The organism is Pseudomonas sp. C6002 (assembly GCF_013385805.1).
GTDB lineage: Bacteria > Pseudomonadota > Gammaproteobacteria > Pseudomonadales > Pseudomonadaceae > Aquipseudomonas.
This window is the reverse complement of sequence record NZ_JACAPH010000030.1, coordinates 516,246-563,230: the sequence shown is the minus strand read 5'-3', so window position 1 is coordinate 563,230 and position 46,985 is coordinate 516,246. Positions and strand designations below refer to the sequence as shown.

Below are 46,985 nucleotides of genomic sequence, written 5' to 3'. Positions count from 1 at the left end.
TTGCACTCCGCTACTCCACTGGGTCACTCACAGGCGTCGCAATAATCGCCTTCAACTCACTGGTCATCGGGAATTCCAGGTTCAGGCCCTTAGGCGGAATCGGCTGCTCAAACCAGCTCTGGTAAATGCCGTTGATCTCCCCCGAGCTGTACAGCCCGGCCAGGGTCTCATTGACCACCGCGAGAAACTGCGGGTCGTCCTTGCGCACCATGCAGCTGTAGATTTCCCGCGACTGTTCTTCCCCGACCACCACCCACTTGTGCGGGTCCCTGGCCTTGGCGCGCTCGCCGTAGAGCAACGCGTCATCCATGTAGAACGCCGCCGCCCGGCCGGATTGCAGCATCTGGAAGGCTTCGCCGTGGTCCTTGGCGCTGATCACCGACATGTTCAGTTTGTGATCAACGTTGTAGCTCTTGAGGAACCGCTCGTTGGTGGTACCGGCGGTGGTTACCACGTTCTTGCCTTGCAGGTCGGCGAAGCTTTTGATGCCGCTGTCGTTGGCGGTCAGCAACTGGCCCTTCACGTAGATAAACCCGTAGGAAAACGCCACCTGCTTCTGCCGCTCGGCGGTCACGCCGGTGGAACCGCATTCCAGGTCCACGGTGCCGTTTTGCACCAGGGCTATGCGGGTCTGGGAAGTCACCAGGTTGTACTTCACGTTGAGCTTCGGCACACCGGTTTTCTGCTGGATACGCTCGACGATCTTGTTCGCCAGCTCCACCGAATAGCCCATGGGCTTGCCGCTGTGATCCCCCACATAGGAAAACGGCACCGAGGCATCGCGATAGCCGAGGGTGATGCTCCTGGCGTTGGCGATCTTGCTCAGCGTACCGTCCAAGGGGGCCTCGGTGGCATGGGCCTGAGCCCCCAACAACAGCCCCAGGGTGCAGCCGATCAACGTGATTTTTTGCATTGTTATTCTCCGTTGGTGGTTAAAGGTTCAGGTACGGCGCACTGCAATGACACTGATCTCGACCAGCACGTCCGGTCGCGCCAACTGCGCCTGCAACGTGGTGCGCGTCGGTGCCTGCCCCGGCGATAGCCAGGCGGACCAGACTTCATTCATCGGCGCAAAACCCTCCTGGATATTGTTCAGGTAGATGGTCGCATTCAGCAGATGATCCTTGTCGCTGCCGGCCTCGGCCAGCAGCGCATCTATCCTGGCCAACACCTGTTCGGTCTGGGTCTTCACATCACGGCCTTCGCCCGGCACCTGGCCGGACAAAAACACCAGGTCCTGAAACACCACGGCGCCAGACAAGCGGCTGTTGCTGTTGATTCGGGTGATGGTCATCGAAATATCCTCAAGCGGCTCGGGGCGCGAAGCCCTGCATATCAATGGAAGTGGTGTGCCGGCCAATCAACTCGGCCAGTACCTGGCCGCTGCCGCAAGCCAGGGTAAACCCGAGGGCGCCGTGGCCGAGGTTAAGCCACAGGTTGCTGTAGGCGCTGGCACCGATCAACGGCACGCCGGTCGGCGTGGCCGGGCGCATACCGGCCCATTCGACCGCGTGCTGGTAGTCACCGGCCAGCGGGAACGTCTCAAGTGCCTGGCGTTTAATCAGCGCCAGGCGCTTGGGTTCCAGGCGGGTGTCGAAGCCGACAATATCCACCATCGCCGCCACCCGCAGTTGCTCACCGATGCGCGCGTAGACGATCTTGCGGTCGTAATCGGTGATGCTGATGTTCGGCGCCTGATGCTGCGCGCCAATCGGCACGCTCAGGCTGTAACCCTTGAGGGGATACAGCGGCAGCGACATACCCGGCAAGGCCAGCTCGGGGCTGCGGTGCCCGGCGGCCAACACCAGGTGCTGCACCGGCAAGACTTCACTGCCCATTTCGATAGCCTGCACGGCGCCTGCGCTGTGACGAATCGCCGTCACCTTGCGCCCCAACAGGAACGTGCAACGCCCCGACGCTTCAAGGCGCGCCGCCAGTTGCTGGCAGAACCCATGGCAGTCGCCGACCTCTTCATTGGGCGTATAGATGCCGCCGGCAAAACTGGCGCTGTCCAGGGTCGGTTCCAGCCGTGCGCAGTCCGCCGCCGAGAGCACTTGCTGTTGCAGCGGGTCGGTCACTTTATTCAAGGCGCGCTCATAGCTGTCGAGGCTGCGAAAGGTCACCAGCTTGCCGTTGCGCCGCCAGTGGAAACCGCCCAGTTGGTCTTCTTCACGCCAGCGTTGCAGGGTGCCCTGGCTCAAGGACGCCAGGCGCAGCAGGTGGGCCGCATTGCGCTGGTTCACCGAGCCACGGCAGGCGCCCAGGAACGAGGCCATCCAGCGCCACTGCGCCGGGTCCATGCGCGGGCGCAGCTTCAGCGGCGAGTCACCGCGCAGCATCCAGCCGATGGCTTGCAACGGTACGCCCTTGTCGGCCAACGGCGCGACATAGCGGTAGGACAGTTGCCCGCCGTTGGCGAAGCTGGTCTCGCTGCCCAGGGTTTCCCGGGCTTCGACCACCGTCACCTGCATGCCGGCACGCACCAGCGCGTAGGCACTCGCCAGGCCGATAACCCCGCCACCGATGATGCAAACCTGCTGAGCCATGTGCGTCCCTTAACCGTGCGATGTCAGGCTTGAAGGTTAGAGGCAGGTGACAGCGGCGGGACAATGAATAAAGATGGGTCACCCATAAACAAAGGTTATGGACTGCCCATGCGCTTGCGTCATATCGAAATCTTCCAGGCCATCCGCCAGACCGGTTCCATCAGCGCCGCCGCCCAGTTGCTGCATGTCTCGCAACCGGCGGTGAGCAAGGTGCTGCAGCACGCCGAGTTGCAGTTGGGGTTCCCGCTGTTCCTGCGTATACGCGGCAAGCTGCAGCCAACCCCGGAAGCGCTGGCGCTGGAGCGCGAAGTCGACAAGGTGACCGAAAGCCTGCAAGGCGTGCGGCGCCTGGCGCAGAACCTGCGCCGCGAGCCGGGCCAGAGCCTGCGTATCGGCGCCACACCCGCGCTGGCCTTGTCGTTGCTGCCGCCGGCCATCCGCGAATGGACCCAACGCTACCCGGACATCGCCTGCGAGCTGTCCAGCGCCCACAGCCGCGAGCTGGTGCAAAACCTGTTGATGCGTGAGGTCGACGTGGCGCTGACCCTGCAACCGCCCGATCACCCGGGTCTGACCGCCCAGGCCCTGGCCCACGGCGTGCTGGTGGCGTTGGCGCCGCAGGGTTACTGGAAGGAAAACGAGCTGGGCAAACCGTTGCCGCTGATGGCCCTGGCGGGCGCGCCGTTGATTGGCCTGTCCAGCGCCGACCCGTTGTCGGCGAAGCTGGACAGCTACCTGGAAGCGGTCGACCCGCCGCCACGGGTCAGCATCGCGGTGCAGACCTATTCCCTGGCCAGGGCGATGGTCGAATCCGGCGCCGGGCTGGCGGTGATTGATCCGTTCACCGCCCTCGGCGCATCACCGGCCACTACTTGCATTCGCCCCCTTGCGCCGCCGCTGCCAATCACCTTGTACGCCCTGACCCGCGCCGACGAACCGCCGCCGCATATGCTGGCGAGCCTGCTGGAGATCTTCGGCAGCCGGGCCCAGGAGCAATTGGACCGGCTATAACACGTACCCCATGATCGCCACGAAATGCAGCAGGCTGCCGCCAATCACGAACAAATGCCAGATCCCGTGGGAGTGCCGCAGGCGGTCCTCCAGGGCAAAGAAAATAATGCCCACGGTGTACAGCACCCCGCCCGACGCCAGCCAGGCAAAACCCGTGGGGCCCAGCGCAGCAATCAGCGGCTTGACCGCCACCAGCACGATCCAGCCCATCACGGCGTAGATCACGATCGACAGGATCCGCGCCTCGGAGCGTGGCTTGATCTCCTGCAGGATGCCGATCACCGCCAGCCCCCACACAATCCCGAACAGCGTCCAGCCCCACGGCCCGCGCAGCGTCACCAGGCAAAACGGCGTGTAACTGCCTGCGATCAGCAGGTAGATCGAAAAGTGATCGACCTTCTGCATGATCGCTTTCTTGCGCCCGCGCACGCTGTGGTACACGGTCGACGCGCTGTACAGCACCAGCAACGTGAAACCGTAAATGGCCACGCTGACAATCTTCCAGGGGTTGCCGTCCATACTGGCCACCACCAACATCCATACCGCACCCACAAAAGCCGCAACCGCCCCGAGCAAGTGGCTCCAGGCGTTGAATCGTTCCCCGTGATACATGTGTCACTCACCTCGAATAACGGTTATCACCTCGACCATTCTGACGTCACCCACCGAATATCAGGTAACAACCTTTCTTCATTTGCCCAAATACACACACCGATGGATGATTCGCTTCATCCTGTGGGAGCTGGCTTGCCGGCGATAGCGGTGTATCAGCAGCAGATGCATGTCTGACCCAACGCTATCGCAGGCAAGCCAGCTCCTACATAAAAGCCCCTCATCGGTAACGCCCATGCCCGACCTCGAACCTGCCCAGCCCCACCCGAGTCTGTGGCAGTTGTTTTACAACTTCGCCATGGTCGGCCTGTTTGGCTTCGGCGGCGTGATGCCCTGGGCGCGGCAGATGATGGTCGACCGCAGGCAGTGGGTCAGCGAACAAGGCTTCAACGAGTTGCTGACCACCGGCCAATTCTTCCCCGGGCCGAATATCGCCAACGTCGGCATCATCTACGGTCGGCGCCTGCACGGTTTGCCGGGTGCGGTTGTGACCGTGGTCGGCTTGTATCTGTTCCCCTCGCTGATCACCGTGCTGGCCGGCTTCGCCTATGCCAAATGGTGGAGCCATGACGTGGTGCAGCAGATCTTCGGCGCGGTGATGCCGATCGCCACCGGGCTGATGCTCGGCACCACCTTGCGCCTGCTCAAGGCCATGCCGCGGACCCTGGCCAACTACAGCGCGTTCGTCCTGACCTTCGTATTGATGGCGGTGCTGGTGCTGCCGTTGTGGATGGTCCTGCTGATCTGCATTCCCAGCTCGTTGGCCTTGAGCTTCATGGGCAAGCAGAAGGTGGCCGGCTGATGCAGAGCGTGCTGTTTCACCTGATGATCCAATGCGCGCTGTGGTCGCTGATGGCGATTGGCGGCAACACCGTGGCCCTGAGCGATATCCACCGCTACACCGTCACCGACATGAACTGGATCACCGACGCCCAGTTCGTCGCCTTCTTCGCCCTGTCCCAGGCCTTGCCCGGGCCCAATGGCATGTTCCTGGTGTTTATCGGCCAGCAAGCCGCCGGGTTGCCCGGCGCCCTGGTGGCCCTGACCGCCAAGCTGGTGCCCTGCTCGGTGCTCACCTACCTCGGCGCCGGCTGGCTGGAAAAACACACCAAGACCCCGTGGGTGCAGCGGGTCAAAGGCAGCCTGCTGCCGATCTCCATCGGGCTGATCCTGGCCGCCAGCTACATCCTGATGAACAGCCTGGAAAACAACGCCACCAGCCTGGTACTGACCCTGGCCAGCGCTGCCGTGGTGTATTACACAAGACTCAACGCGATCTGGCTGATCATCCTCGGCGTGCTGCTGGGCCTGTGCAGTGCATGGCTGGGAGTGAACTGGTTTTAGGGGCACAATCGACGGCATTCGAACAAGAGTCACGCCCATGCTGATCGACGAAGAGTTCACCCTCAAGAAGCTGGAAATCTTCCTGGCGTTCATGCGCACCGGCAACCTGGCGCGGGCGGCGGCTGAATTGCAGACCAGCAACGTCAGCGTGCACCGGGCGATCCACTCCCTGGAAAACGCCCTGCGCTGCCCGCTGTTCAAGCACGAAGGCCGCAACCTCACGCCGCTGGAAAGCGCCTATGTGCTGGAAGAGCGTGCGCAGAAGCTGGTGCAGGATGTGGTCGACAGCGTGCGGGTCACCCGCGAGGCCGCCGGCTTTTCCGCCGAGCGCTTCAAGCTGGGCTCGCTGTATTCGCTGACGGTGAAGACCGTGCCGCAGTTGATCATGGGGCTGAAGATTCGCCGTAGCGAGCTGAATATCGACCTGATCCTCGGGTCGAATTTCGACCTGCTGTACAAGCTGAAGAACATGGAAGTCGACGCGATCCTGATCTCCCTCGACGAACACGCCAACGATCCGGACTGCGAGCAGATCGCGCTGTTTTCCGACGACATCTTCCTCGCCACCCCAGCCGATTCACCCTTCGACCGCGAACAGGAAATCGACCTGGCGGACGTGCGCGACGCCACCTTCATCACCCTCACCCAAGGCTTCGCCACCCATCAGGATGGCAACCGCGTATTCAAGCAGGCAGGGGTCGAGCCGAAGGTGGCGATGCAGGTCAACGACATCTTCACCCTGCTGAGCATGGTCAGCTCGGGGGTGGGTTATGCGCTGCTGCCGGGGCGGATTGCGGCGGTGTATGAGAACCGGGTGAAGCTGATTCCCCTGCAACCGCGCTACCGTTTGCAGCAGCACATTGGCGTGGTGTTTCTGAAAGCCAAGGAGCGCGACCCGAACCTGCTCGCGCTGTTGGCGGAGTGCCGGATGTATGCGAACCGCCAAACCTGACAATGATCCCCTGTGGCGAGGGAGCTTGCTCCCGCTCGGCTGCGCAGCAGTCGTAAAATCAGCGCCCGCGTTGTTTCAGGAAGAATGCATTGGGACCGCTTCGCGCTCCAGCGGGAGCAAGCTCCCTCGCCACAAAAGCGGTCGACACATCTCGGGTCAGCCGACGATCCCGCGCACGATGAAGTACAGCACCGACGGCCCCAGCAAACACCCAAGTCCGGTGTGAAAGGTGGCGGTCAGTGCGCCATACGGCACCAACCGCCGGTCCGTCGCCGCCAGGCCTGCCGTCACGCCGCTCACCGTACCGGCCAGGCCGCCAAACACCATCGCCGAGCGCGGGTTATCCAGGCCCATCCAGCGTGCCGCCATGGGCGTGCCCACCATCACCAGGATCGCCTTGATCAACCCAGTCGCGATGGACAGCGCCACCACATCCGAGCTTGCACCCAACGCCGCCCCGGTCACCGGCCCGACGATGTAAGTCACCGCGCCCGCGCCGATGGTGGTCATGCTGATCGCATCGCGATAACCAAACGCCCAGGCGATACTCGCGCCCACAATAAACGGCAACACCGTGCCCAACAGCAAGGCAATTGCACCAATCAAGCCGGCCTTGCGCGCCTCGGTGGCCTGTACTTCAAACGCCGTGGCCACGATGGCAAAGTCCCGCAGCATGGCGCCGCCCATCAAGCCGATCCCGGAAAACAGCGCCACATCCGCCAGGCCTTTCTGCCCGCCGGTCAAGGTACCGCCCACCCAGGCCAGCACCAGCCCGATCACAATCGCGATGGCTGAGCCGTGGATGCGTCCGAAGGTCAGGCGCTTGGACAGCACCACCGAAATCCACATCACCACGCCAACAAATGCAAAGGCGGTGACCAAGCCGTTATTTGCCAGGCCTTTCTCGATGAGTTCCCACATATCAGCGACCTCCCGCGACAGGTGCAGCCGCAATCAGCGGCTCTTCATCGGGCAGCGGTTCGCCCTTGTGCGTGCGGCTGATCAAGGCGATCGTGCAACCGCACACCACCACCGAACCAATCGCCGCCAGCACCGCCACCGGGCCGCCGTGCAGCGCGGTCACCACGTTCTGTTGCGCCGCCATCGCCACCACCACCGGGATGTACATGGCACCCCAGAAGCCGACACCCATCTCACATTCCTTGGTCATGCCGCCGTGTTTGTGCATCCACAACCGTGCGCAGATCAGCAGGATCATCGCGATCCCCACCCCGCCCACGTTGGATTTCACGCCCAGCAACACGCCGAGCATGTCGCCCAGAATCACGCCGGCCAACATGCAGATCGCCAGCAACGCCACACCGTAAATAATCATGATGGTTGTCCTCAAAGTGCTTCATCGAAATTGTTGTTTTTGTGCTTCGAAAGCCTTGGGCGGCAATGCCGATCCGATAAAGATGAATACCGTACCTGTGGCGAGGGAGCTTGCTCCCGTTGGGCTGCGTAGCGGCCCTGAAATCCTCGGAGCGCTGCGCACTCCAACGGGAGCAAGCTCCCTCGCCACAGGTCATTGGTGACCCGCTCTATCTCTTGACCGACCAGCATCAGCCTTGGTGGAGCTCTATCGGTGATGGTTTCCCTCCTCTCGCAGCAAGGCCTGCAAGGTGTCCAGGCGGGCGCCTTCGAAGGCGATGACGGTGCCTTGCTCGAACACCCGGCGCGCAAGGCCTGTAAGCACGGCACCGGGAGGCAGTTCGATATGCAGGCGCACACCGCGCTCGAAGGCGCTTTGCACGGTGCCGCGCCAGTCGACGATGCGGCACATGTTGAAGGCGAGGTCGTCGCGCAGGTGTTCGCTGTTGTGGATCGGCCGGGCGCGGGTGCTGCTCAGGTAGGTGATGCTCGGCGGTTTCAGTGTCACTTGGGCGAATGCTTCGGCCAGGGCCTCGGCGGGTTTTTCCAGCAGTACGCAATGAGACGGCACGCTGACGGCCAGGCGTTTGGCGACGCCGTTGCCGCGCACCAGATTGGCGACCGCCTTCATGGCCTCATCGCTGCCGGCGATGACCGTCTGGTTGTCGGCATTGATATTGGCCAGGTAAACCGGGGCTTGCGGGCTGTGGACCTGAGCAAGCAAGGCTTCGACGGTGGACAGGTCCGGGCCGATAAGGGCGGTCATGCCGTAGCCGTGGGGATACGCTTGTTGCATCAATTCGCCGCGCAGGCTGACGAGTTTCAACGCGTCGGCAAAGTCCAGCGAGCCGGCGATCACGGCGGCCGGATAGGCACCAATGGACAGGCCGGCGACGTAATCGGGGGTGTGTTCCAGCAAACGCGCACTGGCCACACCGGCAATCAACAGGCAGAGCTGCACGGCACGGGTCGAGGCCAGCGCTTCGGCAGAATCCAGGGTAAGCACATCCTCATTGAGGGCAGCACTGGCTTCGTCCAGCACCGCACGCGGCAATTGCTGGAGCATGCCGGGACGCTGGGCGCCCTGCCCCGGGAATGCCAGGAGGCTACTCATGCCACGGCCTGCCAAGGATCGAGCACCAACTGCGCGCCGCTGGCGTTCTTCAGCAGCACGCGACGCGAACCACCGGCCCATTCACGCAACGCGACCGCGCCAAACGGCGTTTGCAGTTGCAGGTCGACGGCGCACACCGCCGTATCCAGTATCGCCAGCAGGTCCTCTGCATCGCTGCGATCAAGGCGCTCGGGCGTGCGCAGAATCAAATCCAGATCGCTCTTGGCATGCAGCGCTTCGACGCCGCTGGCCAACTCGAAACCCGCACTGCCGGTGACGCCCCAACTCTCTCCCGCCAGCACCGGTCGCAACTGAGCGAGGGCCTGCAACGCCGGCAAATCCCTTGGCGAGATCACACCGCGCAGGTCTTCCGGCACCACGCGCCGCTGCACCGCCGCCATCGGCATCACGGCGGCGAAGCGCTGCTCGCGCAAGCGCCCGCGTACCCCCACCGCTACCTGGCCCGGCGACGCGACGGCACGCCGCACCACCACCGGATGCCCAGCGGCCAATGCTTCCAGCACCCAGGCCGGCGCATCAGCGGGCGCATGCGCCGGGGTCATGCCCCAGAGCAAGTCGTGAGCGTTCACCATTGCTCCCGCAGCAGTTGGCGCACCTGGCTGGAGGCCGCGCGATTGGTGGCGCCCAGCCGACCGCTCAGGTCACGGCCGCCCGCTCGCACGTCCTTAATCGCGTGCAGCAGGCAATCGCTGACCCGCGCAATATCTTGGGCAGTGGGTTGCTCAATCTGGCTGACCGACAAGGTCTCCCAGAGCAAGCCAAGGCTCGCATAACTGTCGATGTCATAGGCCATCGGCGGCACGCTGGCGGCCAGGGCTTCCAGCTCTTCGACACTGCGCAGGGTCACCCGCGCCGCCGAGGCTTTGCCCATGGCATGCACCATCACGCCGGGATCGCGCAGGGCAATCAGGCGGTTGGCCTGGTAACCATGGGCGAGGAACGCGCCGGACATCGCCTTGCCCACCAGCAGCGCGATCACCGGGTGACCGGCCAACCGGGCGCGAGCGTAGCTGTCGGCAGCGGCGGCCAGGGCTTGATGGATGCCCAGGGCCTCTTCGCGACGACCGTAGGCCTGGCTCGGCACATCCACGATGGCAATCAGCGGACGCTTGTCGCCGGTATCGATCGCTTCATCAACCGCCTTGGCCAAACCCCAGCCTTCCAGCAAACCGACTTCACCGTTGCGAGCGCGAGGGAAGCGGTTTTGCGGGTCGGTGACCACCGCGATAAAGCGCACTGGCTGATCACCGAGCACACCGTCGGCAACTTTCAGCGAGTTCGGCAAACCGCTCACTGGCGCTGCGTCGCCGCTCAATGCGTTGAACCACTGCAAACCTCTCATGAGCGTTCTCCCTGATACAGATCGCGAACCGTCGCCGGGTCGATTTGCGGTTCGGCGTTCAGTGCGGCCAGGCGTTCCAGATAGTGATCAACCTGACGGCTGCGCTGTTTTTCCGGCAAGCCTTGTTGCAGCAGCTCAGTGATTTGCTGCTGAATCTGCGCCACGTCGTCGGCCACATACCGGTCGGCCAAGCCGCTGTTAAAGCGTTGCTCACCGCCGGTCAGGCTCCAGATGAAGGGCCGGTCGCGGGAGTCGTATTCCTCAAGCCCGGCTTCCTGTTCGATCACCTGCGGGCCGTTCAGGCCAAGGCGCGCCTCGCGGGTCACCAGCAGATAACTGCACAGGCCCGCCGCGATGGACATGCCACCAAAGCAACCGACGCTGCCGGCCACCACGCCGATTACCGGCTGGTACTGGCGCAGGTCGACAATCGCCGCGTGGATATCGGCAATCGCGGCCAGGCCCAGGTTGGCTTCCTGCAAGCGCACGCCGCCGGTTTCCAGCAGCAGGATGGCGCGCGTCGGGATGCCGTTGCGGTTGTCTTCAGCAGCCAACTCCAGTGCTCCGGCCATCTTTGCGCCGCCGACTTCACCGAGACTGCCGCCCTGGAAATTGCCTTCGATGGCCGCGATGACCACCGGCAAGCCGGCGATGCTGCCCTTGGCGATCACCACGCCGTCATCTGCCTGCGGCACCACGCCCTGGCGGCTCAGCCACGGCGACATGACGCGCTGGAACGGGTCGATCAGTTCGCGATAGCTGCCCGCGTCGAGCAAGGCCTTGGCCCGTTGCCGGGCGCCGAGTTCGACGAAGCTGTGTTTGTTCAGCAAGTCAGTCATGACCGATCTCCTCGAAGCCTTGCTCCAGGCGCAAGCGCACCACGCCGGGTGTGGCGCCGAAGTCGTGGATATCGATGTTCAATGCGGGGGGCGTCTGCTCCTGGAAGATCCGTTCAAACAGGTGCTGCCAACGTAGCTGCGCACCATTGACCGAGGTTTGCACCTGAATCGTCAAGGTGCCGGCGGTGCCCGGTTCCAGCAGCACTTCGAGGTCGCCGGAGCCGACGCAACCTACCAGCGCGCGGCCCTTGGCGGGCTGCCCGGCGGGAAATTCAAAGGATAAGGTTTCCATCACAGCGCTCCGTCGAGGCGGTCGATAAACAGGCAGGCGGCCAACAGGTCGGCGGCGCCACCGGGGGAGGCATTCAGCGCCAGCAGTTGCTGGTCCAGCTCATGCAGTTGGCGGCGGCCGGCGAGGCTTGCACTGCCGCCGGCGTCCAGCACCGCTTGAGCGCCTTGTTGCATGGCCTGCAAGCCTTCAGGACCGGCGCGGTAGAGCACGCAGGTGTCGGCCAGGTCGGTCATGATCGCCAGCAAGGCGTCGAGGCGCGCGTTCTGTTCGCCGTGTTGCTGCAGGCGGCTTTTCTTCAGTTGGGGCAGGCCGCGTTGCAGCACCGACGGAAAGCCCAGTTGCGCCTCTTCGCGGGCACCGCGTGCGCCGTAGCGTTGTGCGACCTGGGCGCCGTGGCTCAGCGGTTGCGGTGCGTAACGGTCGTTGAGCAAGGCCAGGCGGGCGGCGCGCAACGTCACCGCGCTGGCAGTGCAGGATTCCGGTTGCAGTGCGGCGGCGGCGACTAACAGGCCGAGCGCCCAGATCGCGCCACGATGGGTATTAACGCCGCTGGTGGTGACGAGCATCGCCTGCTCACCTTCGCGACCGATGCGCCCGAGGGCTTCACGCAGGGGCAAACCGACTTCGCCAAATTCGACAGCGGCCTCGGCCATTTCCTTGAACGCCGGCCACAGCGACAGCGCCGAGGCGTGCATCAAGCCGAGGTGCAAATCGGTATGGGCGCCGTTGCCGCGACGGTCTACCAGGGCGGGTTTCGGCGACAGGTCCGCCTCATCGATCAACGCGTCGACGGCCATGTCGGCCAGGCGTTCGGCCAGCGTCAGGTCGTGCAGTTTGAGTGCGTGCATTTACCAGCTCCTGAACTTGGCGGGCGGGTTGTACAAGCCACCGGACCACTCCACCAGATCGGCCACGCTCTTGGCGGCCAGCAGCTCGCGGGTGGCATCGGTGCGGCGGATGCCGAGGTCTTCGGGCAGCGCAATCAAGCCTTCGCGACGCATGCGTGCGGTGTCCTTGGGGTTGTGGCGCAAGCCGATGGCGGTCACCCCGGCCACGGCGGCGATCATCGCCTGGCGCTCTTCCAGGGAACGGGCCTTGTACAGGTAGGCGATGCCTTCTTCGGTGAGCAGGTGCGTGACGTCGTCGCCGTAGATCATGATCGGCGCCAGGGGCATGCCGCTTTTGCGGGCGACTTCCACCGCGTCGAGGGTTTCGACAAAGGTGGGTTTGCCGCCTTCCTGGAAGGTCTCGACCATCTGCACCACGAGCTTTTTGCCGCGTTCGAGCAAGGCCTCGGGAGCGTCGTCGTGGCGCATGTCGAGCCAGGCGGGTGTGCCATGGCGGCGACCGCGCGGGTCGTGGCCCATGTTCGGTGCGCCGCCAAAACCGGCAAGGCGGCCACGGGTAACGGTGGAGGAATGACCGTCGCCATCGACCTGCAAGGTGGCGCCGATAAACAGGTCCACCGCGTACTGCCCGGCCAGTTGGCAGAACATCCGGTTGGAACGCAGCGAGCCGTCGCGACCCGTGAAGAACACATCCGGCCGGGCGGCGATGTAGTTCTCCATGCCCAGTTCGGTGCCGAAGCAATGAACGCTTTCGACCCAGCCGCTTTCGATGGCCGGGATCAGGGTTGGGTGCGGGTTGAGGGTCCAGTTGCGACAGATCTTGCCCTTCAGGCCCAGGGATTCACCGTAGGTCGGCAGGATCAATTCGATGGCGGCGGTGTTGAAACCGATGCCATGGTTCAGCGACTGAACGTTGTGTTTTTCATAGATGCCGCGGATCGCCATCATCGCCATCAACACATGCACGGGCTTGATGTGGCGTGGGTCGCGGGTGAACAGCGGTTCGATGTAGAAGGGCTTGTCAGCGACCACCACGAAATCGACCCAGCTCGCGGGGATGTCGACGCGCGGCAGGTCGGTGACGTCATCCACCAGTTGGTTGACCTGGACGATGACGATGCCATCGCTGAAGGCGGCCGGCTCGATCAGCGCGGGTGTGTCTTCGGTGCTCGGGCCGGTGTAGATATTGCCGGCGCGGTCGGCCATGAAGCCGGCCGACAGGACCACGTTGGGGATCAGGTCCACCACCAGCCGTGCGTAGAGTTCGATGTAGGTGTGGATCGCGCCGATTTCCAACAGGCCGTCTTCCAGCAACTGGCTGATGCGCAGGGACTGGGTGCCGGCAAAGGAGAAATCCAGCTTGCGGGCGATGCCCTTTTCAAACAGGTCCAGGTGCTCGGAGCGGCCGACGCTGGGCATGATCATGTGCAGGTCGTGGAGCTTGGCTGGGTCGGCCTTGGCCAGGGAGCGCGAGAGGAAATCGGCCTGCTTCTGGTTGTTGCCCTCCAGCACCACGCGGTCGCCGGGGAGGATCAGGGCTTCCAGGGCTTCGACAATGCGCTCGCTGGGGAGCACGGCGCCATCGGCGAAGGATCGCACCAATGCGAGGCGGCGCTGCTTCTCATCGCGCCGCCGCGTCCAGCGCGAGTCGGGGGAAGTTGTTGTTGTCATGGTCGCTCCACGGGATTTGCTGTCGTGGGCTGTACCTTAGGAGGGTATTGGGGGGGCATCAATCAAGCTGCGCGGTGAACCATTACGATTGGAGTAATGGTTGATCAGCAAATGCTGAGGCTCGGGCTCAACACAGTTCAAATGTGGGAGCGGGCTTGCTCGCGAATGCGGTGGGTCAGTTGATAAATCGGGTACTGACACACCGCATTCGCGAGCAAGCCCGCTCCCACATTTGCTCAGCGCTGTTCGGGAGAACGTGCGCAGAAGTCCCCAAATGGGAACGATCAGTCCCTTTTTGGGACTGATCTCGCTTCATCACCCAAGCCGCTATTTCTGGTTAGTCACCCACTGTTCGACCTCCTTCAATAGCGCTTGAGTATGCGCAATCAGTTGCTCCAACAACCCCTCATCCTCATCCATATACCCTTCATATTCCGCCAGGTTGCGGCGCTCGTGGCATAGCGCAAACAGTCTTACCTGAACCTTGTTGGCTGCGGTGGTATGAAGCAGGCATTGGAACACCAGATAGCGCTTGTCCGAGCGATAGCCGTGCAAGCGCAAGGCTGTGAGGGCGATTGCGTGGGCCGCGTTGTAAGCCAAATCAAAACGGCTGGCGAAAGATAATTGCGGGGTTTTGGCGTCCTTCAATCGATCACGGGCAGAGCGCATCAACCCATCACATTCCTTGCGATCCGGCGGCTCTGCCTTCAAGCCACCACTACGTTGCAGGTTCTCCAGGTTGGCCTTGCTGTCCATCCTTGGACTCCACGGGGTTTTCCCCAATCAGGTTGATCTTGTCCTGCTCCGCCACCCGCTGCACAAAACTATGACCGGCATTCCATTTGCCGATCCAGTCTTCGGGGGTATAGAGCGTCGGGTTGATGGTGCGGCCCAGCTGCTCTTCCAGCGGCATGAGCTGCTCCATGACTTCACTGTAGTTGAGGCTTTCGCCGATCAGCATCAGATCTATGTCACTGGATGAGTGCGCCTCGCCCTTGGCGATGGAACCGTAGATAAATGCCCACGTCAGTTGCGTGGCAAATGGAGCCAGTGCGTTGCGCAATGGCTCATCCAGGCTCAGGGTCTTGCGCACGATGGCCAACAGCTCCGAGTAAACGGGGCACTGCGGGTTGGCCTGGTAGTGGGTTTGGTTGCCCTGGCGCGTCACCGTCAGGATGCCTGCCAACTGCAAACGCTCCAGCTCGCGGGTCAGGCTGCCCTTGCCCACCTTTGCCCAGCGGGCGATTTCATTGGTGAAGAAGCTATGGTCGGGCTTGCCAAAGAGCAAACCCAAGACTTTCTGCTGAGTCACGGTGAATAGCGCAGTGCTAAGGGGCAGGGTTTGCATGGCAGCGACCGAAGAGTCCCAAAAAGGGAACGATAGGTCCCTTTTTGGGAACGATCAAGTTTTTAGGCTGCGCAAGAAGGAGCAACCTGCTCCAGTGCCTGATCAACCAGTAACTGCCCCAGCTCACTCATCTGCTGAATGGCCAGCACCACGCCGCGCTGGGAACCTTCCAATTCAAAGGCCAGGTTGGAAGTCAGGGCGTTGAGTGAGGCAAAGGTTTCAGAAGCGTTGGCCAGCAGGGCTTCGGTGGATTGAGAGGGGGTGACGGTAAAGAGTGAAGATGAAGCCGAAGTCGGAAAGTAATGATCCATGGCACGCTCGACGGCGGCCTGGAGTTTGCGGTGTTCGATTTCAGCGTTGTGGGGCGGATTGGGGGTAGGTTTGAACATGATGAAACTCCTAAACAGATGAGTAAGGAGCGCCACCGTTCGCTTGCACGCGAATAAGGGTGGCGACCGTGCGCAGGTGTGCAAGACCGGGCCTGTTTAGGACACCCAGCAGGTCCGAAGACCTCCTGCGCGCAGCCGCCATAAAGCAGCGAGCACAAAAAACGCCCGTTGGATGGCTGGGCGTTTGTACGCCTAAACAGTTTCGTCGGACTTGCACGTCCGTGTCACCGTTTTTTGCGATGACGCACGAAGACTAGGCGCGATCGCAGGGCACAACAAGTTCATGCACAGCGCGAGAGGTTGCAGGAAAAATCCGACCGTAAAGCGCACGCCGATTGCTCCTACAAACTTTTCGGGTTGTTGCTCGGAACCCGTCTCTCTAGCCTTTTCGGTCCGAAGCATGTCACCGATTGGGCGTTATGAATCTGATATCCAAACCTGATACAAGGCCATTGCAGAGCGTGATGTATCACATCACAATCTCGCCATGATCGTTAGCTGGAAGCATAAAGGCCTCAGGGTCTTTTTTGAGACTGGTTCTACTAAAGGTATCAACGCAGACCATGCAAAACGCTTGCGTCGTGTGTTGCTGGTTCTGAATAGAGCCACACACCGTGATGAACTGGACATGCCCGGTTGGCGGTTTCACCGATTGAAAGGCGATCTGATCGACTACTGGTCCGTCAGTATCAGCGGTAACTGGCGCATTATTTTTCGGATGTTCAACGACCAGGTAGAACTGGTCGATTATTTGGACTATCACTGAGTAAAGGCATCGATATGGACATGCATAACCCTCCCCACCCTGGCGAAATCCTGCTTGAGGACGTGATCCCGGCCTTGGGCATCACCATTACTGAAATGGCACGGCGCCTTGGCTTCGCCAGAGAAACATTCTCTAGAATCCTCCACGGACACGCGCCAATCAGCCCGGATCTTGCGGTAAGGCTAGAACGGGCAGGTATCAGCAAAGCTCGGTTGTGGCTTTCGATGCAAAGTGCCTATGACCTGTGGCAGGCAGAGCATCGAGATCAACCGAAAATCGAACGGTTTGCACGGATTGACTGACGGTTACACTCAGGCCAATCCGGCCTCCACCAGCAACGCCTCCAACCCCATCAAATCCGGCACCTTCGCCACATGCTCCCCCACCTGCACCGCCGCCAACTCCAGCGGGCACAACGGCACGTCCACATAACTCAACTGGCTATCGAGCTTGTACGAACGCGGAATCCCCTGGATCACCAACGCAATAAACTTCAACGTCGGCCGTCCTCCGAGGGTGTTCAACACCACAATCCGCGCGCGCTCTCCCACCACGCCCGACTCGCCACACGCGGCCTCAAAGCTGATCAACGGTAACTGCCGATCCCGCCAGGTAACCTGCCGCAAATACCACGGCGGCGCATCACTGGCCGGTTCGCCGCGCTGGAAGTCGATCAGCTCGGCCACGGCGACGTTGGGCAACAACAGCTGACGGTCGGCCAATGGCAGCAGCAAGCCGGTGAGTTGAGTTGCGCGGTGATCAAGCACGGGACTTGCTCCAGTAAGCGATGCTTTCCAGCAGCACCGACTCTTGATAAGGCTTGCCGAGGTAGTCGTTGACGCCAATCGCCATCGCACGATCACGGTGTTTTTGCCCGGTGCGGGAGGTGATCATGATGATGGGCATGCGCATCAGCCGCGGGTCGTCACGCACCTGGATGGCCACTTCGAAGCCGTCCATGCGCGGCATTTCGATGTCGAGCAGCATCAGGTCCGGGGTGTGCTCTTCCAGCACGGCCATGGCGTCGATGCCGTCCTTGGCGGTGAGCACGTTCATGCCGTTGCGCTCCAGCAGGCGGCTGGTGACTTTGCGCACGGTGACCGAGTCGTCCACCACCAGCACCAGCAGCGGGCGCTTTTTCAGCGGGTCGTTGAGGATCAACGGAGCGTCCGCCGCCTGGGCCGGCAACGCCGGTGGCCGGGCGCGGATATGCGCCATCAGGTCGATGATCAGCACCACGCGGCCATCGCCAAGGATGGTTGCGCCAGACACGCCCTTCACCCCGGCAAACTGCGGCCCCAGGCCCTTGACGACGATCTCCCGGGTGCCGGCCATGGCGTCCACTTGCACCGCCACGCGCCGTTCGTTGCATTGCACCAGCAGCACCGGCAGCGGCTGGTACTGGCCCAGCAGGTTCGGCCGGCCGACGGTGTGCAGCAGGTCGCCGAGGTAGAACAGTTCGTAGCGTTGGCCGGCGTATTCGTAGCGCGGCGGGTCCTGCTGATAGTGCCCTTCCAGCTCATGGGGCATGACCCGCACCAGGCCTTCGATGGTGTTCAGCGGGATCGCGTATTGATCGTCGGCACACTGCACCATCATCGCCCGGTTGACCGACACAGTGAACGGCAGGCGAATGCGAAAGTGCACGCCCTCTCCCGGCGTCGAGTCGATGACCATCGAGCCGCCCAGCTGGCGCACTTCTTCATGCACCACGTCCATGCCCACGCCACGCCCGGAAATCTGGGTGATTTTTTCGGCAGTGGAAAACCCCGGTTGCAGGATGAACTGCAACACGTCGCGGTCACTGATTTCCAGGTTGGGATCGAGCAAGCCACGCTTGATCGCCTTGCGCCGCACGGCTTCAAGCGGCACGCCGGCGCCGTCGTCGCGCATGTCGAAAACGATGTCGCCGCCTTCGTGGGTCAGGTCCAGGGTGATGCGGCCTTTCTCGGGTTTACCGGCCAGCAATCGTGCATCGCGGGATTCCAGGCCGTGGTCGACGGCGTTGCGCAACATGTGTTCCAGCGGCGCGACCATGCGCTCCAGCACGTTGCGATCCATCTCGCCTTCGGCATTGCCGACGATAAATTCCACGTCCTTGCCCAGCTCGCCCGCCACCTGCCGCACGATGCGTTTAAGCCGTGGCAGCATGCGTTCGAAAGGCACCATGCGCGTGCGCATCAGGCCTTCCTGCAACTCGGTGTTGATGCGCGCCTGTTGCTGCAGCAGGTTGTGGGCATCCTGGTTGCGGCGGTCGAGGGTTTCCTTGAGGTCGAGCAGGTCGGAAGCCGATTCGAACAAGGCCCGGGACAGTTGTTGCAACTGGGAATGGCGGTCCATTTCCAGCGGGTCGAATTCTTCGTAGCCCAGGCGTTCGGCCTCGGCCTGCTGGCGGCTGAGGATGCGGCCCTGGGTCTCGGTGTCGAGGCGGCGCAGTTGATCGCGCATACGCTCGATGGTGGTTTCCACCTCGTTGAGGGCAACGCTCGCATCGTTGACCTGCTGCTCGATACGCCCACGGAAGATCGAAGTTTCACCCGCCAGGTTGACCAGGTCATCCAGCAAGTCGGCAGAGATCTTCACCATGTCGGCGGCCGGATCGCTGGCCGGCACCGCCTCGGTTTTGGTTGCCGTCAACGCCAGCGGTGCGTCCGTCACTTCAGCCGGACGCACCAGGCTCTTGATGCGCTCGATCAGCAGGTCCACCGAGCCCACCGGCATGCCCGCCGCCACCGCATCGATCATCTGCGCCAGGCGGTCGTGGCAGCCTTGCAGCAAGGCGAACAGCTCCGCCGAGGGCGCCAGCAAACCTGCCGACAAGCCCTCATAGAGAAACTCCAGCTCATGGGCCAGGTCGCCAATCGGGCCGATCTCGACCATGCGAGCGCCGCCCTTGAGGGTGTGCAGGTCGCGCAGCAGTGTCTCGACTTCCTGGCGATTTTTCGGCTCGGCCTGCCAGCGCAACAGCGCGGCGCCGGAGCTGTCGAGGATGTCGGCGGCCTCTTCGAGAAAGATATCCAGCAGCTCGGGATCACTGCCCGGCGTCTCGACTTCGGCGGCCGCTACGGGCGCCGCTTGTCCGGTGCCTTGGCGCAACTCACGCAAGTGGCTGATCAGGTCGGAGGAGTCGCTCAACGGTTGCTGGTGTTGCAGTTGCTCAAGCAACAGCGCCAGCCGCTCATGACTGGCCATCAACACATTGGCCAGCTCGCTGGAATAGCTGTAGCGCCGGTCCACCAAACCTTCGTAAAGGTTTTCCAGCTCAAGGGCCAGGTCGCCCACCGCGCCGATTTCAGCCATGCGCGCGCCACCCTTGAGGGTGTGCAAATCCCGCTGCAACGATGACAGCGGCGCTGCGTTATCCGGGTCCAGCAGCCAACGCTTCAAGGACTGGCCGGCGCTGTCGAGGATGTCCACCGCTTCCTCAAGGAAGATCTCGACGATTTCGTCATCCACCGCGAAGCTCTGGTCGAGCTTCGCCGTAGCGGCGCCCAGCTCGGAGATGCTCAGCGCGCGGCTGCCGTCGGTCTTGATCAGGCCGGTGGCGGACGGGTCGAGGCCTTCATCCAGCAGCTCGCGCAGGGCGCGTACCCGGGCCGGCGCCGCGCTGATTTCCTGGCCGGCGGCCAGTTGGTCGAGCATGTTGATCAGGGCTTCGTGGGCCTGTTCGGCCTCGTGGAAGAAGCGCTCGCTGACCGCCAGGCTGCTTTCTTCCACTGCGCCGTAGAGGTCGAGCAAGGCTTCGCACAATTCATCCATAGAGTGCAGGTCGGCGAGGTGCGCGCCTTCGCCGAGGGTGGTCAGTTCGTCCAGCAGCGCGCTCAGTTCCTGGCGTTCGCCGGGGTGCTGTTGCCAGCGGCGCAGCAGGCTTTCGGCGTCCAGCAGGATGTCCATGCCCTGGGCCAGGAAGTTGGCGATCAACTGCGGGTCGCGCTTGATCCGCAGGCCGGTGTTGGGCGCATTCAGCAAGGCTTCAAGCTGGCTGTTCAGCAGGTTTTGCGTGCGCTCGATCAGCCCTGCTGCACCGTTGATGGCCGCGTGAGGGTCACTGTCCAGCTGGCGCACGCCGCGCTGGAACAACGCTTCGGCCTCCAGCAGCAATTCGATTTCATCCAGGTCCAGCGGCAGGCGGTGGGCCTTGTATTCGCGGGTCAGGTGATCCAGCGGGCGCGCCAGTTCGGCGATGGGCAACACACCGGCCATATAGGCGCTGCCTTTGAGGGTGTGCAGTGCGCGTTGCAGGTCATCACTGACTTGCAGCGGCAGGTGCTCGGTGGCCTGTTGCAGGAAGCGGTTGAGGCTGTCGAGGTGGCTCTGGGCTTCGTTGCGGAAGATTTCCAGCAACTGCGGGTCCAGGGCAGCCGGGTCTGTGGCCGACGGTTCGACACGGCTGGCCAGGGCGTGCGCGCGCGCCGCCAGTTCGTCTACGTCATCGCGCTGGCGCTGGGCATTGTCGGCAAAATCGGTGATCAGCTCCGGCAGCAATTCCAACACGTCATCCAGCACTGCTTGCACATCCGGGCCCGGCGCGACGCTGCGTTCCAGCACGCGGTTGAGCAGGTTTTCCACGGCCCAGGCCAGCTCCGCCAACACCAGGGCGCGCACCATGCGGCCACTGCCTTTCAAGGTGTGGAAGGCGCGGCGCATTTCGCTCAGGGTGGCCTTGTCTTCCAGGCTGGCGGTGCCGGCGGGCACATAGCGATGCAGCACATCGAGGACTTCGGCGATTTCTTCGAGGAAGACTTCCCGCAGTTCATCATCGATGGCTTCTTCACCGGCGGGCGGCGGCAGCAGGCTGCCGGGACGCTGGAGTGCCGGCGGGTTGAGGCGCGAGGTGGGGCTGGCCAACGCATCGGCGAGGAACGGGGTTTGCTCCGTGGGCGTATCACCCTGCTCAAGCAGTGCCTGGCGCCAGGGTTTTTCCGCCGGCAAATAGCCCAGCGCGGCCAGGCCTTCAGCGGCGACTTCCAGCACCCGTTCGCCCGGGGCGTCGTGGTCCTGGAGCATGCGTTCCAGGTAGTACTCGAGGCTGGTGAGCACATCGGAAAAATGCTCAAGCTGCGCCTCGGAAGGTGGGGCGTCGCCGACCATCAGTTGCTCGTTGACGTAGTCATTGCAGCCACGCATCAGGCTCGCCGCACGGGGCAGCGGAATCATCGCCAGCGCGCCGCGCACCTGGGTCAGCAACTCGGGCAGCGACTCCAGGCGCTGGCGGTCCCAATGGGCCTCGATGCAGTCGATCACCAGCTCTTTGGCCTGGGTCAGGCACTGGCAGGATTCGCGGATGACGAGGTGGTGGATCTGCGTCAGGTCGGTGGTAGGCAGGCGGCTTTCTTCGCGGCGCTCCGGCTCGACAGTGCCGACCATCCCGGCCAGCGTGGCCTCGACGTAGAGCAACGCACCGGCAACGTCCATCAATACCGCATCGTTGGGTTCGCGCTGCCCCTGGGCCAGGCCGAGTACCACCGCCAGTTGGTCGATGATCACTTTGCGCGGCTGGCCGAAGCCCAATACGGCGAGGGTATCGGCGATCTGCCGCAGCGGCGCCAGCAACGCCTCAAGGTCCGAGGCGTGCTGACGGTCGCTGCGTACGAACAGGTCCAGGCGTTCCTTGACCCGCACCAGCTCCTCGCACAACGCGCCGAGCACCGAGCCCATCGCGTCGCGGTCCGGGCCGGCCAGGCGGGCGCGTTCGGCGTCCACCACGGCGCTGTCGGGCAAAGCTTCATCGAGGCCATATCGTTCTTTCAAACTTTGCATCCGTGGAGTCGGTCGGGTGACTTTGGCGACGTAGAACAACAGGCTCTTGAGCAGCTCATCCGGGGCCGGGGTGTTGATCCCGTTGATGCCCTGGATCAGCAGGCGCTTGAGTGGCTTGTCGCAGGCTTTGAGCAAACTGCGCAACGCCGGGCTGTTGGCAACCACGCCAATGAGCATGCCTTCCACCAGCGCCGAGGTCACCTGCCACAACGGTAGCAGCGGCGCACCATGGCACAGGGCTTCGAGGCGGGCGAAGACCCGCGCCATGTCTTCCAGGTTGCTGGGGCCGTGGTCTTCGCGCAGCAAACCGACCAGCGCCTGTTGCAGCATCTGCCGCCACTGGCGCAGCAGCTCGGGGAAATCCTCTGGCGTGCGCTGGGCCAGGGCGTCTTCGGGCAGCGGCGGGATCACCAGCAGTTGCGGGCTGAACAGGCTGGTTTCCGAGAGCAGGCTTTCGCCGCGCACGCTGCGCAGGTCGTTGAGCAGCGGCAGCACTACCAGGGGCAGGTCGCGCCGGGCGCTGTGTACGCGGTCGAGGTACAGCGGCAGTTGGCCAAGGCCCTGTTGCAGCAGGCGAATGCCTTCGTCGCGCTGGCTGACGCGCGCGCCTTGCAGGGCGAGGGCCAGTTGTTCCATTTCTTCAGCGAACAGGGCCGCGCCGTAGAACTCGACCATCAGCAGGCTGCCATGCACCTGATGGATGCATTCCAGGCACTGGCCGATGGCCTCGCTGCTGCTTTCTTCAACATAGGCGTCCAGCGCCGAACGGGCCTGTTTCAGGGTTTCGGCAATTTCGCCCTTGACCCATTCGAGGGCCACGTAGTCGTGCCGATCAACCATAACCGCTCCCGTCTGAATTCATGAGTTGCTGGTAGTGCTGGGTCATGCGTACACCGATCTCAAAACAAAGGAGATCAACTGTGGGAGCGGGCTTGCTCGCGAATGCGGTGGGTCAGACAAAGCGTCGGCGACTGACACACCGCATTCGCGAGCAAGCCCGCTCCCACATTTGCTTTTCGGTGTTTTCGAGGGTGCATTTCACTCATCCACCCGCTTCGCCGCCGGCAAGGTGAACCCCGACACCGACCGCCGCAACTGACTGGCCATTTTTGCCAGGTTGCCGATGCTCTCGGCAGTGGCCGTAGAGCCTGACGAAGTCTGAGTGGTGATCTGCTGGATCACGTTCATCGTCAGGGAAATCTGCCCCGCCGACGACGTCTGCTGCTGCGCCGCGTTGGAGATACTCTGGATCAGCGCCGCCAGGGTTTTCGACACGCCTTCAATCTCTTCCAGCGCAACCCCGGCGTCCTGGGCCAGCCGCGCACCGCGCACCACTTCGGTGGTGGTCTGCTCCATGGAAATCACGGCTTCGTTGGTATCCGTCTGGATCGCCCGCACCAGGGTTTCGATCTGCCGCGTCGCCGCCGAAGAACGCTCAGCCAGGCGCTGTACCTCATCGGCCACCACCGCAAAACCACGCCCGGCATCACCGGCCATGCTCGCCTGGATCGCGGCGTTGAGCGCGAGGATGTTGGTCTGCTCGGCGATGTCATCGATCAGGCTGACGATGTCGCCAATTTCCTGGGACGATTCCCCCAGGCGCTTGATGCGCTTGGCGGTGTCCTGGATCTGTTCGCGGATGTTGTCCATGCCGTGGATGGTGTTGTGCACCACCTCGTTGCCCTTGTTGGCAATCTCTACCGAACGCTCGGCCACTGCCGAAGATTCGGCGGCGTTGGCCGACACCTGGTCGATGGACTGGGCCATCTGGTTGATCGCCGTGGACGCTTCGGCAATCTGCTGTGCCTGATGCTCCGACGCTTGGGCCAGGTGCATGGCGGTGGCCTGGGTGTCCTGCACCGCACCAGCCACCTGGCCGGCAGTGAGGTTGATGGTGGCCACCAGGTCGCGCAGTTGGTCCACGGAATAGTTGATGGAGTCGGCAATGGTGCCGGTGAAGTCTTCGGTGACCGAGGCGGTGACGGTCAGGTCGCCGTCGGCCAAGTCTTCAATCTCATCCAGCAGGCGCATGATCGCGTTCTGGTTGCGCTCGTTCTTCTCGGCGGTTTCCCGCAACTGGCGGTTGGTCTCGCGGACCATCACCAGGCCGATCAGGATGATCGAGGCCAGCGCCAGCAAGCCCAGCACGTAGCCGCCGATGGTGTCGAAAGTGCGCCCGTCCGCGAGGTTTTCAAAGCCGGTGGCCAGGTGCGAGGCTTCGTCCAGCAGGGTTTGCGACAGGTTGAAGATATTGCTCGCCGAGGCGCGCACCTGGAACAGCTGCGGCGAGGTCTCGAGGATTTCGTCCACGGAACCGGAGACGAATTCGAACAGCTCGGAAATCTCCGCCAACCGGGCGCGGGCGTCGTGGTCTTCAACCTGGGTGATGCGCAGCCCGGGATTGCCGTTGAGCATGCCACTGAGCACCACGCCGAAACGGCTGGCATCGCGGCCAAAGGCATCGGCGGCCTGCACGGCAGTCTCGTCCCCCGCCAGCACGGTGTTCACCGCCCCCAGGATGCGTTCGGCCAGCAATGACTGGCGCTGGGCCAACGCTACCTGGCTGGCCGGTGCGCCGCGTTGCAGCAGAATATCGACAACCTTTTCCGACTCCATCTGCAACTGCGGAACGGTTTCCGCCAGGGTCGCGGCCACTTGATGCAGCGACAGCACCGTTTGCTCGCTGGCCAGAATCGCATCGGCGTTTTTCAGCAGCGCTTCCCAGTCGGTCTGCACGGCGCGCATTTCGGCACGCACGGCGGTGGGTGCAGCGGGCAGGCCGGTGGCCGGGTCGCCTTTTTTCAGGTAACCCCAGCGCTGGGCAAAATCGTTGCGCGCATCCCCCAGCAGCTTGAACGCCGCCGCCTTGCCGGCGGCAGCCTCGGTGGCGTTCTTGGCGATGCGCTGGGACAGCACCCGCAGCTCGCCGGCGTGGCCGATGTACTGTTTGTCGTAGGTGGACTGGGTGTTGAGGTACGCGAAGTTGGCGAACAGCAGCATGATGAACACGATCAGCGCGATAAACAGCACGATGATCTGCGAGCGGCTGCGGGAGGCTTCCTGGGGTTTGACCGGGGTGACGGTACTCATGCGGCGACATCCATGAAACCTGGAGCCTGGGCCAGGGCGAAGGGGCTGAAGACCTGCCACAGCTGGTCGCCGTCGAACTGGCCCTGGATAAACGGCGCGCCGCCTGCGGTGCTCGTCGACAACGCGTCTTGTGCGAAATGCTGCATGCCCACCACCTCGTCCACCAACAGGCCGACAAACACGTCCTGATACTCCACCACCAGCACCCGCCGTTGTTTGCGCGCCACCGACAGCTCAAGGCCAAGGAAACCGCCCAGGTCCATCACCGGCAGCAAGCGCCCCCGCAGGTTGGCCACGCCCTTGATCCACGGCCTGACCCCGGGCATCAAGGTACAGCGCGGTTCGTGCAGCACTTCCGCGACCTCGCCCATGGGCGCCACGTACCAGTGTTCGCCCAGGCGAAACCCGATCCCACTCCAGCTGAGCAGCCGGGTTTCCTGGGACGGCAGGTCGGCAGCCAGCAAGCGGCAGCGGCGGTCGATGTCCAGCAGCAGCTCGAAGGCGGTTTGCGACTCGGTCATGGGAACGTGCCGTCAGCCGGCCAGCACCTTGTTCAGGGTGGCGATCAGGGTTTCTTCGTCTACCGGCTTGGTCAGGTAATCCTTGGCGCCCTGGCGCTCGCCCCAGATCTTGTCGGTTTCCTGATCCTTGGTGGTGATGATGATCACCGGGATGTGGCTGGTCTCGGCATCTTTGGTCAACTGACGGGTGGCCTGGAAGCCATTGAGGCCCGGCATCACGATATCCATCAGCACCGCATCCGGCTTTTCCTGACGGGCCAGCGCAACGCCATCGCCGCCGTTCTGGGCCTTGAGGACGGTGTGACCGTGCTTTTCGAGCATTTCGGTCAGTTTGTACATTTCAGTCGGCGAATCGTCGACGATCAGAACACGTGCCATGGTTTTCCCCACTTATCTAGTAGACGCAAGCCCTCGTGGGGCCCCCGTCAGTGTGCTTGTTCTACTGCGGCGAAGCCCGGTACATAGGCCTTGATCGCGCTCAGCAGTTCTTCCTTGCTGAAAGGCTTGGTCAAAAACTGATCAGAGCCGACGATGCGCCCCTTGGCCTTGTCGAACAGACCATCCTTGGAGGACAGCATGATTACCGGGATCGACTTGAACGCCGGGTTGTTCTTCACCAGCGCGCAGGTCTGATAGCCATCCAGGCGCGGCATCATGATGTCGACAAAGATAATGTGTGGATGATGGTCAACAATCTTGGCCAGGGCATCGAAACCGTCGATGGCCGTGATGACGTCGCACCCTACGTTCTTCAACAGTGTTTCGGCCGTGCGGCGAATCGTTTTCGAATCGTCGATCACCATCACTTTCAAGGCGTTGGAATGCTGTTCCATATCTGCTCTACCATCGCCACAGCGAATAGGTTTTCGGTGTGTACTGCCTGATGTTGCACAGGACGAGCGCCAAAAGCCTCGGAATTCAAGGGCTGATGTGCCATGGCAGCCTTTTTAGCACAGTCTCAGAACGCAATCTATCGGCCGACCCGCGTGGTGGTTTTTCCTTGACCCACAACAGCCGCAGCGCCACTCTGACGCCACTTTTATGCGCCCTTATTTGCTAGAGGAAATCCCCCATGAGCGTTCGCGTCGGCATTGTCATGGACCCTATCGCCAGCATTTCCTATAAAAAGGACAGCTCGCTGGCCATGCTGCTGGCCGCCCAGGCCCGCGGCTGGAGCCTGTTCTATATGGAGCAGCCGGACCTTTACCAGGGCGACGGTGAAGCGCGGGCGCGGATGCGTCCCCTGCAGGTGTTTGCCAACCCCGAGAAGTGGTTCGAGCTGCAAGACGAAATCGACAGCCCCCTGAGCGACCTCGACGTGATCCTGATGCGCAAGGATCCGCCGTTCGACATGGAGTTCGTCTACTCCACCTACCTGCTGGAGCAGGCCGAGCGCGCGGGCGTGCTGATCGTCAACAAGCCCCAGAGCCTGCGCGACTGCAATGAAAAGCTGTTCGCCACGCTGTTCCCGCAGTGCACGCCGCCGACCGTGGTCAGCCGCCGCGCCGATGTGCTGCGTGAATTCGCCGCCAAGCACGGCGATGTGATCCTCAAGCCGCTGGACGGCATGGGCGGTACCTCGATCTTCCGCCACCGCGCCGGCGACCCGAACCTGTCGGTGATCCTGGAGACCCTGACTGCGCTGGGCACCCAGCAGATCATGGGCCAGGCCTACATTCCGGCGATCAAGGACGGCGACAAGCGCATCCTGATGATCGACGGCGAGCCGGTGCCTTACTGCCTGGCGCGCATTCCGGCCGCCGGCGAGACCCGCGGCAACCTGGCCGCCGGTGGCCGGGGTGAAGCCCGCCCGCTGACGGACAAGGATCGCTGGATTGCAGCCCAAGTCGGCCCGACCCTGCGCGAAAAAGGCTTGCTGTTCGTAGGCCTGGACGTAATCGGCGAGAACCTCACCGAAATCAACGTCACCAGCCCGACCTGTATTCGCGAGATCGACAACGCATTTGGCACGAACATCGGCGAAATGCTGATGGCTGCGATTGCCGCCAAGCTACAAGCCAAGTGACATAGAACAGCCGGACACAAACCAACATTGCGTTATCATGCGCCACCTGTGAAACGCGCGATGTTGGTTTTCTTGTCATGACGCTCCCGTCCGATCTGCCCCCCGAACTCTCCCACAGCGGCGTGCGCCCGGCTGATCGGCTCGGATTTACCCTGTTTCTGGCGGCGTTGATTCACCTGGCGCTGATCCTCGGCCTGGGCTTCACCTTTGCCGAACCCAAGCAGATCACCAAGACCCTGGAAATCACCCTCGCCACGTTCAAAAGCGAAAAAAAGCCCGAAAAAGCCGACTTTCTCGCCCAGGACAACCAGCAAGGCAGCGGCACCCTCGACAAGAAGGCCGTGCCCAAGACCACTGAAGTCGCGCCATTCCAGGACAACAAGGTCAATAAGGTCACGCCACCGCCGGCGCCCAAGCCGGAGGTGAAACAGGCCGCCCCCAAGGCGGCGGTCACCACCGTGGCGCCCAAGCCGCAAAAAGCCCCGACCCAGCGCGAAAAGGCCAAGACCGAACCCACGCCGGCCCCGACTTTTGACAGCTCGCAACTCTCCAGTGAGATCTCCAGCCTGGAAGCCGAACTGGCCCACGAACAACAGCTGTACGCCAAGCGCCCGCGGATCTACCGCCTCAACGCCGCCTCCACCATGCGCGACAAAGGCGCCTGGTATAAGGATGAGTGGCGCAAGAAGGTCGAGCGCATCGGCAACCTGAACTACCCGGACGAAGCCCGTCGCCAGCAGATCTACGGCAATTTGCGACTGCTGGTGTCGATCAACCGCGACGGCACCTTGTACGAGGTGCAGGTGCTGGAGTCCTCCGGCCAACCGCTGCTGGACCAGGCAGCGCAACGCATCGTGCGCCTGGCGGCGCCTTTTGCGCCGTTTACCGGGGACCTGAACGACATCGACCGCCTGGAAATCATTCGCACCTGGCGCTTTGCCAAGGGTGATCGGCTGTCGAGCAATTGATGCTGGCGGTGATTTCCTGCGCATCCTCAGCTTGTCAGTTCGCCCCTCCAACGCCACACTAGCGGACATGAAAAATGTCAGCCCGACCTACCTCAAGCACCAATTCCTGATCGCCATGCCCCATATGGCCGACCCGAACTTTGCGCAGACCTTGACCTACATCGTCGAGCACACCGCCAATGGTGCGATGGGGTTGGTGGTCAACCGCCCGCAAGACCTCAACCTGGCCGATATCCTCGAGCAACTGCGCCCGGACATCGACCCACCCGCCAGCTGCCAGCACGTACCGATCTACATCGGCGGGCCGGTGCAGACGGACCGGGGTTTTGTGCTGCACCCCACCGGGCCGAAATTCCAGGCGACCGTGGACCTTGAAGGGTTGTCCCTGTCCACGTCCCAGGACGTCCTGTTCGCGATTGCCGACGGCGTGGGGCCTGATCAAAGTGTGATCACCCTCGGCTACGCCGGCTGGGAAGCCGGGCAACTGGAGGCGGAGCTGGCGAGCAATGCCTGGCTGACCTGCCCGTTCGATGCCGACATCCTGTTCAACACCCCCAGCGAACTGCGCCTGGAAGCGGCCGCCGCCAAGCTGCGGATCAACCTCAGCCTGCTGACCAGCCAGGCGGGGCACGCCTGATGGCCTTGCGTCTGATCCTCGGTTTCGACTACGGCACCAAACAGATCGGCGTCGCCGTCGGCCAGGTGATTACCGGCCAGGCCCGCGAGCTGTGCACCCTGAAGGCCCAGAACGGCGTGCCGGACTGGAACCAGGTCGAAGCCCTGATCAAGGAGTGGAAGCCCGACGCCGTGGTGGTCGGCCTGCCGCTGAACATGGACGGCACCCCGAGCGAGATGTGCCTGCGGGCCGAAAAGTTCGCCCGCCGCCTGAACGGCCGCTACAACCTGCCCTTCTATACCCACGACGAACGCCTGACCACGTTCGAAGCCAAGGGCGAGCGCCGTGACCGTGGCGGGCAGAAAGGCAGTTACCGCGACAACCCGGTGGATGCCATCGCCGCGGCCCTGCTGTTGCAGGGCTGGCTGGATGAAAACACCGCTTTATTTGAATCCTGACTGACGCGGCTTGCCGCGTCTTCTTACGTTTGAGCCCGGACCTTGCCTGCGCGAGGCCTAGAAGGAGCACCCATGAGCCTGCCCAATCCCGCCGACCTGATCAGCCAGATGGCGATCCGCCTCAAGGCGCACCTGGAACACCGTGCCATCAGCGAGCCGCGCTTTATCGGCATCCGCACCGGTGGCGTGTGGGTGGCCCAGGCGCTGCTGGAAGAACTGGGCAGCGACTCGCCCCTGGGCACCCTGGACGTGTCTTTCTACCGTGACGACTTCAGCCAGAACGGCCTGCACCCGCAAGTGCGCCCCTCGGCCCTGCCCTTCGAGATCGAAGGCCAGCACCTGGTGCTGATCGATGACGTGCTGATGAGCGGTCGCACCATCCGCGCCGCGATGAACGAACTGTTCGACTACGGCCGCCCGGCCAGCGTGACCCTGGTCTGCCTGCTGGACCTGGACGCCGGCGAATTGCCGATCAGCCCGGACGTGGTCGGCGCCACCCTGTCCCTGGAAGCCCACCAGCGGGTAAAATTGTCCGGTCCCACGCCGCTCGAACTCGAACTGCAAGACCTTGCCCTTTAAACCGCCTTGTAAAGAGTCCCCGCGATGACGCCTCTAGATGCCAAGCGCCCGCTGCAGCTCAATGCTCAGGGCCAGCTGCAACACTTCCTGTCCCTCGACGGCTTGCCCCGCGAACTGCTCACCGAAATCCTCGACACGGCCGACTCGTTTCTCGAAGTCGGCGGCCGGGCGGTGAAAAAAGTCCCGTTGCTGCGTGGCAAGACCATCTGCAACGTGTTCTTCGAGAACTCGACCCGCACCCGCACCACCTTTGAACTGGCGGCCCAACGCCTGTCGGCTGACGTGATCACGCTGAACGTGTCCACCTCGTCGGCGAGCAAGGGCGAAACCCTGCTCGACACCCTGCGCAACCTGGAAGCCATGGCCGCCGACATGTTCGTGGTGCGCCACGGCGATTCCGGTGCTGCGCACTTCATCGCCGAGCACGTGTGCCCGAATGTGGCGATCATCAACGGCGGCGACGGCCGTCACGCCCACCCGACCCAGGGCATGCTCGACATGCTGACCATCCGGCGGCACAAGGGCAGCTTTGAAAACCTCTCGGTGGCCATTGTCGGCGACATCCTGCACTCGCGGGTTGCACGCTCGAACATGCTGGCCCTGAAAACCCTGGGTTGCCCGGACATCCGCGTGATCGCCCCCAAGACCCTGCTGCCGATCGGCATCGAGCAGTACGGCGTGAAGGTCTACACCGACATGGCCGAGGGCCTCAAGGATGTGGACGTGGTGATCATGCTGCGCCTGCAGCGCGAGCGTATGGCGGGCGGCCTGCTGCCGAGCGAAGGCGAGTTCTATCGCCTGTTCGGCCTGACCACCGCACGCCTGGCCGGCGCCAAGCCGGACGCCATCGTGATGCACCCGGGGCCAATCAACCGTGGCGTGGAGATTGAGTCGGCGGTGGCCGATGGCGCGCAGTCGGTGATTCTCAACCAGGTCACGTACGGCATCGCCATCCGCATGGCGGTGTTGTCCATGGCCATGAGCGGGCAAACCGCGCAACGTCAATTCGAGCAGGAGAACGCCCAGTGAAGCTCAGCATTCTCGGCGCCCGAGTCATCGATCCGGCCAGCGGCCTGGATCAAGTCACCGATCTACACCTGGAAGCCGGCAAGATCATTGCCATCGGCGCCGCACCCGCAGGCTTCAGCGCCAGCGAAACTATCGACGCCAAAGGCCTGATCGCCGCGCCTGGCCTGGTTGACCTGAACGTCGCCCTGCGTGAGCCGGGCTACAGCCGCAAGGGCAACATCACCAGCGAAACCCGCGCCGCCGCTGCCGGTGGCGTGACCAGCCTGTGCTGCCCGCCCCACACCAAACCGGTGCTGGACACCTCGGCGGTGACCGAACTGATCCTCGACCGCGCCCGCGAAGCCGGCAACTGCAAAGTGTTCCCCATCGGCGCCCTGAGCAAAGGCCTGGACGGCGAACAACTGGCCGAACTGATCGCCCTGCGCGACGCAGGCTGCGTGGCCTTCGGCAACGGCCTGGAGAGCTTTCGCAGCACCCGCACCCTGTGCCGTGCGCTGGAATATGCGGCGACTTTCGACCTGACCGTGATTTTCCACTCCCAGGACCGTGACCTGGCCGAAGGCGGCCTGGCCCACGAAGGCGCCACCGCGAGCTTCCTCGGCCTGCCGGGCATCCCGGAAACCGCCGAGACCGTGGCCCTGGCCCGCGACCTGCTGCTGGTGGAACAAAGCGGCGTACGCGCGCACTTCAGCCAGCTGACCAGCGCTCGCGGCGTGGCCCTGATCGCTCAGGCCCAAGCCCGCGGATTGCCGGTGACGGCGGATGTGGCGCTGTATCAGCTGATTCTGACGGATGAGGCGCTGATCGACTTCTCCAGCCTGTATCACGTGCAGCCGCCCCTGCGTACCCGCGCTGACCGTGACGGTTTGCGGGCGGCGGTGAAGTCCGGGGTGGTTTCGGCGATCTCCAGCCATCACCAGCCCCACGAGCGGGATGCCAAGCTGGCGCCGTTCGGCGCGACGGAGCCAGGCATCAGCAGCGTCGAGCTGTTGCTGCCGCTGGCAATGACGTTGGTGGAAGATGGTTTGCTGGACCTGCCGACCCTGCTGGCGCGTCTCAGTGCGGGCCCTGCCGAGGCGCTGCGCCTGCCGGCGGGCAAGCTGGCGGTGGGCTCGGCGGCGGACCTGGTGCTGTTTGATCCGGCCAGCTCCACGATTGCCGGGGAACACTGGCTGTCCAAGGGTGAAAACTGCCCATTCATCGGCCATAGCCTGCCGGCGACTGTGCGGTACACGCTGGTGGATGGGCGGATCAGCTACCAGGCTTAAATCCAATCCAGAGTGGGCACAGTAAATGTGGGAGCGGGCTTGCTCGCGAAAGCGGTGGGTCAGTCAATAGAGATGTCGACTGACACATCGCATTCGCGAGCAAGCCCGCTCCCACATTTGGATCTTCACACATCTTATCGGCCGCCGTTGCGCTCGGCATTGCGGATCGAAATCTGCGTATTCAGCGTCCAGAAGTCATACAGCACCCCGATCAGGAACAAGCCCCCGGTCAGCAGGTAAATGATCCCGCTGATCCATTTGCCCTGATACATGCGGTGCAAACCGAACACACCCAGGAACGCCAACAGAATCCAGGCCACGTTGTACTCGATCGGCCCGGCGGTAAATCGCAGGTCTGCTTCGCGGTCCATTGCCGGAATCAGGAACAAGTCGATCAACCAGCCAATCCCGAACAAACCGAAGGTGAAAAACCAGATCGTCCCGGTCACCGGCTTGCCGTAATAAAAGCGGTGAGCACCGGTAAAACCGAAAATCCAAAGCAGGTAGCCGATCACCTTGCTGTGGGTGTCTTGTTGCGAAACATCCTGTCGATAGGTGTTCATGGAGTACCTCTTTAGCCTCGATAGATAAATATTTCTGGTTTCTTTGTGACTTTTTTACGGGCGCCCGACATGCGGCAAATGGTATCTTCGCTTCCCTCAAAGCCTTATACCGCCTGACTTGTGTAGGACAATCGCGGCAATTCGTCACGGTTTTCCTGAATTTGACCCCAGGGTTCAGTCGACAAACGGCCTTAGCACGACACAAAAAGCTGTTATAAAGTTGCGCGCAAACCAAAAAGAGCCACGCCTAATGCGACCATTTTTCAAGACATGGCTAACCATTTGCCTATTAATGCCACTGGCCGCCCACGCCACCAATCGTGAGCAACGACTTCCCAACGTTAACGGTTTCACCCCTAAAGTTCACGCCACCACCAGCTCCGCCAAATCGGTAAAGCTGACCGTGAAGCGCCCGACTCAACTGAGCAAGGCCCACGGTAATGCGGCGCCAGGGCTGATGGCCGTCAACACCAAGCAAAGCAGCAACGTCCTCAGCCGTGCCGTCAACGTGCTCGGTACTCCTTATCGTTGGGGCGGCAGCAGCCCAAGTAAAGGGTTCGACTGCAGCGGCTTGGTGAAATATGCGTTTAACGACGTAAAAGCCGTGGATTTGCCGCGCACTTCCAACGCCATGGCCGCCGGCCACGGGCTGAAGGTTGAGCGCAAGGACTTGAAACCGGGTGACCTGCTGTTCTTCAAACTGAAGAGCCGCCAGGTGAACCACGTTGCCATCTACCTGGGCAACGACCGTTTCATCCACGCACCGCGTCGTGGCAAGTCCGTGAGCATCGATACGCTGAAGAAGCCGTTCTGGGACAAGAACTACGTGATTGCCAAGCGTGTCCTGCCTAAAGAACAGAACAACCTGCGGATTGTGCAGCGCTGATATCAGGCTGATGTGAGAGCAGGCTTGTGTGGGAGCGGGCTTGCTCGCGAATGCGGAGTGTCAGTCGATACATGCTTGACTGATACACCGCATTCGCGAGCAAGCCCGCTCCCACATTAGTTTTTCATCGCCCACGCGACCTTAAATATCCCCAGGCACCCTCGCCTTCTCCCGGGCATGTTCCCGGCTGATCACCCCCTGGCTGACCAACGCCTTCAAACTCATGTCCAGCGTCGTCATCCCCAACGCCCCGCCGGTCTGAATCGCCGAATACATCTGCGCCACCTTGTCCTCGCGGATCAAATTACGAATCGCCGGTGTGCCGAGCATGATTTCGTGAGCCGCCACCCGCCCGCCGCTGACCTTCTTCACCAGCACCTGGGACACCACCGCCTGCAATGACTCCGAGAGCATCGAGCGGACCATGGCCTTTTCCCCCGCCGGAAACACATCCACCACCCGGTCCACGGTTTTAGCCGCCGACGTGGTGTGCAGCGTGCCGAACACCAGATGCCCGGTTTCCGCCGCCGTCAGCGCGAGCCGAATGGTTTCCAGGTCCCGCAATTCGCCAACCAGGATCACATCCGGGTCCTCCCGCAATGCCGAACGCAGGGCGGCCGAGAAGCTGTGGGTGTCGCGATGCACCTGCCGCTGGTTGATCAGGGCGCTTTTCGGCTGATGGATAAATTCGATAGGGTCTTCAAGGGTGAGGATGTGCTGGCGACGATGGGTGTTGAGGTAATCGATCATCGCCGCCAGGGTCGTGGACTTGCCGGAACCGGTCGGCCCGGTGACCAGTACCAGCCCCCGTGGCAGGTCTGCGATGCGCCGGAACACCTCGCCCAACCCCAGGTGTTCCAGGCTCTGCACCGTTGAGGGGATGGTACGAAACACCGCGCCCATGCCCCGGTGCTGCTGGAACACGTTCACCCGAAACCGCGCCACCTCGGGCAACTCGAAGGCAAAATCCGTTTCAAGAGATGTTTCGAAATCCTTTTGCTGGTGATTGTTCAGCAAAGGGCTGAGCAACGCCGCCACTTGCACCGGCGCAAGTACAGGCCAATCGAGTGGCCAGACCTCGCCATCCACTCGCAGCATCGGCGCCAACCCCGCCGACAGATGCAGGTCGGAGGCCCGCAGGCGTACGCCGGCGGCCAGCAGTTCAGTGATATCCATAGGGCTTTCCATTTCCAGTAGAATGCCGCGGACTCCATATCCACGGGCGCAACTTGAATGTCGACCATAGCAGACAACATCGGCCTGGTTTCCGAGCGGATCCGGGCAGCCGCCGAGGCCGCGCAGCGCGACGCAGGCAGCGTGCACCTGCTGGCCGTGAGCAAGACCAAACCCGCACAGGCCGTGCGCGAAGCCTATGCCGCCGGGATGCGTGACTTTGGCGAGAACTATCTGCAGGAAGCCCTGGGCAAACAGGCCGAATTAACCGACCTGCCCTTGAGTTGGCACTTCATCGGCCCCATTCAATCGAACAAGACTCGTGCGATCGCCGAGAACTTCGCCTGGGTGCATTCCGTGGACCGCCTGAAAATCGCACAACGCTTGTCCGAGCAACGCCCGGCTGACCTGCCGCCGCTGAATATGTGCATCCAGGTCAATGTCAGTGGCGAAGCCAGCAAGTCCGGCTGTACACCCGCCGACCTGCCCGCCCTGGCCGAAGCCATCAGCGCCCTGCCGCGCCTGAAGCTGCGCGGCCTGATGGCGATCCCCGAGCCGACCGACGACCGTGCAGAGCAAGACGCAGCCTTCGCCACCGTGCGCGACCTGCAAGCGAGCCTCGACCTGGGGCTCGACACACTTTCCATGGGCATGAGCCATGACCTTGAGTCGGCCATCGCCCAAGGGGCCACCTGGGTGCGGATCGGTACCGCCCTGTTTGGTGCCCGCGACTATGGCCAGCCTTGAAATGGCTGACTTCCATCTGAGTAAGGACCTGTCATGAGCAACACGCGTATTGCCTTTATCGGCGCCGGCAACATGGCGGCCAGCCTGATCGGCGGCCTGCGGGCCAAGGGCCTGGAAGCACAACAGATTCGCGCCAGCGACCCGGGCGCCGACACGCGCTCCCGTGTCAGCGCCGAGCACGGCATCGAAACCTTCGCCGACAACGCACAAGCGATCGAAGGCGTTGACGTGGTGGTACTGGCGGTCAAGCCGCAGGCCATGAAAGCCGTGTGCGAAAGCCTGCGGCCTAGCCTCAAGCCCCATCAACTGGTGGTGTCCATCGCCGCCGGCATCACCTGTGCCAGCATGAACAACTGGCTCGGCGCTCAGCCGATTGTGCGCTGCATGCCCAACACCCCGGCGCTGCTGCGCAAGGGCGTGAGCGGCTTGTACGCCACATCCGAAGTCACTGCCCAACAGCGCGACCAGGCACAAGAGCTGCTGTCCGCCGTAGGTCTCGCCGTGTGGCTGGAACAAGAGCAGCAACTGGACGCCGTCACCGCCGTCTCCGGCAGTGGCCCGGCGTATTTCTTCCTGCTGATCGAGGCCATGACCGCCGCTGGCGTGAAACTCGGCCTGCCGCAGGAAGTCGCCGAGCAACTGGCCGAGCAGACCGCACTGGGCGCCGCGCAGATGGCCGTGACCAGCGATGTCGACGCGGCCGAGTTGCGCCGTCGCGTGACCTCGCCGGGCGGCACGACCCAGGCGGCAATCGAATCATTCCAGGCCGGGGGCTTTGAAGCCCTGGTGGAAAAAGCACTGGGTGCCGCAGCACATCGTTCGGCCGAAATGGCCGAGCAGCTGGGCAAATAGTCGTCCCCCACATAGGAATCAAACATGCTCGGAATCAATGACGCTGCCATTTTCATCATCCAGACCCTGGGCAGCCTGTACCTGCTGATCGTGCTGATGCGTTTTATCCTGCAACTGGTGCGGGCGAACTTCTACAACCCGCTGTGCCAGTTCGTGGTAAAAGCCACGCAGCCGCTGCTCAAGCCTCTGCGCCGGGTGATCCCGAGCCTGTTCGGCCTGGACATGTCGTCGCTGGTATTGGCGCTGCTGCTGCAGATCCTGCTGTTCGCGGTCATCCTGCTGCTCAATGGCTATCAGGCCACCACGCTGCTGTTGCTGCCGTGGGCCTTGATCGGGATCTTCTCGCTGTTCCTGAAGATCATTTTCTGGTCGATGATCATCAGCGTGATCCTGTCCTGGGTCGCTCCGGGCAGCCGCAGCCCGGGTGCCGAACTGGTGGCACAGATCACTGAGCCGGTGCTGGCACCGTTCCGTCGCCTGGTACCTAACCTGGGTGGCCTGGACATCTCGCCGATCTTCGCGTTTATCGCGATTCAGCTGCTGCAAAGCTGGGTGATTCCACGTTTGGCGTTCTACGCATTCATGCCCAAAGAACTGTTCGGTCTGATCTGACAACAATGTGGCGAGGGAGCTTGCTCCCGCTGGGCTGCGCAGCAGCCCCAAAACGGCCGACCGCGTTGCATCTGCGAAATCGCGGCAACCGGACCGGGACCGCTTCGCGCTCCAGCGGGAGCAAGCTCCCTCGCCACAAAAAGCCTTAAAAACACCAGCCGCAGGCCTTTGCTTGCCGCTGGGTGCAGCGGTCTTTAGACTTACGCCTCATTTAAACGAGAGCAGGGTCGATGCCAACTGCCTTCCCCCCCGATTCTGTTGGACTGGTCGTGCCCCAAGTGGCGCACTTCAGCGAACCGCTGGCCCTGGCCTGCGGCCGTTCGCTGCCCGCCTACGACCTGATCTATGAAACCTATGGCCAACTGAACGCCACGGCCAGCAACGCCGTGCTGATCTGCCACGCCCTGTCCGGCCACCACCACGCTGCGGGTTTCCACAGCATGGACGAGCGCAAGCCCGGCTGGTGGGACAGCTGCATCGGTCCCGGCAAGCCCATCGACACCAACAAGTTCTTCGTGGTCAGCCTGAACAACCTCGGCGGCTGCAACGGCTCCACCGGCCCCAGCAGCCTCAACCCGGAAACCGGCAAGCCGTTTGGCGCCGATTTCCCGGTACTGACCGTGGAAGACTGGGTGCACAGCCAGGCGCGCTTGGCCGACGTTCTGGGCATCGCCCAATGGGCCGCCGTGATCGGCGGCAGCCTGGGCGGCATGCAGGCTCTGCAATGGACCATCACCTACCCGGACCGCGTGCGCCATTGCCTGGCCATCGCCTCGGCCCCCAAGCTGTCGGCGCAGAACATCGCCTTCAACGAAGTGGCGCGCCAGGCGATCCTCACCGACCCGGAGTTCCACGGCGGTTCGTTCCAGGAAGCGGGCGTGATCCCCAAGCGCGGGCTGATGCTCGCGCGCATGGTCGGGCACATCACTTACCTGTCGGATGACTCCATGGGCGAGAAATTCGGCCGTGGCCTCAAAAGCGAAAAGCTCAATTACGACTTCCACAGCGTCGAATTCCAGGTCGAGAGCTACCTGCGTTATCAGGGGGAGGAGTTTTCCGGACGTTTCGACGCCAACACCTACCTGCTGATGACCAAGGCCCTGGACTACTTCGACCCGGCGGCGAATTTCGACGATGACCTGGCGCGCACCTTCGAGGCGGCCACCGCCAAGTTCTGCGTGATGTCGTTCACCACCGACTGGCGCTTTTCCCCGGCCCGCTCGCGGGAATTGGTGGATGCGCTGATGGCCGCGAAGAAAGACGTCTGCTACCTGGAGATCGACGCACCGCAAGGCCACGACGCCTTTCTGATCCCGATCCCGCGTTACTTGCAGGCCTTTAGCAATTACATGAACCGAATAGCACTGTGAGAACGCCATGAGAGCCGACCTGGAAATCATCCAAGACTGGATCCCCGCCGGCAGCCGCGTGCTCGACCTGGGTTGCGGCGATGGCGAACTGCTGAGCTGGCTGCGCGACAACAAGCAAGTCACCGGCTATGGCCTGGAAAACGATCCGGACAACATCGCCCAGTGCGTGGCCAAGGGCATCAACGTGATCGAGCAGGACCTGGACAAGGGCCTCGGCAACTTTGCCAGCAACAGCTTCGACATCGTGGTCATGACCCAGGCCTTGCAAGCCGTGCACTACCCGGACCGGATCCTCGACGAAATGTTGCGCGTCGGCCGCCAGTGCATCATCACCTTCCCCAATTTCGGCCACTGGCGCTGCCGCTGGTACCTGGCCACCAAGGGCCGCATGCCGGTGTCGGACTTCCTGCCGTACACCTGGTACAACACGCCCAACATCCACTTCTGCACCTTTGAAGACTTCGAAGCGCTGTGCGGCGAGCGCGAAGCCAAAGTCATCAACCGCCTTGCCGTCGATCAACAGCACCGTCACGGCTGGGCGAGTAAGCTATGGCCCAACCTGCTGGGTGAGATCGGGATCTACCGGGTCAGCAGCCCGGGCCTGACGGACCACCAGATTGCCGTCTAACCATTTTCAAGGAGGACGAACATGAGTCGCCTGGCTGTTTTTCTACTCACCGCGTGCCTGAGCGTCAGCGCTATGGCGGCGGATGTTATCGATGGTAATCGTCAGAAAGAATTCGGCGATATCACGGTGCACTACAACACCCTGACCACCAGCTTCCTGACGCCGGAAATGGCTCAGGAAGCCGGGATCGTACGCAGCAAAGAGCTGGGCATGATCAATGTGTTCGTAAACAAGGGCGTCGAATCGATAGACGCCACCGTTACCGGCACAATCAAGGATCTGGGCGGCAAGAGCGAGATGCTGACGTTCAAGAAAATCACCCAGAAAGGTTCTACGCTTTACGTCGCCCAGTACCCGGTGCCGCAGCAGGAAACCAAGATTTTCACCATCAACGTTGAAACCGGTGGCAAAGCCCACGGTTTCAGTTTCAACCAGGAACTGTTTCCGGCGCAATGATGAACCTTACTCAACTCGTACTGGCCAGCCATAACGCCGGCAAGCTCAAAGAACTCCAGGCCATGCTCGGCGACTCGGTGCAACTGCGCTCGATTGGCGAGTTCAGCCAGGTAGAGCCGGAAGAGACCGGCCTGTCGTTTGTCGAGAACGCCATCCTCAAGGCCCGCAACGCCGCGCGTATTTCCGGCCTGCCGGCACTGGCTGACGATTCGGGCCTGGCCGTGGACTTCCTGGGCGGCGCGCCTGGCATCTACTCGGCACGTTACGCCGACGGTAAAGGCGACGCGGCCAACAACGCCAAGCTGCTGGACGCCCTCAAGGACGTGCCCGACGCGATGCGCGGCGCGCAGTTCGTCTGCGTGCTGGCCCTGGTGCGTCACGCCGATGATCCATTGCCGATCCTCTGTGAAGGCCTGTGGCACGGGCGCATCCTGCACGCGGCCAGCGGCGAGCACGGCTTTGGCTACGACCCGCTGTTCTGGGTGCCGGAGCGCAACGTCTCCAGTGCCGAACTGAGCCCGGCCGACAAGAACCAGATCAGCCACCGCGCCCGCGCAATGGATTTGCTGCGCCAGCGTCTGGGCCTGAAATGACTCAGAACACCTCCGCGCAGCCACTGATTCTCGGTGGCGCGCAAACACCTCGGGCGGCCCTGCCTCACCTGCCGCCCCTGGCGCTGTATATCCACATCCCGTGGTGCGTGCGCAAATGCCCCTATTGCGACTTCAACTCCCACACCGCCAGCAAGGTGCTGCCGGAGGAAGAGTACGTCGACGCGTTGCTGGCCGACCTCGATCAGGACCTGCATGCAGTGTACGGCCGTGAGCTGAGTTCGATCTTTTTCGGCGGCGGCACCCCAAGCCTGTTCAGCGCCGCTGCCCTGGGCCGGTTGCTCAAGGGCGTGGAAGCGCGCATCCCGTTTGCCGGCGATATCGAGATCACCCTGGAAGCCAACCCCGGTACCTTCGAGCAAGAGAAGTTCGTGGCGTACCGCAAGCTGGGGATCAATCGGCTGTCGATTGGCATCCAGAGTTTCCAGCAGGAAAAACTCGAAGCCCTGGGCCGCATCCACAACGGTGACGAAGCCGTGCGTGCCGCCGGCATGGCGCGCCAGGCCGGGTTCGACAACTTCAACCTGGACTTGATGCACGGTTTGCCCGATCAGTCCCTGGAGGACGCCCTGGGCGACCTGCGCCAGGCCATTGCCCTAAAGCCCACGCATCTGTCCTGGTATCAACTGACCCTGGAACCCAACACCGTGTTCTGGAACCAGCCGCCCGTGCTGCCGGAAGACGACACCCTGTGGGACATCCAGGAAGCCGGCCAGGCGCTGCTCGCCGAACACGGTTACGCCCAGTACGAAGTCTCGGCCTACGCCCAACCGGGCCGGCCGGCGCGGCATAACCTGAATTACTGGAGCTTTGGCGATTTTATCGGCATCGGTGCCGGCGCCCACGGCAAGCTCAGCCATCCGGATGGGCGCATCGTGCGCACCTGGAAAACCCGGGCGCCGAAGGACTACCTCAACCCGGCGAAAAACTACCAGGCCGGCGCGAAAGAACTGACCAACGAAGAGCTACCGTTCGAGTTCCTGATGAACGCCCTGCGCCTCACCGACGGTGTCGAAGCCAGGCTTTACGCCGAGCGTACCGGCCTCGACCTGGCCAGCCTCGATGAAGCTCGCCGCGAGGCAGAACAAAGTGGCCTGATGCAGGTCGAACCGTCACGCCTGGCGGCCACCGACCGCGGGCAACTCTTTCTCAATGACCTGCTGCAGAAGTTTTTGAGCTGATTGCTCTTAAGGAAATCAAATGGATCTGGTACTCGACCTGCTCGCCACCGTATCCCGCTGGAGCCGTAGCAACCTGTCGGAAATCTCCCTGGCGTTGGTAGGCTGCCTGCTGGTGCTGTTTGGCGCCGACATCAAGGGCTGGGTCGAAGCACGGCTGGGCAGCATCGCGGGTGCGCTGCGCGTGCCGCTGATGGCGCTGGTGTGCATGATCGGCAGCGGTGCTGCGCTGATCTATGCCACGCCGTGGATTGTTCGCGGATTGAGCCAGTTCAACAACTACAGCCTGGCGCCGGTGTTGTTGGTGGTGCTGGTGTTGATTGGGGTGGTGGCGGATCGCCGCTGACCTTAAGCGCGGCACAAAACAAATGTGGGAGCGGGCTTGCTCGCGAATGCGGTGTGTCAGTCAGCGTAAATGTCGACTGATCTACCGCATTCGCGAGCAAGCCCGCTCCCACATTTTTTACTGCATTTCAAGCCTGGGACTTATCAGTCCACTTTCTCGAACTTCAAATCCCAAACCCCATGCCCGAGTCGCTCGCCGCGACGTTCGAACTTGGTGATCGGCCGCTCGGCCGGGCGCGGGACGCATTTGCCATCTTCCGCCAGGTTGCGGTAGCCAGGGGCGACGTTCATTACTTCCAGCATGTACTCGGCATACGGTTCCCAGTCGGTGGCCATGTGCAGGATGCCGCCCACTTTCAGCTTGCTGCGCACCAGTTCCGCGAAAGAAGCCTGGACGATGCGGCGCTTGTGGTGGCGGCTCTTGTGCCAGGGGTCCGGGAAGAACAGCATCAGGCGGTCGAGGCTGTTGTCGGCGATGCAGCGGTTGAGCACTTCGATCGCGTCGCAGTCGTAGACCCGCAGGTTGGTCAGGCCCTGAGTCAGCACGCCGTTCAGCAGCGCGCCAACACCCGGACGGTGTACTTCAACCCCGATAAAATCCTGCTCCGGCGAAGCCGCGGCCATTTCCAGCAGGGAATGGCCCATGCCGAAGCCAATCTCCAGGGAGCGTGGTGCCGAGCGGCCAAACACCTGGTCGTAATCCACCGGCGCGTCTGCCAGCGGCAGGACGAACAGCGGCGTGCCCTGCTCCAGGCCCTTTTGCTGGCCCTCGGTCATGCGACCGGCGCGCATCACAAAACTCTTGATGCGGCGGTGCTTGGACTCGTCGCCTTCTTCCAGGGTGTTCGGCGTTTCGTTTGATTCAGTCATCAATGGCTCTTACTTGATCAGACCATCCAGCGGCGAGGAGGCGCTGGCGTAAAGTTTTTTCGGCATGCGCCCGGCGAGGTACGCCAGGCGGCCGGCGACAATTGCGTGGTTCATGGCTTCAGCCATCAGGACCGGCTGCTGGGCATGGGCGATGGCCGAGTTCATCAGCACCGCATCGCAACCCAGTTCCATGGCGATGGTGGCGTCGGAGGCAGTGCCCACGCCCGCATCCACCAGCACCGGGATCTTGGCTTCTTCAAGGATGATCTGCAGGTTGTACGGATTGCAGATACCCAGGCCGGAACCGATCAGACCGGCCAGCGGCATCACCGCGATGCAGCCGATTTCGGCCAGTTGGCGGGCGATGATCGGGTCGTCGCTGGTGTAGACCATCACGTCGAAACCTTCCTTGACCAGGGTCTCGGCGGCCTTGAGGGTTTCGATCACGTTGGGGAACAGGGTTTTCTGGTCGGCCAGCACTTCCAGCTTCACCAGGTTGTGGCCGTCGAGCAGCTCACGGGCCAGGCGGCAGGTGCGCACGGCTTCGATGGCGTCGTAGCAACCGGCGGTGTTCGGCAGGAAGGTGTAGCGATCCGGCGACAGCACTTCGAGCAGGTTCGGCTCGCCCTCGATCTGGCCGAGGTTGGTGCGGCGCACGGCGAAAGTAACGATCTCGGCACCCGAGGCTTCGATGGCCAGGCGGGTTTCTTCCATGTCGCGGTACTTGCCGGTGCCGACCAGCAGACGCGACTGGAAGGTACGACCGGCCAGGACGAAAGGCTTGTCGCTACGAACGATGCTCATGGGAAATCCTCGAGTTGGGGTGAGGTTCTGCAGAATGCGGGTTGGCGCCCTGGAGCGCCGGACGGCTAGCCGCCGCCGATGGCGTGGACCACTTCGACCTGGTCACCCTCGGTGAGCGCGGTCTCGACGTGCTGGCTACGCGGGACGATATCCAGATTGAGCTCCACTGCGACGCGGCGTCCGGTCAAGTCCAGACGGGTCAGCAGGGCCGCAACGGTTTCACCGTCGGGCAGTTCAAAGGGTTCGCCGTTCAACTGAATGCGCATGCCACGGGCCGCCATCGTTTTTAGGGGCCAGCATTCTAGCGTGATTGACGTTGCTGGCCCAAGCCCCTTGGTCAGGCAGCCTGTAGACGCCACGCCGCCAAACCGAGGAAGAACCAGCCCAGCAGGAACGCCAGGCCACCAAACGGGGTGATGATGCCGAGCTTGCTGACGCCGGTCATGGTCAGCACATACAGGCTGCCGGAGAACAGCAGGATGCCCACGGCAAAAGACACACCCGCCCACGTCACCAGCCTGCCCGGGATGTGCGCCGCCAACAGTGCCACGCCGAACAGCGCCAGGGTGTGCACCAACTGGTAGGTCACGCCGGTGTGGAAAATCGCCAGGTACTCGGCGCTCAGGCGGTTTTTCAGGCCGTGGGCGGCAAACGCACCCAGGGCGACGCCGGTGAAACCGAAAAAGGCAGCCAGCATCAGAAAGCCACGCAACATGAGGAACTCCAGTCAGACTCAGGGGGCAGGGTCTGTATAATGGCCCGCTCAACGGGTTCGGCCAAGCCATCTCTATGCTGCGTCTCCTCTTCAAGCGTTTTCTCAAAGCCCTCAAGTGGTTTGCCATCGGCAGCGTGCTGCTGGTGCTGCTGTTCCGTTTCGTGCCACCACCGGGCACTGCGCTGATGGTTGAGCGCAAGGTCGAGTCCTGGGTCGACGGCGAGCCGATTGACGTACAGCGCACGTGGGTGCCGTGGGATCAGATCTCCGACGAACTGAAAGTGGCGGTGATGGCCGGCGAAGACCAGCGCTTCCCGCAACATTGGGGTTTTGATTTCGACGCGATCCAGGCGGCGTTGCTGCATAACGAGCGCGGCGGTTCGATTCGCGGCGCCAGCACCTTGAGCCAGCAGGTGTCGAAGAACCTGTTTTTATGGACCGGCCGCAGCTATTTCCGCAAGGGCCTGGAAGCCTGGTTTACCGGGCTGATCGAGATTCTCTGGCCCAAGCAGCGAATTCTTGAGGTGTACCTCAACAGCGTGGAGTGGGATGAAGGCGTGTTCGGCGCCGAAGCGGCGGCGCGGCATCACTTTGGCGTGAGCGCCAAGGCGCTGACCCGCCAGCAGGCCAGCTACCTGGCGGCGGTGTTGCCTAACCCGCGGGTGTGGAGTGCCAGCCATCCAACGTCGTATGTCGCGCGACGGGCGGCGTGGATTCGGCAGCAGATGAGTCAGTTGGGTGGCGACAGCTATTTGAATGAGCTGAACAACTCGCGCAAGGCGCCTTGGGCTGACTGACACCCACAAAACAAAAGTGGGAGCGGGCTTGCTCGCGAAAGCGGTGTGCCAGTCAATACCTTAGGTGACTGATCCACCGCCTTCGCGAGCAAGCCCGCTCCCACATTTCGATCGCGTTGTCCTAGCTACCTGTGTCAGGCGGCGATCGACAGTTTCAGCTTGTTCATCGCACTCTTCTCGAGCTGACGAATCCGCTCGGCCGACACGTTGTACTTCTGCGCCAGGTCGTGCAGCGTGGCTTTTTCTTCTGCCAACCAGCGCTGGTAGAGAATGTCACGGCTGCGGTCGTCCAGCACTTCCAGCGCTTCGTGCAGGTTGTGATTGGAGTTGTCGCTCCAGTCGGCATCTTCCAGCTGACGCGCCGGGTCGTACCGGTGGTCTTCCAGGTAGTTGGCCGGCGATTGGAAGGCGCTGTCGTCGTCCGCTTCGGCGGCCGGGTCGAAGGCCATGTCATGGCCGGTCAGGCGACTTTCCATCTCGCGCACTTCACGTGGTTCTACGCCAAGGCTTTCAGCCACGCGATGCACTTCTTCGTTGTTCAGCCACGCCAGGCGTTTCTTCTGGCTGCGCAGGTTGAAGAACAGTTTGCGCTGGGCCTTGGTGGTCGCGACTTTCACGATGCGCCAGTTGCGCAGGATGAATTCGTGAATTTCCGCCTTGATCCAGTGCACAGCAAACGACACCAGGCGCACACCCATTTCCGGGTTGAAGCGCTTCACAGCTTTCATCAGGCCAACGTTGCCTTCCTGAATCAGGTCAGCCTGGGCCAGGCCGTAGCCGCTATAGCTACGGGCGATATGTACGACAAAACGCAGGTGGGCGAGCACCATCTGCCGAGCCGCCCCCAAATCCTGCTCATAGTAGAGACTCTCGGCCAGTTCACGCTCCTGCTCGGGCGTCAGCAATGGAATGCTGTTGACCGTGTGCACATAGGCCTCCAGGTTCGCACCCGGGACCAGAGCATAAGCAGGTTGCAAAGAAGTGGTCATACGAAAAAACCTCCGACTCACATAACTCGTGCAGTTCAGCACTGCGAAAATTGACCGGGAACCGTAGGACAAGTTCCCTAAACCACTGATACGGTCAATACAAACGAAACCACATTACCCTGACATTAACTACTTCGGTGCCAGCTCACGTAAATGCCGTGCGACCGCAATCCAAGCACCGATATACCCCAAGAGCACTGCCCCAAGCAACAATGACAGACCATCGGCTGCCGGCACGCCGGCCAGGGCAAAATCGCTGCCGTACAAACCGGCAAGCCCCACCACCGCGTCGTTCAGCCAGTTCAGGCCAAAAGCCAGTACGCCCCAGGACAAAATTCCCGCACCGAAGCCATACAGCGCGCCCATGTACAGAAAAGGCCGACGCACATAGCTGTCCGTGCCGCCGACGAGTTTAATCACTTCTATCTCGGTGCGGCGGTTTTCAATATGAAGACGAATGGTATTGCCTATCACCAAAAGTAATGCAGACACCAGCAACACCGTCAGGCCGAACACAAACCGGTCGCCCAGCTTGAGAATCGCAGCCAACCGCTCTACCCAGACTAGATCAAGTTGTGCCTGTTGGACCTTCGGCAGCTCTGCGA

Annotated in this window: 54 protein-coding genes (1 of these 54 only partly in view); 24 read left to right on the top strand and 30 right to left on the bottom strand. The window is 62.4% G+C overall.

Going from position 1 to position 46,985, the window contains the following annotated elements; translation table 11 throughout:
* Window positions 1–10 precede the first annotated feature (10 nt).
* Genes HX817_RS22355 through HX817_RS22345 form a run of 3 tightly spaced genes read right to left on the bottom strand, consistent with a single transcriptional unit; the run spans window position 11 to window position 2,546 of the window.
* On the bottom strand, window positions 11–913 hold the full coding sequence (locus HX817_RS22355; RefSeq protein ID WP_177041218.1) for a transporter substrate-binding domain-containing protein: 903 nt from the start codon (window positions 911–913) through the stop codon (window positions 11–13).
* 27 nt (window positions 914–940) lie between these two features.
* Window positions 941–1,294, bottom strand: coding sequence for a RidA family protein (locus tag HX817_RS22350; protein WP_087693233.1), 354 nt, complete (start codon window positions 1,292–1,294; stop codon window positions 941–943).
* Between the two features lie 10 nt (window positions 1,295–1,304).
* Complete coding sequence (locus HX817_RS22345) at window positions 1,305–2,546, bottom strand: D-amino acid dehydrogenase (RefSeq protein WP_177022321.1); 1,242 nt, start codon at window positions 2,544–2,546, stop codon at window positions 1,305–1,307.
* Between the two features lie 108 nt (window positions 2,547–2,654).
* Between HX817_RS22345 and HX817_RS22340 the strand changes: the two genes are divergently transcribed.
* Window positions 2,655–3,557 carry a LysR family transcriptional regulator gene (locus HX817_RS22340; protein ID WP_003216829.1) on the top strand — a complete coding sequence of 301 codons (903 nt, stop codon included), beginning with the start codon at window positions 2,655–2,657 and terminating at the stop codon, window positions 3,555–3,557.
* Here HX817_RS22340 and HX817_RS22335 read toward each other — a convergent pair.
* Window positions 3,552–4,169, bottom strand: a complete 618-nt coding sequence (locus HX817_RS22335) for a hemolysin III family protein (protein WP_003216828.1) — start codon at window positions 4,167–4,169, stop codon at window positions 3,552–3,554. The two genes, HX817_RS22340 and HX817_RS22335, sit on opposite strands and share 6 nt — an antisense overlap.
* A gap of 235 nt (window positions 4,170–4,404) precedes the next feature.
* Between HX817_RS22335 and HX817_RS22330 the strand changes: the two genes are divergently transcribed.
* The 3 genes from HX817_RS22330 to HX817_RS22320 are packed head-to-tail and all read left to right on the top strand — an operon-like array spanning window position 4,405 to window position 6,465.
* Window positions 4,405–4,971 carry a chromate transporter gene (locus HX817_RS22330; protein ID WP_003216826.1) on the top strand — a complete coding sequence of 189 codons (567 nt, stop codon included), beginning with the start codon at window positions 4,405–4,407 and terminating at the stop codon, window positions 4,969–4,971.
* Window positions 4,971–5,513 (top strand): chromate transporter, encoded by a 543-nt coding sequence (locus HX817_RS22325; protein ID WP_177041216.1) that lies wholly within the window; start codon window positions 4,971–4,973, stop codon window positions 5,511–5,513. Before HX817_RS22330 ends, HX817_RS22325 begins: the two co-directional genes overlap by 1 nt.
* Before the next feature lie 37 nt (window positions 5,514–5,550).
* A complete protein-coding gene (locus HX817_RS22320; protein ID WP_177041215.1) occupies window positions 5,551–6,465 on the top strand; it encodes a LysR substrate-binding domain-containing protein in 915 nt (304 codons plus the stop codon).
* A gap of 156 nt (window positions 6,466–6,621) precedes the next feature.
* Here the strand turns inward: HX817_RS22320 and madM are convergent, their stop codons facing one another.
* The 12 genes from madM to HX817_RS22260 all read right to left on the bottom strand — a co-directional run bounded on the left by madM (window position 6,622) and on the right by HX817_RS22260 (window position 15,703).
* Window positions 6,622–7,386 carry a malonate transporter subunit MadM gene (gene madM / locus HX817_RS22315; RefSeq protein WP_003216820.1) on the bottom strand — a complete coding sequence of 255 codons (765 nt, stop codon included), beginning with the start codon at window positions 7,384–7,386 and terminating at the stop codon, window positions 6,622–6,624.
* Window position 7,387: 1 nt separating this feature from the next.
* Window positions 7,388–7,801 (bottom strand): malonate transporter subunit MadL, encoded by a 414-nt coding sequence (madL, locus tag HX817_RS22310; protein ID WP_003216818.1) that lies wholly within the window; start codon window positions 7,799–7,801, stop codon window positions 7,388–7,390.
* A 246-nt stretch (window positions 7,802–8,047) separates the two neighbouring features.
* Window positions 8,048–8,953 carry a malonate decarboxylase subunit epsilon gene (gene mdcH / locus HX817_RS22305; RefSeq protein WP_177041213.1) on the bottom strand — a complete coding sequence of 302 codons (906 nt, stop codon included), beginning with the start codon at window positions 8,951–8,953 and terminating at the stop codon, window positions 8,048–8,050.
* A complete protein-coding gene (locus HX817_RS22300; RefSeq protein ID WP_008434124.1) occupies window positions 8,950–9,546 on the bottom strand; it encodes a malonate decarboxylase holo-ACP synthase in 597 nt (198 codons plus the stop codon). Before HX817_RS22300 ends, mdcH begins: the two co-directional genes overlap by 4 nt.
* Window positions 9,540–10,316 (bottom strand): biotin-independent malonate decarboxylase subunit gamma, encoded by a 777-nt coding sequence (gene mdcE / locus HX817_RS22295; protein ID WP_177041210.1) that lies wholly within the window; start codon window positions 10,314–10,316, stop codon window positions 9,540–9,542. The genes HX817_RS22300 and mdcE overlap by 7 nt, the downstream gene beginning before the upstream one ends.
* Window positions 10,313–11,155 carry a biotin-independent malonate decarboxylase subunit beta gene (locus tag HX817_RS22290; protein WP_177041208.1) on the bottom strand — a complete coding sequence of 281 codons (843 nt, stop codon included), beginning with the start codon at window positions 11,153–11,155 and terminating at the stop codon, window positions 10,313–10,315. Before HX817_RS22290 ends, mdcE begins: the two co-directional genes overlap by 4 nt.
* Complete coding sequence (locus HX817_RS22285; protein ID WP_003216806.1) at window positions 11,148–11,447, bottom strand: malonate decarboxylase subunit delta; 300 nt, start codon at window positions 11,445–11,447, stop codon at window positions 11,148–11,150. The genes HX817_RS22290 and HX817_RS22285 overlap by 8 nt, the downstream gene beginning before the upstream one ends.
* Window positions 11,447–12,295 carry a triphosphoribosyl-dephospho-CoA synthase gene (locus HX817_RS22280; RefSeq protein ID WP_008434131.1) on the bottom strand — a complete coding sequence of 283 codons (849 nt, stop codon included), beginning with the start codon at window positions 12,293–12,295 and terminating at the stop codon, window positions 11,447–11,449. The genes HX817_RS22285 and HX817_RS22280 overlap by 1 nt, the downstream gene beginning before the upstream one ends.
* Window positions 12,296–13,966 (bottom strand): malonate decarboxylase subunit alpha, encoded by a 1,671-nt coding sequence (gene mdcA / locus HX817_RS22275; protein ID WP_023659312.1) that lies wholly within the window; start codon window positions 13,964–13,966, stop codon window positions 12,296–12,298. It abuts the gene before it with no gap.
* Between the two features lie 327 nt (window positions 13,967–14,293).
* Window positions 14,294–14,722 carry a hypothetical protein gene (locus tag HX817_RS22270; protein WP_177020241.1) on the bottom strand — a complete coding sequence of 143 codons (429 nt, stop codon included), beginning with the start codon at window positions 14,720–14,722 and terminating at the stop codon, window positions 14,294–14,296.
* On the bottom strand, window positions 14,685–15,314 hold the full coding sequence (locus HX817_RS22265) for a nucleotidyltransferase domain-containing protein (RefSeq protein WP_177041207.1): 630 nt from the start codon (window positions 15,312–15,314) through the stop codon (window positions 14,685–14,687). The genes HX817_RS22270 and HX817_RS22265 overlap by 38 nt, the downstream gene beginning before the upstream one ends.
* A 62-nt stretch (window positions 15,315–15,376) precedes the next feature.
* Window positions 15,377–15,703: a DUF6124 family protein gene (locus tag HX817_RS22260; RefSeq protein ID WP_177041205.1), complete on the bottom strand. Its 327-nt coding sequence runs from the start codon at window positions 15,701–15,703 to the stop codon at window positions 15,377–15,379.
* A 487-nt stretch (window positions 15,704–16,190) separates the two neighbouring features.
* On the opposite strand from HX817_RS22260, the gene HX817_RS22255 reads away from it, so the two are divergent.
* Window positions 16,191–16,469 carry a type II toxin-antitoxin system RelE/ParE family toxin gene (locus HX817_RS22255; protein ID WP_087693244.1) on the top strand — a complete coding sequence of 93 codons (279 nt, stop codon included), beginning with the start codon at window positions 16,191–16,193 and terminating at the stop codon, window positions 16,467–16,469.
* A gap of 14 nt (window positions 16,470–16,483) precedes the next feature.
* A complete protein-coding gene (locus HX817_RS22250) occupies window positions 16,484–16,771 on the top strand; it encodes a HigA family addiction module antitoxin (protein ID WP_087693245.1) in 288 nt (95 codons plus the stop codon).
* 9 nt (window positions 16,772–16,780) lie between these two features.
* On the opposite strand, the gene HX817_RS22245 is transcribed toward HX817_RS22250, so the two are convergent.
* The 6 genes from HX817_RS22245 to pilG all read right to left on the bottom strand — a co-directional run bounded on the left by HX817_RS22245 (window position 16,781) and on the right by pilG (window position 26,673).
* On the bottom strand, window positions 16,781–17,236 hold the full coding sequence (locus HX817_RS22245) for a chemotaxis protein CheW (RefSeq protein WP_177041202.1): 456 nt from the start codon (window positions 17,234–17,236) through the stop codon (window positions 16,781–16,783).
* Window positions 17,229–23,069, bottom strand: a complete 5,841-nt coding sequence (locus HX817_RS22240; RefSeq protein WP_177041200.1) for an Hpt domain-containing protein — start codon at window positions 23,067–23,069, stop codon at window positions 17,229–17,231. The genes HX817_RS22245 and HX817_RS22240 overlap by 8 nt, the downstream gene beginning before the upstream one ends.
* A 198-nt stretch (window positions 23,070–23,267) precedes the next feature.
* Window positions 23,268–25,319: a methyl-accepting chemotaxis protein gene (locus HX817_RS22235; protein ID WP_003213729.1), complete on the bottom strand. Its 2,052-nt coding sequence runs from the start codon at window positions 25,317–25,319 to the stop codon at window positions 23,268–23,270.
* The gene (locus HX817_RS22230; protein WP_177041198.1) at window positions 25,316–25,840 is read right to left on the bottom strand and encodes a chemotaxis protein CheW; all 525 of its coding nucleotides are present in this window, start codon (window positions 25,838–25,840) and stop codon (window positions 25,316–25,318) included. Before HX817_RS22230 ends, HX817_RS22235 begins: the two co-directional genes overlap by 4 nt.
* Window positions 25,841–25,852: 12 nt before the next feature.
* Complete coding sequence (gene pilH / locus HX817_RS22225; RefSeq protein WP_003213734.1) at window positions 25,853–26,218, bottom strand: twitching motility response regulator PilH; 366 nt, start codon at window positions 26,216–26,218, stop codon at window positions 25,853–25,855.
* 47 nt (window positions 26,219–26,265) lie between these two features.
* A complete protein-coding gene (gene pilG / locus HX817_RS22220) occupies window positions 26,266–26,673 on the bottom strand; it encodes a twitching motility response regulator PilG (protein ID WP_003213736.1) in 408 nt (135 codons plus the stop codon).
* Between the two features lie 239 nt (window positions 26,674–26,912).
* Here pilG and gshB point away from each other — a divergent pair, with 239 nt between their 5' ends.
* The 7 genes from gshB (at window position 26,913) to HX817_RS22185 (ending at window position 32,784) form a co-directional block, all read left to right on the top strand.
* Window positions 26,913–27,866 (top strand): glutathione synthase, encoded by a 954-nt coding sequence (gshB, locus tag HX817_RS22215; RefSeq protein WP_003213738.1) that lies wholly within the window; start codon window positions 26,913–26,915, stop codon window positions 27,864–27,866.
* 77 nt (window positions 27,867–27,943) lie between these two features.
* The gene (locus tag HX817_RS22210) at window positions 27,944–28,834 is read left to right on the top strand and encodes an energy transducer TonB (protein WP_177041195.1); all 891 of its coding nucleotides are present in this window, start codon (window positions 27,944–27,946) and stop codon (window positions 28,832–28,834) included.
* A 67-nt stretch (window positions 28,835–28,901) separates the two neighbouring features.
* Complete coding sequence (locus HX817_RS22205) at window positions 28,902–29,471, top strand: YqgE/AlgH family protein (RefSeq protein WP_003213742.1); 570 nt, start codon at window positions 28,902–28,904, stop codon at window positions 29,469–29,471.
* Window positions 29,471–29,908 (top strand): Holliday junction resolvase RuvX, encoded by a 438-nt coding sequence (ruvX, locus tag HX817_RS22200; RefSeq protein ID WP_003213744.1) that lies wholly within the window; start codon window positions 29,471–29,473, stop codon window positions 29,906–29,908. Before HX817_RS22205 ends, ruvX begins: the two co-directional genes overlap by 1 nt.
* A 72-nt stretch (window positions 29,909–29,980) precedes the next feature.
* Window positions 29,981–30,487, top strand: coding sequence for a bifunctional pyr operon transcriptional regulator/uracil phosphoribosyltransferase PyrR (gene pyrR / locus HX817_RS22195; RefSeq protein ID WP_003213746.1), 507 nt, complete (start codon window positions 29,981–29,983; stop codon window positions 30,485–30,487).
* Between the two features lie 24 nt (window positions 30,488–30,511).
* The gene (locus HX817_RS22190) at window positions 30,512–31,516 is read left to right on the top strand and encodes an aspartate carbamoyltransferase catalytic subunit (RefSeq protein WP_003213748.1); all 1,005 of its coding nucleotides are present in this window, start codon (window positions 30,512–30,514) and stop codon (window positions 31,514–31,516) included.
* Window positions 31,513–32,784, top strand: coding sequence for a dihydroorotase (locus tag HX817_RS22185; RefSeq protein WP_003213750.1), 1,272 nt, complete (start codon window positions 31,513–31,515; stop codon window positions 32,782–32,784). The genes HX817_RS22190 and HX817_RS22185 overlap by 4 nt, the downstream gene beginning before the upstream one ends.
* Before the next feature lie 134 nt (window positions 32,785–32,918).
* On the opposite strand, the gene HX817_RS22180 is transcribed toward HX817_RS22185, so the two are convergent.
* Window positions 32,919–33,347, bottom strand: a complete 429-nt coding sequence (locus tag HX817_RS22180; RefSeq protein WP_003213752.1) for a TM2 domain-containing protein — start codon at window positions 33,345–33,347, stop codon at window positions 32,919–32,921.
* 250 nt (window positions 33,348–33,597) lie between these two features.
* Here HX817_RS22180 and HX817_RS22175 point away from each other — a divergent pair, with 250 nt between their 5' ends.
* Window positions 33,598–34,233, top strand: a complete 636-nt coding sequence (locus HX817_RS22175) for a C40 family peptidase (RefSeq protein ID WP_023659314.1) — start codon at window positions 33,598–33,600, stop codon at window positions 34,231–34,233.
* 141 nt (window positions 34,234–34,374) lie between these two features.
* On the opposite strand, the gene HX817_RS22170 is transcribed toward HX817_RS22175, so the two are convergent.
* On the bottom strand, window positions 34,375–35,409 hold the full coding sequence (locus HX817_RS22170; protein ID WP_177041193.1) for a type IV pilus twitching motility protein PilT: 1,035 nt from the start codon (window positions 35,407–35,409) through the stop codon (window positions 34,375–34,377).
* 57 nt (window positions 35,410–35,466) lie between these two features.
* Here HX817_RS22170 and HX817_RS22165 point away from each other — a divergent pair, with 57 nt between their 5' ends.
* From HX817_RS22165 to HX817_RS22125, 9 genes are all read left to right on the top strand, one after another.
* Window positions 35,467–36,153, top strand: coding sequence for a YggS family pyridoxal phosphate-dependent enzyme (locus tag HX817_RS22165; RefSeq protein ID WP_177041191.1), 687 nt, complete (start codon window positions 35,467–35,469; stop codon window positions 36,151–36,153).
* Between the two features lie 33 nt (window positions 36,154–36,186).
* The gene (proC, locus tag HX817_RS22160) at window positions 36,187–37,005 is read left to right on the top strand and encodes a pyrroline-5-carboxylate reductase (protein WP_177041189.1); all 819 of its coding nucleotides are present in this window, start codon (window positions 36,187–36,189) and stop codon (window positions 37,003–37,005) included.
* A gap of 24 nt (window positions 37,006–37,029) precedes the next feature.
* Window positions 37,030–37,617: a YggT family protein gene (locus tag HX817_RS22155; protein ID WP_003213764.1), complete on the top strand. Its 588-nt coding sequence runs from the start codon at window positions 37,030–37,032 to the stop codon at window positions 37,615–37,617.
* Window positions 37,618–37,847: 230 nt separating this feature from the next.
* A complete protein-coding gene (locus tag HX817_RS22150; RefSeq protein WP_008434158.1) occupies window positions 37,848–38,987 on the top strand; it encodes a homoserine O-acetyltransferase in 1,140 nt (379 codons plus the stop codon).
* A 7-nt stretch (window positions 38,988–38,994) separates the two neighbouring features.
* Window positions 38,995–39,615 (top strand): methionine biosynthesis protein MetW, encoded by a 621-nt coding sequence (gene metW, locus HX817_RS22145; RefSeq protein WP_003213768.1) that lies wholly within the window; start codon window positions 38,995–38,997, stop codon window positions 39,613–39,615.
* A gap of 21 nt (window positions 39,616–39,636) precedes the next feature.
* Window positions 39,637–40,071, top strand: a complete 435-nt coding sequence (locus tag HX817_RS22140; protein WP_003213770.1) for a DUF4426 domain-containing protein — start codon at window positions 39,637–39,639, stop codon at window positions 40,069–40,071.
* On the top strand, window positions 40,068–40,664 hold the full coding sequence (gene rdgB, locus HX817_RS22135) for an RdgB/HAM1 family non-canonical purine NTP pyrophosphatase (protein ID WP_008434161.1): 597 nt from the start codon (window positions 40,068–40,070) through the stop codon (window positions 40,662–40,664). Before HX817_RS22140 ends, rdgB begins: the two co-directional genes overlap by 4 nt.
* Window positions 40,661–41,863 (top strand): radical SAM family heme chaperone HemW, encoded by a 1,203-nt coding sequence (gene hemW / locus HX817_RS22130; RefSeq protein WP_134327468.1) that lies wholly within the window; start codon window positions 40,661–40,663, stop codon window positions 41,861–41,863. Before rdgB ends, hemW begins: the two co-directional genes overlap by 4 nt.
* A 19-nt stretch (window positions 41,864–41,882) precedes the next feature.
* On the top strand, window positions 41,883–42,206 hold the full coding sequence (locus HX817_RS22125) for a DUF3392 domain-containing protein (RefSeq protein ID WP_003213776.1): 324 nt from the start codon (window positions 41,883–41,885) through the stop codon (window positions 42,204–42,206).
* A 143-nt stretch (window positions 42,207–42,349) separates the two neighbouring features.
* Here the strand turns inward: HX817_RS22125 and trmB are convergent, their stop codons facing one another.
* From trmB to HX817_RS22105, 4 genes are all read right to left on the bottom strand, one after another.
* Window positions 42,350–43,075: a tRNA (guanosine(46)-N7)-methyltransferase TrmB gene (gene trmB / locus HX817_RS22120; RefSeq protein ID WP_003213778.1), complete on the bottom strand. Its 726-nt coding sequence runs from the start codon at window positions 43,073–43,075 to the stop codon at window positions 42,350–42,352.
* Window positions 43,076–43,084: 9 nt separating this feature from the next.
* Entirely contained in the window at window positions 43,085–43,879 is a 795-nt protein-coding gene (locus tag HX817_RS22115) for a thiazole synthase (RefSeq protein WP_102370101.1), read from the bottom strand.
* Window positions 43,880–43,944: 65 nt separating this feature from the next.
* A complete protein-coding gene (gene thiS / locus HX817_RS22110; RefSeq protein WP_177022332.1) occupies window positions 43,945–44,145 on the bottom strand; it encodes a sulfur carrier protein ThiS in 201 nt (66 codons plus the stop codon).
* A 71-nt stretch (window positions 44,146–44,216) separates the two neighbouring features.
* Window positions 44,217–44,594 (bottom strand): DUF423 domain-containing protein, encoded by a 378-nt coding sequence (locus tag HX817_RS22105; RefSeq protein ID WP_177022333.1) that lies wholly within the window; start codon window positions 44,592–44,594, stop codon window positions 44,217–44,219.
* A 74-nt stretch (window positions 44,595–44,668) separates the two neighbouring features.
* On the opposite strand from HX817_RS22105, the gene mtgA reads away from it, so the two are divergent.
* Complete coding sequence (mtgA, locus tag HX817_RS22100; protein ID WP_102370102.1) at window positions 44,669–45,391, top strand: monofunctional biosynthetic peptidoglycan transglycosylase; 723 nt, start codon at window positions 44,669–44,671, stop codon at window positions 45,389–45,391.
* Window positions 45,392–45,525: 134 nt separating this feature from the next.
* On the opposite strand, the gene rpoH is transcribed toward mtgA, so the two are convergent.
* A complete protein-coding gene (rpoH, locus tag HX817_RS22095; RefSeq protein ID WP_003176698.1) occupies window positions 45,526–46,380 on the bottom strand; it encodes an RNA polymerase sigma factor RpoH in 855 nt (284 codons plus the stop codon).
* A 129-nt stretch (window positions 46,381–46,509) separates the two neighbouring features.
* On the bottom strand, window positions 46,510–46,985 hold the 3' end of the coding sequence (gene ftsX / locus HX817_RS22090) for a permease-like cell division protein FtsX (protein WP_003213783.1). 547 nt of this gene lie beyond the right edge of the window; only the last 476 of its 1,023 coding nucleotides appear in the window; the start codon falls outside the window, past its right edge — the gene reads right to left on this strand; its stop codon occupies window positions 46,510–46,512.

Coding starts and splice junctions, on each gene's coding strand:
- HX817_RS22355 (WP_177041218.1), bottom strand. CDS start 913: ATGCAAAAAATCACGTTGATCGGCTGCACCCTGGGGCTGTTGTTGGGG.
- HX817_RS22350 (WP_087693233.1), bottom strand. CDS start 1,294: ATGACCATCACCCGAATCAACAGCAACAGCCGCTTGTCTGGCGCCGTG.
- HX817_RS22345 (WP_177022321.1), bottom strand. CDS start 2,546: ATGGCTCAGCAGGTTTGCATCATCGGTGGCGGGGTTATCGGCCTGGCG.
- HX817_RS22340 (WP_003216829.1), top strand. CDS start 2,655: ATGCGCTTGCGTCATATCGAAATCTTCCAGGCCATCCGCCAGACCGGT.
- HX817_RS22335 (WP_003216828.1), bottom strand. CDS start 4,169: ATGTATCACGGGGAACGATTCAACGCCTGGAGCCACTTGCTCGGGGCG.
- HX817_RS22330 (WP_003216826.1), top strand. CDS start 4,405: ATGCCCGACCTCGAACCTGCCCAGCCCCACCCGAGTCTGTGGCAGTTG.
- HX817_RS22325 (WP_177041216.1), top strand. CDS start 4,971: ATGCAGAGCGTGCTGTTTCACCTGATGATCCAATGCGCGCTGTGGTCG.
- HX817_RS22320 (WP_177041215.1), top strand. CDS start 5,551: ATGCTGATCGACGAAGAGTTCACCCTCAAGAAGCTGGAAATCTTCCTG.
- madM (WP_003216820.1), bottom strand. CDS start 7,386: ATGTGGGAACTCATCGAGAAAGGCCTGGCAAATAACGGCTTGGTCACC.
- madL (WP_003216818.1), bottom strand. CDS start 7,801: ATGATTATTTACGGTGTGGCGTTGCTGGCGATCTGCATGTTGGCCGGC.
- mdcH (WP_177041213.1), bottom strand. CDS start 8,953: ATGAGTAGCCTCCTGGCATTCCCGGGGCAGGGCGCCCAGCGTCCCGGC.
- HX817_RS22300 (WP_008434124.1), bottom strand. CDS start 9,546: ATGGTGAACGCTCACGACTTGCTCTGGGGCATGACCCCGGCGCATGCG.
- mdcE (WP_177041210.1), bottom strand. CDS start 10,316: ATGAGAGGTTTGCAGTGGTTCAACGCATTGAGCGGCGACGCAGCGCCA.
- HX817_RS22290 (WP_177041208.1), bottom strand. CDS start 11,155: ATGACTGACTTGCTGAACAAACACAGCTTCGTCGAACTCGGCGCCCGG.
- HX817_RS22285 (WP_003216806.1), bottom strand. CDS start 11,447: ATGGAAACCTTATCCTTTGAATTTCCCGCCGGGCAGCCCGCCAAGGGC.
- HX817_RS22280 (WP_008434131.1), bottom strand. CDS start 12,295: ATGCACGCACTCAAACTGCACGACCTGACGCTGGCCGAACGCCTGGCC.
- mdcA (WP_023659312.1), bottom strand. CDS start 13,966: ATGACAACAACAACTTCCCCCGACTCGCGCTGGACGCGGCGGCGCGAT.
- HX817_RS22270 (WP_177020241.1), bottom strand. CDS start 14,722: ATGGACAGCAAGGCCAACCTGGAGAACCTGCAACGTAGTGGTGGCTTG.
- HX817_RS22265 (WP_177041207.1), bottom strand. CDS start 15,314: ATGCAAACCCTGCCCCTTAGCACTGCGCTATTCACCGTGACTCAGCAG.
- HX817_RS22260 (WP_177041205.1), bottom strand. CDS start 15,703: ATGTTCAAACCTACCCCCAATCCGCCCCACAACGCTGAAATCGAACAC.
- HX817_RS22255 (WP_087693244.1), top strand. CDS start 16,191: ATGATCGTTAGCTGGAAGCATAAAGGCCTCAGGGTCTTTTTTGAGACT.
- HX817_RS22250 (WP_087693245.1), top strand. CDS start 16,484: ATGGACATGCATAACCCTCCCCACCCTGGCGAAATCCTGCTTGAGGAC.
- HX817_RS22240 (WP_177041200.1), bottom strand. CDS start 23,069: ATGGTTGATCGGCACGACTACGTGGCCCTCGAATGGGTCAAGGGCGAA.
- HX817_RS22235 (WP_003213729.1), bottom strand. CDS start 25,319: ATGAGTACCGTCACCCCGGTCAAACCCCAGGAAGCCTCCCGCAGCCGC.
- HX817_RS22230 (WP_177041198.1), bottom strand. CDS start 25,840: ATGACCGAGTCGCAAACCGCCTTCGAGCTGCTGCTGGACATCGACCGC.
- pilH (WP_003213734.1), bottom strand. CDS start 26,218: ATGGCACGTGTTCTGATCGTCGACGATTCGCCGACTGAAATGTACAAA.
- pilG (WP_003213736.1), bottom strand. CDS start 26,673: ATGGAACAGCATTCCAACGCCTTGAAAGTGATGGTGATCGACGATTCG.
- gshB (WP_003213738.1), top strand. CDS start 26,913: ATGAGCGTTCGCGTCGGCATTGTCATGGACCCTATCGCCAGCATTTCC.
- HX817_RS22210 (WP_177041195.1), top strand. CDS start 27,944: ATGACGCTCCCGTCCGATCTGCCCCCCGAACTCTCCCACAGCGGCGTG.
- HX817_RS22205 (WP_003213742.1), top strand. CDS start 28,902: ATGAAAAATGTCAGCCCGACCTACCTCAAGCACCAATTCCTGATCGCC.
- ruvX (WP_003213744.1), top strand. CDS start 29,471: ATGGCCTTGCGTCTGATCCTCGGTTTCGACTACGGCACCAAACAGATC.
- pyrR (WP_003213746.1), top strand. CDS start 29,981: ATGAGCCTGCCCAATCCCGCCGACCTGATCAGCCAGATGGCGATCCGC.
- HX817_RS22190 (WP_003213748.1), top strand. CDS start 30,512: ATGACGCCTCTAGATGCCAAGCGCCCGCTGCAGCTCAATGCTCAGGGC.
- HX817_RS22180 (WP_003213752.1), bottom strand. CDS start 33,347: ATGAACACCTATCGACAGGATGTTTCGCAACAAGACACCCACAGCAAG.
- HX817_RS22175 (WP_023659314.1), top strand. CDS start 33,598: ATGCGACCATTTTTCAAGACATGGCTAACCATTTGCCTATTAATGCCA.
- HX817_RS22170 (WP_177041193.1), bottom strand. CDS start 35,409: ATGGATATCACTGAACTGCTGGCCGCCGGCGTACGCCTGCGGGCCTCC.
- HX817_RS22165 (WP_177041191.1), top strand. CDS start 35,467: ATGTCGACCATAGCAGACAACATCGGCCTGGTTTCCGAGCGGATCCGG.
- proC (WP_177041189.1), top strand. CDS start 36,187: ATGAGCAACACGCGTATTGCCTTTATCGGCGCCGGCAACATGGCGGCC.
- HX817_RS22155 (WP_003213764.1), top strand. CDS start 37,030: ATGCTCGGAATCAATGACGCTGCCATTTTCATCATCCAGACCCTGGGC.
- HX817_RS22150 (WP_008434158.1), top strand. CDS start 37,848: ATGCCAACTGCCTTCCCCCCCGATTCTGTTGGACTGGTCGTGCCCCAA.
- metW (WP_003213768.1), top strand. CDS start 38,995: ATGAGAGCCGACCTGGAAATCATCCAAGACTGGATCCCCGCCGGCAGC.
- HX817_RS22140 (WP_003213770.1), top strand. CDS start 39,637: ATGAGTCGCCTGGCTGTTTTTCTACTCACCGCGTGCCTGAGCGTCAGC.
- rdgB (WP_008434161.1), top strand. CDS start 40,068: ATGATGAACCTTACTCAACTCGTACTGGCCAGCCATAACGCCGGCAAG.
- hemW (WP_134327468.1), top strand. CDS start 40,661: ATGACTCAGAACACCTCCGCGCAGCCACTGATTCTCGGTGGCGCGCAA.
- HX817_RS22125 (WP_003213776.1), top strand. CDS start 41,883: ATGGATCTGGTACTCGACCTGCTCGCCACCGTATCCCGCTGGAGCCGT.
- trmB (WP_003213778.1), bottom strand. CDS start 43,075: ATGACTGAATCAAACGAAACGCCGAACACCCTGGAAGAAGGCGACGAG.
- HX817_RS22115 (WP_102370101.1), bottom strand. CDS start 43,879: ATGAGCATCGTTCGTAGCGACAAGCCTTTCGTCCTGGCCGGTCGTACC.
- thiS (WP_177022332.1), bottom strand. CDS start 44,145: ATGCGCATTCAGTTGAACGGCGAACCCTTTGAACTGCCCGACGGTGAA.
- HX817_RS22105 (WP_177022333.1), bottom strand. CDS start 44,594: ATGTTGCGTGGCTTTCTGATGCTGGCTGCCTTTTTCGGTTTCACCGGC.
- mtgA (WP_102370102.1), top strand. CDS start 44,669: ATGCTGCGTCTCCTCTTCAAGCGTTTTCTCAAAGCCCTCAAGTGGTTT.
- rpoH (WP_003176698.1), bottom strand. CDS start 46,380: ATGACCACTTCTTTGCAACCTGCTTATGCTCTGGTCCCGGGTGCGAAC.